At 37.9% G+C, this 57,671-nt stretch carries 58 protein-coding genes (2 of these 58 running past the window's edge); 41 read left to right on the top strand and 17 right to left on the bottom strand.

Annotation, left to right across the window (positions count from 1 at the left end):
* Positions 1-414: the beginning of a TonB-dependent siderophore receptor gene (locus SOI76_RS09575; RefSeq protein WP_104079583.1), read on the bottom strand. It extends 1,686 nt beyond the left edge of the window; 414 of the gene's 2,100 nt are visible here — the first part of the coding sequence; its start codon is at positions 412-414; the stop codon falls past the left edge of the window.
* A 220-nt stretch (positions 415-634) separates the two neighbouring features.
* Between SOI76_RS09575 and lpxB the strand changes: the two genes are divergently transcribed.
* On the top strand, positions 635-1,810 hold the full coding sequence (lpxB, locus tag SOI76_RS09570; RefSeq protein WP_104079584.1) for a lipid-A-disaccharide synthase: 1,176 nt from the start codon (positions 635-637) through the stop codon (positions 1,808-1,810).
* A gap of 31 nt (positions 1,811-1,841) precedes the next feature.
* On the opposite strand, the gene SOI76_RS09565 is transcribed toward lpxB, so the two are convergent.
* Positions 1,842-2,711: a DUF2797 domain-containing protein gene (locus SOI76_RS09565; RefSeq protein WP_004708933.1), complete on the bottom strand. Its 870-nt coding sequence runs from the start codon at positions 2,709-2,711 to the stop codon at positions 1,842-1,844.
* 39 nt (positions 2,712-2,750) lie between these two features.
* Between SOI76_RS09565 and SOI76_RS09560 the strand changes: the two genes are divergently transcribed.
* Together SOI76_RS09560 and SOI76_RS09555 are read left to right on the top strand one after the other, a co-directional pair.
* Positions 2,751-3,212 carry a DUF6231 family protein gene (locus SOI76_RS09560; protein WP_005069394.1) on the top strand — a complete coding sequence of 154 codons (462 nt, stop codon included), beginning with the start codon at positions 2,751-2,753 and terminating at the stop codon, positions 3,210-3,212.
* A 99-nt stretch (positions 3,213-3,311) separates the two neighbouring features.
* Positions 3,312-3,902, top strand: a complete 591-nt coding sequence (locus tag SOI76_RS09555; protein WP_104079585.1) for a YidB family protein — start codon at positions 3,312-3,314, stop codon at positions 3,900-3,902.
* 108 nt (positions 3,903-4,010) lie between these two features.
* Here SOI76_RS09555 and porB read toward each other — a convergent pair whose 3' ends face one another.
* From porB to SOI76_RS09535, 4 genes are all read right to left on the bottom strand, one after another.
* Complete coding sequence (gene porB / locus SOI76_RS09550; RefSeq protein ID WP_104079586.1) at positions 4,011-5,129, bottom strand: porin; 1,119 nt, start codon at positions 5,127-5,129, stop codon at positions 4,011-4,013.
* A gap of 255 nt (positions 5,130-5,384) precedes the next feature.
* Positions 5,385-5,798 (bottom strand): HIT family protein, encoded by a 414-nt coding sequence (locus SOI76_RS09545; protein ID WP_104079587.1) that lies wholly within the window; start codon positions 5,796-5,798, stop codon positions 5,385-5,387.
* A gap of 17 nt (positions 5,799-5,815) precedes the next feature.
* Positions 5,816-6,085, bottom strand: a complete 270-nt coding sequence (locus SOI76_RS09540) for a YARHG domain-containing protein (RefSeq protein WP_002122146.1) — start codon at positions 6,083-6,085, stop codon at positions 5,816-5,818.
* A 299-nt stretch (positions 6,086-6,384) separates the two neighbouring features.
* Complete coding sequence (locus SOI76_RS09535; RefSeq protein ID WP_104079588.1) at positions 6,385-7,470, bottom strand: alpha/beta fold hydrolase; 1,086 nt, start codon at positions 7,468-7,470, stop codon at positions 6,385-6,387.
* A 136-nt stretch (positions 7,471-7,606) separates the two neighbouring features.
* Between SOI76_RS09535 and metZ the strand changes: the two genes are divergently transcribed.
* The 5 genes from metZ (at position 7,607) to rnd (ending at position 11,870) form a co-directional block, all read left to right on the top strand.
* On the top strand, positions 7,607-8,794 hold the full coding sequence (metZ, locus tag SOI76_RS09530; protein WP_205668412.1) for an O-succinylhomoserine sulfhydrylase: 1,188 nt from the start codon (positions 7,607-7,609) through the stop codon (positions 8,792-8,794).
* Between the two features lie 188 nt (positions 8,795-8,982).
* Positions 8,983-9,219, top strand: coding sequence for a hypothetical protein (locus tag SOI76_RS09525; protein WP_057076188.1), 237 nt, complete (start codon positions 8,983-8,985; stop codon positions 9,217-9,219).
* Positions 9,220-9,478: 259 nt separating this feature from the next.
* Positions 9,479-9,808, top strand: coding sequence for a YbaB/EbfC family nucleoid-associated protein (locus tag SOI76_RS09520; protein ID WP_016141121.1), 330 nt, complete (start codon positions 9,479-9,481; stop codon positions 9,806-9,808).
* Positions 9,809-9,817: 9 nt separating this feature from the next.
* Complete coding sequence (recR, locus tag SOI76_RS09515) at positions 9,818-10,414, top strand: recombination mediator RecR (RefSeq protein ID WP_032054989.1); 597 nt, start codon at positions 9,818-9,820, stop codon at positions 10,412-10,414.
* A gap of 331 nt (positions 10,415-10,745) precedes the next feature.
* Positions 10,746-11,870: a ribonuclease D gene (gene rnd, locus SOI76_RS09510; protein WP_104079590.1), complete on the top strand. Its 1,125-nt coding sequence runs from the start codon at positions 10,746-10,748 to the stop codon at positions 11,868-11,870.
* A gap of 456 nt (positions 11,871-12,326) precedes the next feature.
* Here the strand turns inward: rnd and SOI76_RS09505 are convergent, their stop codons facing one another.
* Positions 12,327-12,998 (bottom strand): FMN-dependent NADH-azoreductase, encoded by a 672-nt coding sequence (locus SOI76_RS09505; RefSeq protein WP_104079591.1) that lies wholly within the window; start codon positions 12,996-12,998, stop codon positions 12,327-12,329.
* 122 nt (positions 12,999-13,120) lie between these two features.
* Between SOI76_RS09505 and SOI76_RS09500 the strand changes: the two genes are divergently transcribed.
* The 3 genes from SOI76_RS09500 to SOI76_RS09490 all read left to right on the top strand — a co-directional run bounded on the left by SOI76_RS09500 (position 13,121) and on the right by SOI76_RS09490 (position 14,850).
* Positions 13,121-13,972 carry a LysR family transcriptional regulator gene (locus SOI76_RS09500; protein ID WP_104079592.1) on the top strand — a complete coding sequence of 284 codons (852 nt, stop codon included), beginning with the start codon at positions 13,121-13,123 and terminating at the stop codon, positions 13,970-13,972.
* A 96-nt stretch (positions 13,973-14,068) separates the two neighbouring features.
* The gene (locus SOI76_RS09495) at positions 14,069-14,335 is read left to right on the top strand and encodes a hypothetical protein (RefSeq protein WP_016141117.1); all 267 of its coding nucleotides are present in this window, start codon (positions 14,069-14,071) and stop codon (positions 14,333-14,335) included.
* Positions 14,336-14,514: 179 nt separating this feature from the next.
* Positions 14,515-14,850, top strand: a complete 336-nt coding sequence (locus tag SOI76_RS09490; RefSeq protein ID WP_104079676.1) for a hypothetical protein — start codon at positions 14,515-14,517, stop codon at positions 14,848-14,850.
* 70 nt (positions 14,851-14,920) lie between these two features.
* Here the strand turns inward: SOI76_RS09490 and SOI76_RS09485 are convergent, their stop codons facing one another.
* Positions 14,921-15,085, bottom strand: a complete 165-nt coding sequence (locus SOI76_RS09485; protein WP_016141115.1) for a hypothetical protein — start codon at positions 15,083-15,085, stop codon at positions 14,921-14,923.
* 509 nt (positions 15,086-15,594) lie between these two features.
* Between SOI76_RS09485 and SOI76_RS09480 the strand changes: the two genes are divergently transcribed.
* The 8 genes from SOI76_RS09480 to SOI76_RS09445 all read left to right on the top strand — a co-directional run bounded on the left by SOI76_RS09480 (position 15,595) and on the right by SOI76_RS09445 (position 22,959).
* Positions 15,595-15,855 (top strand): YcgL domain-containing protein, encoded by a 261-nt coding sequence (locus SOI76_RS09480; protein WP_236698568.1) that lies wholly within the window; start codon positions 15,595-15,597, stop codon positions 15,853-15,855.
* Complete coding sequence (locus SOI76_RS09475) at positions 15,848-16,234, top strand: hypothetical protein (RefSeq protein WP_104079593.1); 387 nt, start codon at positions 15,848-15,850, stop codon at positions 16,232-16,234. Before SOI76_RS09480 ends, SOI76_RS09475 begins: the two co-directional genes overlap by 8 nt.
* 29 nt (positions 16,235-16,263) lie before the next feature.
* On the top strand, positions 16,264-17,115 hold the full coding sequence (locus SOI76_RS09470) for an AAA family ATPase (RefSeq protein WP_005069362.1): 852 nt from the start codon (positions 16,264-16,266) through the stop codon (positions 17,113-17,115).
* A 15-nt stretch (positions 17,116-17,130) separates the two neighbouring features.
* Positions 17,131-18,318, top strand: a complete 1,188-nt coding sequence (locus SOI76_RS09465; protein ID WP_002113937.1) for a vWA domain-containing protein — start codon at positions 17,131-17,133, stop codon at positions 18,316-18,318.
* A 36-nt stretch (positions 18,319-18,354) separates the two neighbouring features.
* A complete protein-coding gene (gene trpB / locus SOI76_RS09460) occupies positions 18,355-19,560 on the top strand; it encodes a tryptophan synthase subunit beta (RefSeq protein ID WP_104079594.1) in 1,206 nt (401 codons plus the stop codon).
* A gap of 237 nt (positions 19,561-19,797) precedes the next feature.
* Positions 19,798-20,805, top strand: a complete 1,008-nt coding sequence (gene prmB, locus SOI76_RS09455; RefSeq protein ID WP_104079595.1) for a 50S ribosomal protein L3 N(5)-glutamine methyltransferase — start codon at positions 19,798-19,800, stop codon at positions 20,803-20,805.
* Between the two features lie 12 nt (positions 20,806-20,817).
* Positions 20,818-21,909 carry a chorismate synthase gene (aroC, locus tag SOI76_RS09450; protein ID WP_104079596.1) on the top strand — a complete coding sequence of 364 codons (1,092 nt, stop codon included), beginning with the start codon at positions 20,818-20,820 and terminating at the stop codon, positions 21,907-21,909.
* 330 nt (positions 21,910-22,239) lie between these two features.
* The gene (locus SOI76_RS09445) at positions 22,240-22,959 is read left to right on the top strand and encodes a hypothetical protein (protein ID WP_104079597.1); all 720 of its coding nucleotides are present in this window, start codon (positions 22,240-22,242) and stop codon (positions 22,957-22,959) included.
* 239 nt (positions 22,960-23,198) lie between these two features.
* Here the strand turns inward: SOI76_RS09445 and SOI76_RS09440 are convergent, their stop codons facing one another.
* On the bottom strand, positions 23,199-24,428 hold the full coding sequence (locus SOI76_RS09440; protein WP_104079598.1) for a GGDEF domain-containing protein: 1,230 nt from the start codon (positions 24,426-24,428) through the stop codon (positions 23,199-23,201).
* A 320-nt stretch (positions 24,429-24,748) separates the two neighbouring features.
* Here SOI76_RS09440 and SOI76_RS09435 point away from each other — a divergent pair, with 320 nt between their 5' ends.
* The gene (locus SOI76_RS09435; RefSeq protein ID WP_032054982.1) at positions 24,749-25,501 is read left to right on the top strand and encodes a TenA family transcriptional regulator; all 753 of its coding nucleotides are present in this window, start codon (positions 24,749-24,751) and stop codon (positions 25,499-25,501) included.
* Between the two features lie 46 nt (positions 25,502-25,547).
* Here the strand turns inward: SOI76_RS09435 and SOI76_RS09430 are convergent, their stop codons facing one another.
* The gene (locus SOI76_RS09430) at positions 25,548-26,687 is read right to left on the bottom strand and encodes a transcriptional regulator (RefSeq protein ID WP_104079599.1); all 1,140 of its coding nucleotides are present in this window, start codon (positions 26,685-26,687) and stop codon (positions 25,548-25,550) included.
* A gap of 156 nt (positions 26,688-26,843) precedes the next feature.
* Positions 26,844-27,830: a lipoyl synthase gene (lipA, locus tag SOI76_RS09425; protein ID WP_104079600.1), complete on the bottom strand. Its 987-nt coding sequence runs from the start codon at positions 27,828-27,830 to the stop codon at positions 26,844-26,846.
* Positions 27,831-28,192: 362 nt separating this feature from the next.
* Between lipA and acoA the strand changes: the two genes are divergently transcribed.
* From acoA to SOI76_RS09395, 6 genes are read left to right on the top strand one after another with little or no spacing between them, the layout of a single operon-like run.
* Positions 28,193-29,155 carry a thiamine pyrophosphate-dependent dehydrogenase E1 component subunit alpha gene (gene acoA, locus SOI76_RS09420; protein ID WP_001177517.1) on the top strand — a complete coding sequence of 321 codons (963 nt, stop codon included), beginning with the start codon at positions 28,193-28,195 and terminating at the stop codon, positions 29,153-29,155.
* Between the two features lie 13 nt (positions 29,156-29,168).
* On the top strand, positions 29,169-30,188 hold the full coding sequence (gene acoB, locus SOI76_RS09415; RefSeq protein ID WP_001133051.1) for an alpha-ketoacid dehydrogenase subunit beta: 1,020 nt from the start codon (positions 29,169-29,171) through the stop codon (positions 30,186-30,188).
* A gap of 1 nt (position 30,189) precedes the next feature.
* Positions 30,190-31,716, top strand: coding sequence for a 2-oxo acid dehydrogenase subunit E2 (gene acoC / locus SOI76_RS09410; RefSeq protein ID WP_001289738.1), 1,527 nt, complete (start codon positions 30,190-30,192; stop codon positions 31,714-31,716).
* A gap of 10 nt (positions 31,717-31,726) precedes the next feature.
* The gene (lpdA, locus tag SOI76_RS09405) at positions 31,727-33,130 is read left to right on the top strand and encodes a dihydrolipoyl dehydrogenase (protein ID WP_104079601.1); all 1,404 of its coding nucleotides are present in this window, start codon (positions 31,727-31,729) and stop codon (positions 33,128-33,130) included.
* Positions 33,131-33,156: 26 nt separating this feature from the next.
* A complete protein-coding gene (gene budC / locus SOI76_RS09400; RefSeq protein WP_104079602.1) occupies positions 33,157-33,942 on the top strand; it encodes an acetoin reductase in 786 nt (261 codons plus the stop codon).
* Between the two features lie 29 nt (positions 33,943-33,971).
* Positions 33,972-35,030, top strand: a complete 1,059-nt coding sequence (locus SOI76_RS09395; RefSeq protein WP_104079603.1) for a 2,3-butanediol dehydrogenase — start codon at positions 33,972-33,974, stop codon at positions 35,028-35,030.
* A gap of 47 nt (positions 35,031-35,077) precedes the next feature.
* Here SOI76_RS09395 and SOI76_RS09390 read toward each other — a convergent pair whose 3' ends face one another.
* Together SOI76_RS09390 and ntrC are read right to left on the bottom strand one after the other, a co-directional pair.
* Complete coding sequence (locus SOI76_RS09390; RefSeq protein ID WP_104079604.1) at positions 35,078-35,989, bottom strand: bestrophin family protein; 912 nt, start codon at positions 35,987-35,989, stop codon at positions 35,078-35,080.
* A 69-nt stretch (positions 35,990-36,058) separates the two neighbouring features.
* Positions 36,059-37,330 carry a sigma-54 interaction domain-containing protein gene (gene ntrC, locus SOI76_RS09385; protein WP_104079605.1) on the bottom strand — a complete coding sequence of 424 codons (1,272 nt, stop codon included), beginning with the start codon at positions 37,328-37,330 and terminating at the stop codon, positions 36,059-36,061.
* Between the two features lie 191 nt (positions 37,331-37,521).
* Here ntrC and SOI76_RS09380 point away from each other — a divergent pair, with 191 nt between their 5' ends.
* From SOI76_RS09380 to SOI76_RS09360, 4 genes are all read left to right on the top strand, one after another.
* Entirely contained in the window at positions 37,522-38,217 is a 696-nt protein-coding gene (locus SOI76_RS09380; protein WP_104079606.1) for an MBL fold metallo-hydrolase, read from the top strand.
* Between the two features lie 9 nt (positions 38,218-38,226).
* Complete coding sequence (locus SOI76_RS09370; protein ID WP_104079607.1) at positions 38,227-39,882, top strand: bifunctional protein tyrosine phosphatase family protein/NAD(P)/FAD-dependent oxidoreductase; 1,656 nt, start codon at positions 38,227-38,229, stop codon at positions 39,880-39,882.
* Between the two features lie 251 nt (positions 39,883-40,133).
* Positions 40,134-40,925 carry a sulfite exporter TauE/SafE family protein gene (locus tag SOI76_RS09365; protein ID WP_104079608.1) on the top strand — a complete coding sequence of 264 codons (792 nt, stop codon included), beginning with the start codon at positions 40,134-40,136 and terminating at the stop codon, positions 40,923-40,925.
* 109 nt (positions 40,926-41,034) lie between these two features.
* Complete coding sequence (locus SOI76_RS09360) at positions 41,035-42,039, top strand: homoserine dehydrogenase (RefSeq protein WP_104079609.1); 1,005 nt, start codon at positions 41,035-41,037, stop codon at positions 42,037-42,039.
* Positions 42,040-42,070: 31 nt separating this feature from the next.
* Here SOI76_RS09360 and SOI76_RS09355 read toward each other — a convergent pair whose 3' ends face one another.
* On the bottom strand, positions 42,071-42,988 hold the full coding sequence (locus tag SOI76_RS09355; protein ID WP_104079610.1) for a DMT family transporter: 918 nt from the start codon (positions 42,986-42,988) through the stop codon (positions 42,071-42,073).
* 166 nt (positions 42,989-43,154) lie between these two features.
* Here SOI76_RS09355 and lumQ point away from each other — a divergent pair, with 166 nt between their 5' ends.
* On the top strand, positions 43,155-44,009 hold the full coding sequence (lumQ, locus tag SOI76_RS09350) for a helix-turn-helix domain-containing protein (RefSeq protein WP_104079611.1): 855 nt from the start codon (positions 43,155-43,157) through the stop codon (positions 44,007-44,009).
* Here the strand turns inward: lumQ and SOI76_RS09345 are convergent.
* Positions 44,006-44,401, bottom strand: a complete 396-nt coding sequence (locus SOI76_RS09345) for a winged helix-turn-helix transcriptional regulator (RefSeq protein ID WP_104079612.1) — start codon at positions 44,399-44,401, stop codon at positions 44,006-44,008. The genes lumQ and SOI76_RS09345 overlap by 4 nt on opposite strands.
* Before the next feature lie 95 nt (positions 44,402-44,496).
* On the opposite strand from SOI76_RS09345, the gene acpD reads away from it, so the two are divergent.
* On the top strand, positions 44,497-45,105 hold the full coding sequence (gene acpD, locus SOI76_RS09340) for an FMN-dependent NADH-azoreductase (RefSeq protein ID WP_104079613.1): 609 nt from the start codon (positions 44,497-44,499) through the stop codon (positions 45,103-45,105).
* Positions 45,106-45,182: 77 nt separating this feature from the next.
* Here the strand turns inward: acpD and chrA are convergent, their stop codons facing one another.
* Positions 45,183-46,532: a chromate efflux transporter gene (chrA, locus tag SOI76_RS09335; RefSeq protein WP_104079614.1), complete on the bottom strand. Its 1,350-nt coding sequence runs from the start codon at positions 46,530-46,532 to the stop codon at positions 45,183-45,185.
* Between the two features lie 241 nt (positions 46,533-46,773).
* Here chrA and SOI76_RS09330 point away from each other — a divergent pair, with 241 nt between their 5' ends.
* The 8 genes from SOI76_RS09330 to SOI76_RS09295 are packed head-to-tail and all read left to right on the top strand — an operon-like array spanning position 46,774 to position 53,985.
* Positions 46,774-47,517, top strand: a complete 744-nt coding sequence (locus SOI76_RS09330) for a GntR family transcriptional regulator (RefSeq protein WP_000080816.1) — start codon at positions 46,774-46,776, stop codon at positions 47,515-47,517.
* A 28-nt stretch (positions 47,518-47,545) separates the two neighbouring features.
* The gene (locus SOI76_RS09325; RefSeq protein WP_104079615.1) at positions 47,546-49,279 is read left to right on the top strand and encodes a fumarate reductase/succinate dehydrogenase flavoprotein subunit; all 1,734 of its coding nucleotides are present in this window, start codon (positions 47,546-47,548) and stop codon (positions 49,277-49,279) included.
* Between the two features lie 20 nt (positions 49,280-49,299).
* A complete protein-coding gene (locus tag SOI76_RS09320; protein WP_000864074.1) occupies positions 49,300-49,545 on the top strand; it encodes a ferredoxin family protein in 246 nt (81 codons plus the stop codon).
* Positions 49,546-49,564: 19 nt separating this feature from the next.
* Positions 49,565-50,995, top strand: coding sequence for an ABC transporter substrate-binding protein (locus SOI76_RS09315; RefSeq protein WP_104079616.1), 1,431 nt, complete (start codon positions 49,565-49,567; stop codon positions 50,993-50,995).
* A gap of 34 nt (positions 50,996-51,029) precedes the next feature.
* On the top strand, positions 51,030-51,884 hold the full coding sequence (nrtB, locus tag SOI76_RS09310) for an ABC transporter permease (protein WP_104079617.1): 855 nt from the start codon (positions 51,030-51,032) through the stop codon (positions 51,882-51,884).
* Position 51,885: 1 nt separating this feature from the next.
* A complete protein-coding gene (locus SOI76_RS09305) occupies positions 51,886-52,725 on the top strand; it encodes an ABC transporter ATP-binding protein (RefSeq protein ID WP_104079618.1) in 840 nt (279 codons plus the stop codon).
* Positions 52,722-53,720, top strand: a complete 999-nt coding sequence (locus SOI76_RS09300) for a HEAT repeat domain-containing protein (RefSeq protein ID WP_104079619.1) — start codon at positions 52,722-52,724, stop codon at positions 53,718-53,720. Before SOI76_RS09305 ends, SOI76_RS09300 begins: the two co-directional genes overlap by 4 nt.
* Positions 53,704-53,985, top strand: a complete 282-nt coding sequence (locus SOI76_RS09295; protein WP_001167101.1) for a gamma-butyrobetaine hydroxylase-like domain-containing protein — start codon at positions 53,704-53,706, stop codon at positions 53,983-53,985. Before SOI76_RS09300 ends, SOI76_RS09295 begins: the two co-directional genes overlap by 17 nt.
* A gap of 39 nt (positions 53,986-54,024) precedes the next feature.
* On the opposite strand, the gene pcaT is transcribed toward SOI76_RS09295, so the two are convergent.
* Complete coding sequence (gene pcaT, locus SOI76_RS09290; RefSeq protein ID WP_002113740.1) at positions 54,025-55,311, bottom strand: MFS transporter; 1,287 nt, start codon at positions 55,309-55,311, stop codon at positions 54,025-54,027.
* Between the two features lie 516 nt (positions 55,312-55,827).
* Here pcaT and fatA point away from each other — a divergent pair.
* Positions 55,828-57,671: the 5' portion of a TonB-dependent siderophore receptor gene (fatA, locus tag SOI76_RS09285; RefSeq protein WP_104079620.1), read on the top strand. The gene runs 361 nt beyond the window's last position; 1,844 of the gene's 2,205 nt are visible here — the first part of the coding sequence; it begins with the start codon at positions 55,828-55,830; its stop codon lies off the right edge, out of view.

Genomic DNA, 57,671 nt, shown 5'->3' with positions numbered 1-57,671 from the left:
ATAATTATAGCTGTCAACTTGAGGGATACCGATTCCATCAACCAAAATATTTGAAATATCAAAACCACGAGCCGTATAAGTTGTTCGGTTGGTTTCTAATCCGGTTACAGTTACACCTGGTGTATTACTTAAAATATCTCGGGTACTGGTAAGTCCAAAATCTTCAATTTGCTGACGAGTAACGACGTTAATGGTTTGAGGAGTTTCTTTAGCCTCAATATTAAGCTTGGTTGCGCTACTCGAGTTTTTAACATTATATGCTTTAGTTTGTTCAGAAGACTGCTCAGCATTTGATGCTTTAACTTGAATCGTCTGTAAAGCTTGTACCTCTGAGTCTTGAGCATAAGAGAGGTTCGCATAACAAATCGCGCAGGCGATTACGGTAAGCTTAAATGGTCGAGGTGGGATATTCATAAGATTAAAGATAATGTAAATAATTCTCATTTATTTTATTGTTTGTAAATGTAAGCTACAATTCAAATTGCATTGTTAATTTAGATTAAAAGATGGTGAATGAGTGTAATTTTAGATAGCTTGTGCTGTAGCTGCTCTTGGTAAGCACATATAGATCAAGTTCAAGATTAATAAACCTCTATGCTAGAATGCATTATTTCAAATTCTTGGGTAAATCACCTTGGCAAACCGAAAACTTAAAATAGGCATTGTAGTTGGGGAAGTTTCTGGAGATACGCTTGGTGTGAAACTTATGCGTAGTTTTCGAGAACAGGGGATCGATGCTGAATTTGAGGGAATCGGTGGTCCTCAAATGATTGCTGAAGGTTTTAACAGTTATTACCCGATGGAAACTCTATCTGTGATGGGGATTGTTGAGGTATTAAAAGATTTAAAAAAATTATTCGCCGTGCGGGATGGTCTAATTAACCAATGGACTCAAAATCCAGTTGATATTTTTATTGGTATTGATGCACCAGACTTTAACCTTAGACTTTCGAAAAGTATTAAAGAAAAGAGTCTTCCAATCAAAACTGTTCAATATGTGAGTCCTTCAGTTTGGGCGTGGCGCCAAGGGCGTGTTCATGGAATTAAGCAGAGCATAGATTTAGTACTTTGCTTATTTCCGTTTGAAAAAGTTTTTTATGAACGATATGAAGTTCCAGCAGCATTTGTAGGCCATCCATTAGCTAAACAATTGCCACTTGAGAACCCACTTCAAATTGCCAAACAACAATTAGGTCTTAATGAAAATCAGAAGTATATTGCTTTGTTGCCGGGTAGCCGCAAAGGTGAAGTAGAGCGACTCCTTCCTATGTTGTTGGGTGCTGCTAATATTTTGCATGACAAACATCCTGACATTCAATTTTTAATTCCAGCAATTAATGATGCTCGTAAACAACAGATTGAGCAGGGTGTTGAACAATTAGCGCCTAATTTGAAAACTGTAATTCATATTTTAGAAAATACTGATAGTGAATCTAAAGTTGGCCGTATGGTCATGAATGCGAGTGACATTATCGCTTTAGCATCTGGAACGGCGACATTAGAAGCAATGTTAATGCATCGACCAATGGTCACTTTCTATAAGTTGCATTGGTTAACTTACTTAATTGCTAAATTCTTGGTAAAAATTCCTTATTACTCTTTGCCTAATATTATTGCGGGTAAGAAAGTTATTGAGGAGCTGATTCAAGCTGATGCAACACCTGAAAATTTAGCAGCTGAAATAGAAAAATTGATGAATGTGGAAACTGCTCAAATTCAAGTAATGCAACATTTAACTATGCATAAACAGCTTATTTCTGGAAATACAGAAGATCCGGTTCAAGTCATCCTAAATGTGCTTGAAAAATAAAAAAAGGCATTCTTATGAATGCCTTTTCTATTTATGCACGTACGATGAGCTCGTAGCCCGTATATTTACGAATGTTGATGACACCAATATCAAAAATTAAATATTGGCCTTTAATACCTTGTAATACACCGCGAATTTTTGGTGTTTTATCCAAGTTTAGAGACTTAATTTTTTCAGGATATTGTTCAACTGGGTATACAAACTCACGTGGCAATTCATTTTCTAGTAGTTCAACCGTTTCGTTAAATTCAAGGTTTTGACTGAACTCCTCACGAATAGTTTGAATTTTAGGGGCGAACTCCTCGATTAATTGATCACGTTGTTCAACCATATTTAAAGGTTCAGCTTCACCCTTGAGGAGTTTGCGCCAATCTGTTTTATCAGCAATTAAAGAACCAAACATGGTTTCAAGCTGACCAGATAAACGGCGTGATCCAACTTTTAAAATAGGTAAGGCTTGAGTTGCACCTTGGTCTAACCAACGACCCGGCATATGACTAACACGAGTAATACCCACTTTTAAAGCACTTGAATTTGCCAAATATACAATATGTGGTTGGAAACAAACACTATGGGCAAAGTCATCTTCACGACATGTACCTAAATGATAGTGACATGTTTCAGGCTTCATAATACACAAGTCACATTCCGCTTTAGTTTTAAAACATTTAAAGCAGTGACCTTGAGAATAAGATTTCGGTGTTTTAGTGCCACATGAAGTGCAATAAATATTACCTGTCCATTCGATTTCTAGTTCTTGTCCTAAATTAAAAGGAAGATCAATTTCTGAACGGTCTAATACAAATTTGTATTCAACATTTGCCTTGGTTGTCTGTTGATCAGTTACACTAGCATCTTTTAGGCCTGCATGCATTTTATGGCAAATGCCTTGTAGTTCCATAAAGTTTAAACTCACATCTTTCAATTAAGGGTTGCAGTTATGGCTGAACAAAATGTCATCACTTCTATGCTAGACGATTTATCAAACGAACAGCCCATTCATACTGCACTTTGTATTGGCCAGAAAATTGACCAGAATAACGCAATTCAATGGCACTATTTTACCGTAACTGAGCTTTTAAGTCTGCCTTTTACTCAGCGTTATGATTTGGGTTTTGTATTGTTCGATACTGATGAAATGCAGAACATCAGCGATGTGCAAAAATCACAATTATTAGTAAAGCTAAGAGATTTATTAGCGAAACGAATTGTAGTGGTAAGTAAACGCAGTGATGAGCAGTTATTACGTTCTTTAGGTTTTACTCAACTTATTGATAAAACTTCACATGATAGTGATTTTGCTTTATGGCAATTTAATATTTTGACCTATAAGCATGTACCAGACTGGTTTAATTCAAAATTTTGGGCAAATCCGGAAAACTGGAATAAATTCCGTTGGTAAAAGACCTTTCAATCTCTTTCAAAATTTAACAATTTGATTTTTGCTGTCTTAACAAAAAAACGCGTATGCTCATATATAAACCATACATAAGAGTTACTCATGACAAATTTAAGCAATATTGTAGAAGTTTTGGCTAAGCAAGCTTTAGGTGGGAATCAACAAGCGTCAGGTCAAGGTGGTTTAGGTGGAATTTTAGGTTCAGTACTCGGACAAATGGGTGGTAATACTTCATCTGGTACCCAAGGTGGTCTTGGGGGCGTACTAGGTTCTGTATTAGGGCAAGTGACTGGCAATAACAACACACCTCAAGCAGGTGGCGGTGTACAAAGTTTATTAATTGCAGTTGTGCCTTTAATCTTAGGTTGGGTGCAGCAACAAGGTGGTTTACAGGCTGCATTAGAAAAGTTGAAAGGTGCGGGTTTAGGAAGCCAGGTTCAAAGCTGGGTTGATCCAAATCAAAGTAATAGCGAAGTTCCGACTCAGCAATTACAGAGTTTATTTAATCCAGCCGACATTGAACAAGTTGCTGAGCAAGCCCAAGCGCCAAAAGAGCAAGTTTACGGTGCAATTGCTTCAGTCTTACCTCAGGTCATTGATTCATTAATACCTCAAGGTGACAGTACTGATCATCAAGAAGCAAACCAAGATATTCAAAACGTTATGAATCTTGTAAGTGGTTTCTTAAAATAAGATATAAATTCTTTAAAAGCCGATATTTTTATATCGGCTATTTTATTGTGCCAACAAAATAAAAGGGCATAAGCCCTTTTATTTTAGATCTGGAGCAAACATAACTAATTAGAAGTTATATTCGATACCCGTACCTACAACAGTTTGTTTGTCGTCGTCGTTCAACCAGTCACGTTTTTGTTGAGCAACGATACCGTAGAAGCGAGCTTGTTTATTGATTTGGTAATCAAGACCTAAACCGTATAAGTCAATTTTACGATCTTGTTTACCGCTTACTTGTGTTTCAGCAGAAGCGTATTCTGCTTTCACTTTAAGTTTAGTGTTTGGAATTTTATAAGCAGCTGTTACTGCATATGCTTCTTCTTCTAAACCTTTGTAGTTTGTATAGGTATCTGTAGTTTTATCAACACCATCTACACGCGTAGTTTTTGACGTTTTATAAGCAGTCAAGTCATCAGTAGGTTCAGCATGTTGCCATAAAGCGCCAATTACAAAACCAGATTTAGCAATGTCATAAGAACCAGTTACACGGTAAGCATCTGTATAGACATCTTTTAGACCGTAAGCTGCATATTTACCTTTAATACCAAAGTCACCAGCAGCAGCAATTGCTAAACCGATATCTTTGTTTTCGTAACCAAGCGAAGTTGATACAGAGTCGAAGCTATCATTTTTGCTGTCTTTACCAGTTTCACCTTGTTTGCTATCAGAGGTGCTTTCACCAGTTTGAGCCATGATATTGAATGTTAAACCAGCTAATAATTTAGGGTCTAATTCAAAACCAATCACGTTGTCTAAACGGTTTTCACCGTACATGATATTAGTAATATCTAAACGTGTATCGTCATTAAAGATGTCTTGGTTACCACCAGCAGCAGTTTTGAAGTAAGAATCATACTTACCGACTTTTAAAGTACCAACACCTTCAGTTTTTAATCCAATAAAACGGTTACGCGCGCTAAGGTCAGTATCAGAACCCGAACCATCAGTAGAAATTGCCCACTCAGCTAAATAAACAGCAGATAATTTGTCAGTTAATTTCTCTTCGCCTTTGACCCCAATACGAGAAGAGTTTGAGTTAATTTCGGTAACGTCACTTTTTCCATCGAAATTTTTATTATCAACTTGGTTAACAGAAACATTTAGTTTGCCATACAAAGTTGGCGCTGCTTGCACCGCGTTTATGCTCAAAGTTGCAACTGCGGCAGCGAGTAGCAATTTCTTCATTGAGATTTCTCCAAAAGGTATTTAAAAAGGGCGTATGCCTAGCTAACTATTTATTTTGTAGTTGACTTATGTACAAAAAGTTACAAAAGCTCACCAACTTGCTAAGCAGTATCGGTAAATTTTGTGACAGAGAAGTGAAGAATAAATGACAGTTTTATGACGCTTAAAATTTAGAAATAAATTAGTTTTTTAATTTTTTATATTTCTTAAAACGAAAAAAAGCGGAGTCTAAACTCCGCTTTAATAATTGAAAAATCAAAGAGCTGCTTTAATTTTTTCCGCTAATTCTTTAATTTTTTCTTGATCACCTAACTCTACAGCATGGCGTCCAAGTTGATGCACATTTGTTGGAATAAGGTGAAAATGAACATGTGGAACAGTTTGCCCCGCCGCTGCTCCAGAAAGTTGCATTAAGACAATACCTTCTAAATTGAGCGCCTTTTCCATTGCCTTGGCAATTTTTTGGACAATTTGTATAGTATATGCCGCTGCTTCAGGAGGTAAATCTAAGAGTGTTACAGCTGGTGTTTTTGGAATAACTAATGTATGACCATCGGTTTGAGGCATAATATCCATAAAAGCTAGAACTTGATCATCTTCATAGACTTTTATCGCAGGAAGTTCTCCACGTAAAATTTTTGCGAAGATATTTTGATCATCATATGCCATGTATTATTCCTTTAAAATTATTTACATTTCAATTCTTTCTGACGTTCTTTAATAGCGTCAAGACGTTGTTGCTCTTTGTCAGAAAACTTAGGTTTTGTCGTATGACAGTTTTCATTACCATATTTCTCTTTTGCATCAGGATCTTTAAAACAAAAGCCTTTTGATGCATAAATCAAATTGTAATCGTCTTGCAATTTTTGACATTCTTGCTCAGGTGTTGCAGCTTGTACGCCTAAACTAGCAATGCTCACCATGCCCGTAAAGACTGCAACCATAAATTTATTCATGAGCTTTTCCTCAGTTAAAGGTATGAACCTGTACTCAATATAAGGTTTATTGCCAAGATTTCAATGACTATTAATTACTCAAGTGTCATTTTGGTTTATAATTTGTTCAAAGAATAAATAAAATTATTAGATATCAATAACTTAAAAATATTAAATAAAAACATAAACTTAACTAAAAAATTATATGTTTTTCCAGAATCTAATGGTTGTTGAACGTCTTATAATCGCAAGTGATGAGCAAAAAGAATAATTAAATAGATCTTCTAACAAATCCCATAGATTGAATCCTGATCTTATCCTTAAATTTTTGTTGAGCGTTCGGTCAGCCATTTCGCTAGTTGGGGCCAGAACTCCAGCGCACTTGCCTGACTCGACATGAGACCCAAATGTCCGCCAGGTATAAGCGTAAATGTAACATCTTGGCTACTTGTCAACTCACTTAATGGAGAAGCAGCGTCAGCAGTTACCAACTGATCATTACGGCCAGCACCAACCAAGAGAGAGCAATCTATATTTTTTAATTCAATTTTCTGATCTTTTAGCTGAATAAAGCCATGTTTTAACGGGTTCTGTAGCCACACATTGAACAACATGTCCTGATTAATTCCACCAGGGTAATCAATCATATTATTTAAAAAGTTACTGAGGGTGGCATGCTCTTGTACAAATTGCAGGTCGTCAAGATTTTTTAGTAGTTGAACATGGCCATCAAACCAACCTTTAGGATCAAGAATTTTGAAACCTAGTGAATTTAAAATTCCCGGAGTATGAATCAAACGTTTTGGTAATCCACCATAAATACGGTTCTGAATTTTTTTATTGCGACCAATAACATGATTCATGGTTCGATAGAGCTTGCCAATATAGCCAGAGGTATAACTGTCTATTGGGCTACCAAGTACGATAAGATTTTTAACATGATTAGGTTGATTGAGAGCGGTATATAAAGTAACGAATATACCAGCCATGCTCCATCCATGTAGCGAGATTTGTTCACTTCCTGAATGTACTCGAACAAGTTCTATTGCTTTAGGAATAAAATCTTTAATAAATGATAAGAAGTTAAGATGTCTATCTTTAAACTTTAAACGGCCCCAATCTACCAAATAGACATCGAAACCAGCATTTTGGAAGTATTTGATAAGAGAACGATAAGGGTATAAATCATAGATCGCCATATTAATAGCTAAAGGAGCCACAAATACTAAAGGTTCTTTAAATTGTTTTTGAGTAGCTGCGTAGTAACGAATACGGGTTTGATTGAACTCACCAATCATTTCAAATGGGGTGCTTTGTGACAATACTAATGTTTGAGGGTGAAATAGTCGGGTAGAGAGGTGCTTGATTTTACTTTGTTCAGAGACAAGGGACTTTAAGCGTTTCATCTTGCTTTTACCAACTATTTACTAAAGTTGAATAAAGTCTAAGCGATAATTTTAAGGTTTACCTTGACCTTAAATACCCTAGACACTCAAAATGATGATAGTTTTTTAGTACATGACCAGTAAAGGCGAACATTTAATGAACCAGTCTGATGATTTAGAATACCAACTTGATACTTTAGCCATTCGTACCGGACATACTCGTAGTTTTGAAGGTGAACATGGCGAACCGATTTTTTTGACTTCATCATTTGTATATGAAAATGCAGCTGAAGCTGCAGCAAAATTTTCTGGTCAGGTTCAAGGAAATATCTATTCTCGTTTTACTAATCCGACTGTATCGATGTTCGAAAAACGCTTAGCAGCTTTAGACGGCGCAGAGCGAGCTGTTGCAACAAGCTCGGGAATGGGCGCGATTTTGTCTGTTGCTATGGCATATTTAAAAGCTGGTGATCATGTTATTTGCTCAAGAGCAGTTTTTGGTTCAGTTGTTGCCTTATTTGAAAAATATATTTCCAAGTTTGGTGTAGATATTACATTTGTTGATTTATGTGATTTGGACGCATGGAAAAACGCTGTACGTCCCGAAACTAAACTTTTTTTTGTTGAGTCGCCGTCTAACCCTCTAGCGGAGATCGCAGATATTCAGGCGCTTGCAGATATTGCCCATGCAAATGGCGCATTACTTGCAGTTGATAACAGTTTCTGTACACCTGTTTTGCAGCAACCACTCAAGTTTGGTGCAGATCTTGTGATTTACTCTGCGACTAAATACTTAGATGGCCAAGGCCGTGCATTAGGCGGTGCTGTTGTTGGCAATCATCAGTTGTTAGAAGAAGTTTTTGGTGTGGTTCGTACGCTTGGACCATCAATGAGTCCGTTTAATGCATGGGTTTTTCTAAAAGGCTTAGAAACTTTACGCTTACGTATGAAAGCACACTGTGAGAGTGCTCAAATTCTTGCAGAATGGTTATCTACTCATGAAAAGGTAGAGAAAGTTTACTACGCTGGTTTACCTGCTCATGAAGGTCATGAACTTGCGGCTCAACAGCAAAATGGCTTTGGGGGTATTGTATCCTTCGTTGTTAAAGGTGAGCGTGAAGGTGCTTGGAAAGTTATTGATAATACTAAGTTTATTTCGATTACCGGTAACTTAGGTGATGTGAAGTCAACAATTACACATCCGGCAACTACAACACATGGTAAACTTTCTGTTGAAGCAAAAGAAGCCGTAGGTATTCAAGAAGGCTTAATTCGCGTATCTGTAGGTCTAGAAGATATTAATGACATCATTGGTGATATTTCACGTGGGTTAGATCTTATCTGATTATTTTAAAATTTTTGTCGAAACTATTTTAGTTGCTTAAAAGCCATCTCATGAGTTGAGGTGGTTTTTTATCTAAAGTTACTTAATTTTTACAATTGCAATAAAAAAACTACATTTTATTTAAATCGTAATGCCGAGCAAAGGTTATAAAGACTTTAAATCAAATTAAAATAAATGTGAGTTTTAAAATGCTTAAGCCTATTGCTATTGTTGTTGTGGTGGGGGTAGTTGGTGTCATTGGATACAAATTATTAACTAAACCTACTCTAAGCCCCGCATCAAATGAAACAACATTGTTAATCAGTAATGCGGAGAAATCAGTACAAGAAGCAGACGAGTCTATTGAAAAAGCGAATAACTCTTTCAAAAAAGTTCCTTTAAGCGAATATAAAACAATCAAAGAAGGTTTACAGGCTTCTCAATAATTCTCTAAAGCACTTAAATCCTAAAGAAATGGCAGTTAATTTTACTTTTGTCATGTATATGGCTGCGTCAAAATAGAGCTAGAGATACTGATAGAAAACATTACTTTATTGTGTCAGAATTACGGATTAATTTGAGTTCAATGTACTAGCCTACATAGATTTTGATCAATAAGGCTAGCTCAACGAGATTAAGTTTTTATAAAGTATTGGCAGAAATGAATAATACTTTAAAGATTTGATAGAGATACGGAGTAAGATTATGAATATCAATATGCTCATGCAGCAAGCGCAGCGCATGCAAAAAGATATGGAAACAAATATAAAAAAGGCTAAAGAAGAGCTTGCTCAAACTGAAGTTCAAGCAGAAGCTGGCGGTGGTTTGGTTAAAGTAACAATGACGGGCCGTTATATCGTAAAACGTATCGAAATTAATCCAGAATTACTTCAAGATGAACCAGACATGATTGAAGACTTAATTGCTGCTGCAGTAAATGACGCTGTGCGTCAAGCAGAGGTGATTTCTGAAGAAAAAATGCAAAAAGCAAATTCTGGTATGGGCTTGCCACCTGGCTTAGCGGGCATGTTCTAAGGAAATTCAGTGTTTAGTGATAGATTTGAACAACTCGTTCAAGCTTTACGTATATTGCCTAGCGTTGGTCCGAAATCGGCTCAACGTATGGCTTTACATCTTTTGATGAAAAATCGAGAAGGTGCATTTGCATTAGCTCATGCTCTACATGAAGCTTCAAGTTATATACATGAATGTAGTGTTTGTCATTCTCTGACTGAACATGAAATTTGTGATATTTGTGCCTCAACAGACAGAGATGATCAATTATTGTGTGTGGTTGAATCACCAGCAGATGTGATGGCGATTGAACAAAGCGGTAGCTTTCGTGGCAAATACCATGTTTTAGGTGGTCATCTTTCTCCATTAGATGGTATTGGACCTGAAGAAATTGGTATTCCTTATCTCATTCAGCGTTTAAGCCAAGGTAAGATTGAAGAAGTGATTTTGGCAACGAATGCAACTGTAGAAGGACAGGCAACGGCTCATTATTTGGTAGAGGCGACTAAGCACTTACCAATACAAATGACACGTATTGCTCAGGGCGTACCTCAGGGTGGTGAACTCGAGTATGTCGATAGCCATACCTTAAGTCAGGCAGTGCATAACCGTATGAGAATGAAATAAGCATTGCGATGCTTATTTCATTAATACAATATCAATTTAATTGAAAAACTTCTAAATTGAATTCAACTATTAAACATAAATATTATTTTGGTTTTATAATAGTAGAAAGTTTAAATAAAATATGAATATAAGCATGAAAAAGGTCTTATAAATTTTAAATAAAGAATATTTGGAGATAAATTTAAAAAGTACAATTAAAAGATCAAAAAATTATCTATTTTCGAAAAATTGTTCAAAAATAGAGTATTCATAAAGGTTTAAGTAGCATTTTTCTGCTTCTATGTTATATATACCAGAGTTTAAAGCACTCTTTGCATTTACTTGAGAAAGCATGTTTCAGTTTATCCAACAGCAAACCGAATTGGTTGATGTTCTTCAAAAAATGGATCAATGTTCAATATATGGACTTGATACAGAATTTATTAAGGTTGACACACTCTGGCCTAAACTTGGAGTATGCCAAGTCAATGTAAATGGCAATGTCTATCTGTTGGATGGTGTTTCATTAGATCTAAGTCAGTTTTGGAAAAAGATCTTTCTCGCACAGCAAAATATTTTTCATGCATGTGGAGAGGACATCGATTTAATCTACCATTATGCCGATCAAGAAGATTTGCTTAAGGTATTTGACACTCAGGTGGGGCTTTCTTTCTTAGGCCATGGCCTGCAAGTGAGTTACCAAGGTGCTTTAAAACTTTGCCTTGATATTGACATTGAAAAAGATCAAACAAGATCTGATTGGTTAGCTAGACCTTTATCGCCTCAGCAACTTTGTTATGCAGCTAATGATGTTTTATATCTAATGAAGTTAGCTAGTCATATTCAAGAACAGCTTAAGCAAAAAGGACTGTATGACTACGTTCTTGAGGATTGTAGTAGCTTAACTAAAGAAATTATTAGTGAAACCCCGACAGAATTACTCTATACCGATGTGGGAAATTATCGTCACTCACGTCGTCAGCTAATGCAGCTACAAAATTTAAGCGAATGGCGCGAATACATTGTAAAAGCAACAAACCAGCCACGTAGTTTTATTCTTAGGAACTCAACCATGATTGATATGGTTGAAAAGAATCCACGTAATAGTTTTCAACTTTCGCAAGTGAAGGATATTCGTCCAAATGTGGTTCGTGAATATGGCAAAACTATTTTAGAATTACTTAAAGATCTACCTATCGAAAGTCAGTGGCCATCGAAAATTGCAAAACCTTTTAAAGTAACGTCTAAAGAAACTTTACATAAAATGGATATGGTTCTTGCTCATGCAATAAATGAAACTTCTATTCCTAAAGAAGTATTGTTGAGAAAGAAATGGTTAAATGCTATTCATCAACATGTTCTTTCGCAAGGTGATGAACAAGATCTACCTGATTATCTTTTGGGTTGGCGTTATGAGTTATTAACCCAACCGTTAATTCAGTTATTTCAAGAAGAAAAACAAAGTTTATCGATTTAATAACTCATCCTATTTAAATTTAAAAGGCTCATCATGTGATGGGCCTTTTTAATCAATAAATAGCCAATACATTAAAATTTTAATTAATAAGATATTATTTAAAAATAACTTAATTAAATATTAAAATTATAAAAACGAGTTTTTCTGTAGTTTATCTAAATAATTATATTGCCTTATAATATTCATAAAAAGATATAATAAAGGGAAAACAATTTAAAATTCCAATAATGAATTAAATTAACTTATACAGTGAGAAAAATTCAATTGCTTAAACATACAGGTCTGTATATTCTTGGTTTTAAGAAAAACAATTTCAACATATATAATATATAACTATAAGTTTGTTTCGGTGCAGAAATGAAAAGCCTACCCAATAGGGTAGGCTTATTTATTTTTATTGGTCTAATATTAATCTAACTTAATTTTAAAATTTTAAGTATTAATATCCTCTAAATTCTACATAAATGAATAAGCAATTTCGGACACAACTTTTTCAGCTTTATGATAAGCATTTTCTAATGACGATATATGCCGGTGATCTCCAAACTCCTGATATTCAGAAGTAATTTCATAAATTTTCTCTACACCTAAATATTTACTGAGTGTACGAATGTGAGGTAAAAGATGATTCATGTTGTGTCGAATCCCATCCTCCTCAAAACCAAACTCTCCGCTCGAAGTGATAATAATTAATAATTTACCAGACAAAAGAGGTTGTAAAGGAAAGTCTCCTCGAGCAAGGTCAAAATCAAAAGTTTTATTAATCCGAATAATTTGATCAAACCATGCTTTAAGCTGAGCAGGCATACCGTAATTGTACATAGGTGAAGAAATTACAAGGATATCTGAATTTGAAACTTCTGCTATTAATTGATCTGATATAGATAAAACATCGTGTTGAGCTTGTGTTCTTTTAGTTTCAGGGGTGAATACAGCAGCGATCCATTCTTGGGTAATAAAGGGTGGAGGATTCATTCCCACATCACGATAAATATACTCATCTATAGGTAGGTGTTTTCTCCATAAATTAATCAATCGAGTAGCAATATTTTTAGAAATCGAATTATGATGTGGATCAGGGTTAATCGCAGCTCTTACACTAGCATCTATATGTAATATTTTACTCATCGTTAGTTCCATAAAAGATTAAGATTTAATTTATTTTGAGTTTTAAAAGATAAGTAGACAAACGAGAAAATTACATTTATAGATGATTTTAGTTCATCTATAATTGTAAATGGGGAGGAGACATGCAAGTTTCTTTGCAAGCACTTAAAGCATTTGAATCAGCCGCTCGATTGGGTAGTTTTAAGTTGGCTGCTGAAGAACTCTCGCTTACACCGACTGCAATTTCGCATCATGTTACGAATCTAGAAAGCAGATTAAATGTTGACTTATTTCACCGACAAGTAAGAAAAATAACCCTTACAACGACAGGGCAAAGACTTGCTGGAGCAATTTCTGAAGGATTCCGTAAAATTGAAGATGCCTTAGATGAAATAACGGTAAATGGAAACGTAGTGAGAGTGGCAAGTACCTCTTCACTAGCTGCAATGGTATTAATTCCTTCAATAAATGAATTTTATCAATTGCATCCCGATATCTCAGTTGAATTTTCTACAGGTGAAGCTTTAGACAATCATTTATATACCTTACCTATCCGATATGGCGAAGTATCTTTAGTCAAGTCTCAAGATATTGTTAAATATGATTCTTTTAATGTATTCGGTTCATCCAAATTTGATTCACTTAAATGCCCTAGTGAGCCAATAACTTTATTTACGACAGAATGGAAAAATAAGGCGTTACCAAGCCCACCACTAGAGGCATGGCTTGAGGAAAATGAATGGAGCCAAAATAGGGTTATAATTAAGAAATTTGATCAGGAAATTTTTGGAATACACGAGGCTTTATCTGCCAATGGATTAGTATTTTGCTCTGCCACACTGGCCCATAGGTTTGTTAAAGCGGATCTTTTACAAGAGTTTGAAACTAAACCAATTCAATCAAAGCTATGTTACTACATACCAAATAAGGAAGATTTTAAAAATAGAAATGCGAGAAAATTTATTGAGTGGGTAGAAAATTTATTCAATCAATAAAGTTTATCTTTAAATGAGTTTAACTACATAACACTAAAACTTATATCGCTTTTTTATGTTATAAAATTAGATAAATTAATAATTAGAGAAATAAATATGCTTAATAACTTTAATGCTGAACAAGCTCGACAAAATGCTAAAAATTTTAAAATAAATCAAGATGTCATATTGGAAAAAATTTTAACAGGTACTGAGTCAGAATCTAAGGAGGGGAAGCGAAAAGCAAATTTTTGGTTTCCTGTTGATGCCATAAGTCCTGATCATCTTACATTGGTTGAAGAGGAGCTTAAAAGTAGAGGTTTTAATGTCTCAACTGATATTGAACATTCAGGTACCACAATCACAATTGAAATAAGCTTTTAAACATTGATAGGTTTGAACTAAACCATTCTTAAAGCAAGAGTGGTTTTTTATTGCCTGATTTCTCGTGATCTAAAAGAAGTATATATAAAATTATTTACAATTAAACTTATATTAATCAGATTTTTATTTGACAGATTCCATCTTCTTCTGTAGCTTTACTTTTTGAGTGGAATATGGATATGAACTTCCAAACAATACTTTTCTCTTTCAAAAATCAATCTACTGGTACAGATGCATTTAAAGACTTAAAAAATGCATGTGAGCAGTCTCTTAAAGAATCTCAAGATACAAAAGAAAAAGCAGCAGTTTACCTAATCTACGGTTTCGCACGTAGTTATGTAATCTTATATGAAGATGAAGCTGTAACGACTGAATTTGCCCATACCTCTAAAACTAAGCTTATTGCCTATATGGAAAGTCTTAATGAGGCTTTATTAAGTCAAGATGATAGCGCTATTTTGAATGCTTTAAATCAAGTAAGCGATGACTATATAAAAAGCACTCGTGTCTTCTAGAAAAAATTAACAGGTCTTTAAATAAAAATACTTCTTTAGTTTGGGCTAAAGAAGTATTTATTTTTATATATTAATGGGACTTTTTCTTACCACCACCATCTTGTTTATTGACGGTAGACCATGCAATTCGTTCGGCTTCTTCTTCAGAATGACCTCTATCTACTTCACTCTCAACAATATGTTTGGCCTGACGTTTTTGCTTGGCTGTATAAGCAGTTTTATCACCACGAGGCATAATTTTGTCCTCCATATCTATGAACAAGATACTTATTATTGAAACATATCTCGCTATTAAACGAGTTAAATAATGTCTAGTGATGTGTAGTGAAGTAGTTAAAAGTTTTACTCAAGTGTATATTATTAAATAAGTGAAAAAGAAATTTATTATTTTCAATAGTTTAAGTATAAATATTATAAGAATGCTATCAACAATTATTCGATAATGAATACTTTTTTGTCGGTCCTAAACCTGATTTTATTTTAGTAAAATAGATTTTTAATTTATTTTATAAAATCAATTATTTAGATAAATTTAGTAAAAAACCATTCTTGTTTACAACAAAGTTATTATCGACCTTAATCAATGTTGTAGGTTAATATTTCTCAAGAATTAAAAAAACGACTGATGCGTAAACAAACCTGCGTGTGTGTGTCGTTTTTTTTCATGTATGCTGTCCTTAGTTCAAGAGTTGATTTGAAATGCACTGTGATATTTATAGATCGAGCAAAAAAGATGAAATGTACATGTATATTGCTCGTCCAAACTATCCTGACGATGCGGAGCAAGCTGATCCGTTTGAAAATGTTCCTGAAGCGGTTTTACAAGCGTTTGGTCGTGCAACGTTTGTCATGCATTTAGAGTTGGCTCCAACACGTAAATTGGCGCGTGTTAATGTTTTACATGTTTTAGACTCATTACAAACAAAAGGTTTCTTTATTCAGATGCCGCCAGAAGGGTTAATTAACCCAAATGCAGTTGAACCAGAGGGCTTACGTGGTGCGTGAAGATCAAACTGGAATAATGAATCAATTATTTTCTTTTTTGGATGTTGTTCCTGACGGTGTTATTGCTTTAACAGCTTATGGAATAGGCGCTATTATTGCTTTGTGGTGTTGGTGGCGATTAATGCGCCGACTTCCTACAACTCTTGGTGCAATGAGCTGGCTTGTCGTATTTGCTATTTTAGTCACACCAACAGTGTCTGAAGGGCCGAATGCATCTGTGGCACCTGCTATTTTTGGACTCCTTTTTGGTGTTTTAACTAAAGATAGTCCGTTAATTTGGTCAAATTTATCTTTAATTCTGTTTGTAGTTGGTCTAGGTTTGGTGATTGGATATTGTTGGTCAAAATATTCAACAAACAATAACATGCGTTCCATCTAACCATTGAAATAGAAAAATAAGGTCTTTACATGTCTGCTGATACCCAACATTTTACCGGTACAGATCAATATATCGCGACTGATAGTCTTAAGCTTGCTGTAAAAGCAGCTCGTGCTTTGCAAAAGCCTTTACTGATTAAGGGTGAACCGGGCACGGGTAAAACTTTACTGGCTGAACAAGTAGCAGAAAGCTTAGGTTTAAAACTGATTACTTGGCATATCAAATCTACAACTAAAGCGCAGCAAGGGTTGTATGAATATGATGCAGTTTCTCGTTTAAGAGACAGCCAGTTAGGTGATGACCGAGTTTACGATATTAAGAACTACATTAAACCCGGTAAATTGTGGGAAGCTTTCACCAGTGAAGAGCGCTGCGTATTATTAATTGATGAAATTGATAAAGCCGATATCGAGTTTCCAAATGACTTGTTGCATGAACTCGATAAAATGTCTTTTTATGTTTATGAAACGAATGAAACAATTACGGCAACACAACGCCCAATTGTAATTATTACTTCAAATAATGAAAAAGAATTGCCAGATGCTTTCTTGCGTCGTTGCTTCTTCCACTATATTGAGTTTCCAGATGAAGCCACAATGCGAGAAATCATTGCGGTTCATTTCCCAAATATCTCTGCAACATTGGTGAACGAAGCTTTACAGGTTTTCTTTAAACTACGTGAAATTCCTAATTTGAAGAAACCACCATCAACCTCTGAGTTAATTGATTGGTTAAGTTTACTCATGGCAGATGATATGCCAGAAGATGTATTACGTAATCGAGATACATCTAAAGCTATTCCACCTTTATATGGTGCTCTCATCAAAAATGAGCAAGATGTACAACTTCTCGAACGCTTGGCTTTCATGTCTCGACGTTAAGGGAGGGAGTAACCCATGTTTGTGCGGTTATTTTACACCTTACGTAAATATGGTGTTCCAGTTACCACTCGTGAACTCATTGATCTAAACCGTGCGGTGAGTGAAGGTTTGGTTTTTGCCGATCAAGAAGAGTTCTATCAGCTTGCTAAAACTATTTTAGTTAAAGATGAACGCTTTTTTGATAAGTTTGACCGTGCCATGAAAGATTACTTTGATGGCATTGAAACTTTTGATATCGATGAGTTGCTTAAGCAAGTTCATAAATTACCAAAAGACTGGTTCGACTTAGAGCTTCTCGAAAAGCATTTAACACCAGAGCAAAGAGCTGAACTTCAAAAAGCGGGTTCTTTAGAAGAACTGATGAAAATGCTGGAAGAGCGATTACGCGAACAGCATAAGAAACACCAAGGTGGTAACCGTATGGTTGGCACAGGTGGAACTTCACCTTTTGGAGCTTTTGGTGACCATCCAGAAGGCGTCAGAATTGGTGGGCCAGGGCGTAAACGTTCGGCGGTCAAAGTTTGGGAACAGCGGAAATACCAAAATCTAGATGACGACCAAGTTCTTGGAACTCGCCAAATGCAAATTGCTTTACGACGCTTACGCAAATTTGCTCGCCAAGGTGCAGCTGAAGAGTTAGACGTTGATGGAACTATTCGAGAAACAGCCAAACAAGGTATTCTTGATGTTCAAATGGTGCCAGAGCGCCGTAATCGAATCAAAGTACTCATGTTGTTTGATGTGGGTGGTTCGATGGATGCGCACATTGCCCAATGCGAAAAACTCTTTAGTGCTGCTAAAAGTGAGTTCAAGACACTCGAATACTTTTATTTCCATAATTGTCTTTATGACTATGTCTGGAAAGATAACTACAGAAGAACAGCAACCCGCATGAATACGTGGGATTTGTTTCATACCTACGGACGTGACTATCGTGTAATTGTGGTGGGTGATGCCAGTATGGCACCGTATGAGCTGAAATCGGTAGGTGGCTCGGTTGAATATATGAATGATGAAACAGGTGAGGTCTGGTTGCGTCGCCTACGTCAACATTTTGATAAAACAGCATGGTTAAACCCTGAAACTGAAGGGTATTGGCATTACACTCAAACTATTGGTTGGATTAAAGAGATTTTTGAAAACCACATGTATCCAATGACTCTAAAAGGCATTGAGGACTTAACGCGTTACCTTTCTCGATAAACTTGATAACTTTAATAATTTAAAAAGAGGGATGATATGCAACATCAAATTAATGGTATTGCTTTACCAAATGAACAAGGATTTTTTGGTGAGTATGGAGGTCAATTTATTCCTCCACATTTAAAAGAAGCAATGGATGAAATTAATGTTGCTTATGAAGAAATTCGACATACGCCAGAATTTCAAAATGAATTATCGGACCTCTTTTCAAATTATGTAGGTCGTCCAAGTCCTTTATTTCACGCAAAACGTCTTTCTGAGCAGTTAGGCGGTGCACAAATTTATTTAAAACGTGAAGACTTAAATCATACGGGTGCCCATAAAATTAATCATTGTTTAGCTGAGGCTCTACTTGCCAAATATATGGGCAAAAAGAAAGTTATTGCCGAGACTGGTGCTGGACAGCATGGCGTTGCTTTAGCCACGGCTTGTGCTTTAGTTGGTATTCCATGTGAAATTCATATAGGACAAGTCGATATTGAAAAAGAACACCCTAATGTGGTCAAAATGAAAATTTTGGGTGCTCATTTAGTTTCAGTAACACGTGGTACAGCAACCTTAAAAGATGCTGTAGATAGCGCGTTTGAAGAATATTTAAAAGACCCTAAAAACTTTATTTATGCAATTGGTTCTGTGGTTGGACCACATCCATTTCCAAAAATGGTTCGAGATTTTCAATCGATTATTGGTAATGAAATTAAAGAGCAGACGCATCATCGTTTTGGTAAAAACCCAGATTATGTTGTCGCATGTGTTGGTGGCGGTTCAAATGCAATCGGTGCCTTTACAGCATTTCTAAATGATTCGGATGTAAAATTGGTTGGGGTTGAACCAGCAGGACATGGTTTAGAAACTCACATGCATTCGGCAACGCTAACTTTAGGTAAGCCAAGTCAAATTCATGGTATGGCGTGTTACGTGCTTGAAAATGAAGCTGGTGAACCTTTACCTGTGCATTCTATTGCTTCAGGATTGGACTATCCTGGTGTTGGGCCACAGCATAGTTTTTTAAAGGATTTAGGCCGTGTGGAATATAGCACTGCAACTGACCAAGAATGTTTAGATGCTTTTATGACACTTTCTCGTGTTGAAGGCATTGTTCCTGCGCTTGAAAGCTCACATGCTGTCGCATGGGCAATACGTGAAGCTCCAAAGCTGTCGAAAGAAACCATGATTGTGGTGAATTTATCGGGCCGTGGAGATAAAGACTCTGATTATGTTGCCGAAAAGCTTAAGCTTTAAGCCGACTAATCTCCAAAAGCGGTCAGTATTTAAGGGCCGCTTTTTTGTTTCAAAGACTACATCTAAAGCTACTTATAAAGTTCATTATTTCTTAATTAAAACAAAGTATTCTAATTTTAAGCTGTGATTGTTAGAGATGGGTGTGTAAAACACTGGTTCACAAGGCAAAGCGTTGCGTTGCTTTGTCTCACTCAGTAGAATAGTCACTTTGCAAAATTTGCCTTTGGAGACGCCTAAGTGGAGCGACCGACGATTAGCCCTGAACATTTACAGGAAGCGGCTGAAAATTTATCAACAATTCGAGATTTCATTCGTTTTGGGGTATCAGCATTACGTCAACATGATGCACATTTAGGACAAGGTACTGAAGATTATTTTGCAGAAAGTTCTGCATTAGTTTTACAAACCTTATCTCTTGAATGGTCAGCAGATGCAGAGATTTTAGATGCCAAGTTATTACCAAGTGAAAAAGCAGAATTCTTAAGTTTGTTAGAGCGTCGTATTAATGACCGTATTCCGACTTCCTATTTATTAAATTTAGCTTACTTCTTTAATAAGCCATTTTATGTGGATGAGCGTGTACTTATTCCACGTTCACCAATTGCAGAGTTAATTGAGCAACGTTTTGCACCATATTGCTTAGATGAAAATGGTCAAATGCGTGAAGCACTTAACAACCTGCCAGAAAATGCTAAACCTAAAACTCCACAGCGTATTTTAGATATGTGTACAGGTTCTGGTTGTATTGCTGTAGCTTTGGCTTATGCTTATCCAGATGCTGAAGTGGATGCAACAGACATTTCTAAAGAAGCCTTAGAAGTAGCTTCGATTAATGTTGAACATCACAATAAGCAATATCAAGTTGCATTACTTGAATCTGATTTATTTGCCAAAATTCCAGCTGAAAACCAGTACGATTTAATTGTAAGTAATCCTCCGTACGTTGATGCCGAAGATATGGCTGACTTACCGGAAGAGTTTTTACACGAACCTGAGCTTGCATTGGCAGCAGGTCAAGATGGTTTAAACCTCGTGCGTAAAATGCTTGCTCAAGCGGCAGATTATTTAACTGAAGATGGTTTAATTGTCATTGAAGTGGGTAACTCTGAATGGGCTATGCGCCAAAACTTTAATACGATTGATTTCAACTGGCTTACTTTCCAAAAAGGTGGTTCTGGCATTTTTGCTTTAACTGCAGAACAATGTCGTCGTTATAGAAAACTATTTGAACAGCAACAAGCATAAGGAGTTGTACATATGGCAGGGAACAGTATTGGACAACTCTTTCGTGTAACGACATGTGGCGAGTCTCATGGCGTTGGCTTAATGGCAATTGTTGATGGTGTGCCACCTGGTCTTGAGTTAACCGAAGACGATCTACAAAAAGATCTGGACCGCCGTAAGCCGGGTACATCAAAATTTGCGACTCAGCGTAAAGAACCTGATCAGGTTGAAATTATTTCTGGTGTGTTTGAGGGCAAAACTACTGGTACGCCAATTGGTTTACTCATTCGTAATACTGACCAAAAATCGAAAGATTATGGAAATATTGCGCAAACCTTTAGACCCGGTCATGCGGACTACACCTATACACAAAAGTATGGTTTCCGTGATTACCGCGGTGGTGGACGATCTAGTGCTCGTGAAACTGCTATGCGTGTTGCAGCGGGTGCTATTGCTAAAAAATATTTAGCAGAAAAGCTCGGTGTTTTGATTCGTGGCCATGTCACACAAATTGGTAATGAAGTTGCTGAAAAACTGGATTGGAATGAAGTTCCAAATAACCCATTTTTCTGTGGCGATGTAGATGCTGTTCCTCGTTTTGAAGCATTGGTTACATCTTTACGTGAACAAGGTACAAGCTGCGGGGCTAAGCTAGAAATTTTAGCTGAAAAAGTTCCTGTAGGCTGGGGTGAACCTGTTTTTGACCGTCTAGATGCTGACATTGCTCATGCCATGATGAGCATTAATGCGGTTAAAGGTGTTGAAATCGGGGATGGTTTCGCAGTTGCTGGGCAGTTTGGTCATGAAACACGTGATGAGTTGACGAGTAATGGCTTCTTAGCGAACCATGCAGGTGGTATTTTAGGTGGTATTTCGAGTGGTCAGACGATTCGAGTTGCCATTGCATTAAAACCTACTGCAAGTATTACAACACCAGGTAAAACGATTAATTTAAGCCGTGAAGATACTGATGTTTTAACTAAAGGTCGTCATGACCCATGTGTAGGTGTACGAGCAACTCCAATTGCAGAAGCAATGTTGGCTATTGTCCTAATGGATCACTTCCTACGCCATCGTGCACAAAATGCAGATGTTGTTCCACCGTTTGCACCAATTGAACCATAGTCATAATTTTGACTGTAGTAAATTAAGCCCCCATATTTAACTTAAACTTGGGGGCTTTAATTTTTTATCACATTCGGCTCTATTAAATTTTAAATTATTTCCTTGTCTTATAATCTCTATATAAATATAATACCCGCGATTTATTTCTGAATATATTTATCTGCTTAAGTAAAAAATTAAAATCTTATTAATTTTTATACTTGCACAAGATATTTATATCTTAAAACTAATTTTATTAAAATTAGTTTTATATAAGTTTATTACATATTTAAATTTTATTACTTTAAACAAATAATTTTCAAAGTCATCATTGAAATTGGGGAAATATCAATGAATCAATGCACATATAGAATTGGCTGTATGTCAAAGGATAAACTATTGCCTAAAAACTTACAGGCAATGATAAAAGTTATTCATGACTTATCTTTATCCTCTCAGCTATCTGAAAATTGGATATATAGTGATGATAATCCAGATATATATATTATTGATTTAGACAGTGGCTATACCAATATTCTTATTCCTAAAAAAATTAAAATTGTATTAAGTAATAATCCTGAGCTTTTAAAAGGTTATCAATATGGTCTAAAGAGACCCTTAAGGTATCAAGAACTATTAAAAATTTTATTAGAAATTGAAAATAATGAATATTTTAAAAAATCTTATCAAGAACGAATAGAAAATATAACCGCTACAGATCCGTTTGAGACAAAAATTCTATATAAACTTGTTTGTTATCCAAACTTTAAAAATATTCATGCAGAGCAGATTGTTAATGTAACTAGAGTTTGTGCTTTATTATCTATTGAATCAAAGACAGTCCAAGAAATTAAAAAATTCTTGAACTTATCTGTAGATGAAATACAAAAAATTATAGAGATTATTAAAAAAGAAGCTTATCCGAACTATGAAACAATACATGAGAATATTGTCTCGATATTGCCCTTTTCAAATGAAGTTGTTCAGGCAACACCTCCAAGGATTGAGCAAAACTTATTGCTCTATTTTATAAATAAAATTTGGAAGAAGTTAAAAGGAGAATTCTGTTGAACTGGAATTTTTAGGTTAGAGTAGGTAGGTATTAATCTTAACTGAACGATTTTTTAATTTAATATTAAGAACTAAAGAAAAATATTTAGTATATATTAAATCTATATTATATTTTAGCTTTACCACGGATGGAAAAGCTAAATGGAGGAATCTTTTATTATTTTAATTCAAAAGAGTAGTATCAAAAACAAATAATATAATCACTAGCTAAAAGTTATCCTCAATAGTTATTTGCCTTTTTAAGTTAAATCTACAATTTGTTCTTCGTTTACAGCAATCTTATATTGATTACGTCCATTAGTTTTTGCTTTATATAATGCATGATCAGCTCGTGCCACAAAAGCAGAAATAGAATCGTTTAGACGTGGAATTGTGGTTGCGACTCCTACGCTAATCGTGACATAGGGTGAAACATCACTACATGGATGCTTAATCGCAATCTTGCTAATTGCATTCATCAAACGCTCGACCTGTATTAAAGCTTGCTGAGAGTTTGTCATTGGGAATAATAGTAAGAACTCTTCGCCACCATAACGAGCAACTAAGTCACCACTACGGGCTGCAATAGAAGAAATAGCAACTGCGATTTCTTTTAAACATTCATCACCTTTTATATGTCCTAGTGTGTCATTGTAAGCTTTAAAATAGTCGATATCGACCATCATAATGGTGAGTGGTGTTTCATGTCGTAATGCACGTCGCCATTCATTATCAAGAGTTTCGTCCAGATAACGTCGATTGGCTAAACCTGTAAGTGCATCTTGCTGCGAAAGTAAAGAGAGTTGTTGTGCTTGTTGCATAAGCTCAATACGGTTCAGCTCGATCATACAGTTTTGTAAATAGTTTTCACGGTGCTGACGGTCAGTTGCATAGGCGAGAGTCATTCCTAAAAAACTACTGAAGGTGTAAGTACGGTTCAGAAAAGTCCAGTCGATTACTCCATTTAAGTAGTTACTTACTAAAATTCCAGCTAGCCCTCCTATCCATCCAGCAAATATGGCGGTATAGAAGCGCATACCAACAGCACCATAAATAATGACGATTGCATACATCATTGCTGCATGAAAAAGAACATTTTCTTGTCCATTTTCAATAACGTTAATTAAAATAAAAGTAATTGCTACCGCTAAAGCTGAGCCAATTCCTACATAATAATCAAAATACTGATTTAATTTTTTAATAAACGATAAAATCCAAGCAATAAAAATAATTACACCGACCCAAGAATAATAACTAAACCAGGGTAAAACTTGTTCAGTTGGTAAAACTTGATATATACCAAAGCTTAAAAATATATATAATATTAAAATAATAGGCGCTCTATAGCGGAACTCATAGGCAGCACCGTTTTGGTATTGAAAACGATAAATCGTTTCAAGCTGCTTTGGAAACCATACGAAATTTAAACCTCGCGTGGTTAATAAATCTATTTGTTCCTGTCCCAATATATTGGAACCCTGCAACTTCATAATTAATGCTCTCTATATTGGAAGTTGTCATAAAATGAGACTTATTTTAAGTAAAGTTCCATCTAAAAATATTGATTATATAATGTGTGGTTTATTCAAAATAATAATACAGATTTTTTAAAAAAGTAATGATTTTTATCTATGTTAAATGTGATAAAAATCACGACATTTCAATGATTAGCCTAATAATTATCTAAAGTTCTCCAATCCATCGAAAAAAGTTACAAATAGTCGATTAACGATTGTATCTTTATCATTTTCGGATAGACTTATAGCGTGAAATACAGATGATTGCTGTCATATAAATAGGAAAATTAGCAATGACTGCTCTAAATCAATATGGAATGAATTTAGAAATTACACCGCATAATGAATGGTCACAACGGTTCTGGGACGACCTGTTACCAGCCAAAGAACGGGTGAGTAAACATCCGTTCTTTACGGAAATGGCCAATGGGGGATTGAGCCTAGATAGTTTCCGTTATGCTCTACTTAATTTTTATCCATTAGTCGCCCATTTCCCGTCATATATGGCTGGAGCATTGGGGAAAGCGACTGGATTTTCTGAACCGGGAGTTACTGAAGCGCGAGATTGGTTAATTCAAAATATTAAGGTAGAAGAGCGACACTTAAAATGGTATCGCGATTGGGCTGGAGGTTTTGGCTTAACAGTTGAAGAACTTGATCATGTACGACCACCAGCTGCTATGAATGCTGTAAACCATTTTCTATGGAATATGAGTCATCGAGGCAATTTAGCAGAATGTCTGGCGGCAACAAATTTGGCGATTGAATGGGCAACCGGAGATTGGTCAATTCAGGTGTATAAAGGGATTCATACTTATACAGATCATCCTGAAGTTACGATTGATAAACGTTCTTTAGCTTGGTTACGCGCGCATGCACATTACGATGATCTTCATCCATATGAAGCTATGGAGTTGATTAAGCGCTTATGTAATGAGCGTCCTGACTGGCAGCAAAAAGCATTTCATGCTGCGGAAGAAGGGCTGCGGTATTATGAATTAGCTTTGGACGACTGCTATAGGGTACAGCTTCAAGCCTCTGCTTGATCTAGCCTTAAAAAGGGAGAATATCATGGATATTCTCCCTTTTATTTTATTCGAGCAACTTTAAGAGTTTTGTTCGATAAGGTGTTTCTTCGGGTAATAATTCTAGTAGACGCTCCACAGCATCTACACGGTCTGGTACACGACTGACTACTCGCAATAATTGATCAATATCTTCAATTTGATAAATCACATGACTCAAGCGGGCATCAAAGCAATCTCTCCAAGCACACAAAAATGGACTTTCTGACTTAGCTAAAAAACTACCTCTATACAGTGTTAAAGTGGTTGCAGTAAAACCTAAGTTTAATGCTTGCTCAGCCATGAGAAAGTCACATTGAATTTCACAGTTAAGTCTATATGGTCTTGACTCGATAACATCGGGAATCAGGTTTCGAAGCTGTGAAAGCTCGGCTTTTAGTGTAGTGGTACTTACTGGCCGGTCGCCATATAAGGCATAGTGAAGCTCTTCTAGGTTTATGCCTTCCGGGCATAAAGAAAGAATACATAAAATTTCGATTTGGCGTTGCGTGAGTGTTAAACCATGTTGGTTATATTGAACTTTAGGTGTGCCTAGCGCCTTAATATATAAAATGTTTTTTTGATGAAGTTGAATGGCTTGTTTTACAATATCGGCACAGCGTTCAACAGCTAAAATTCCAAGTGAGTTATGCTTTTGATATTTAGTTGATAAGTTCATAATGCCATAAAACTGGCCTGTATTTGCATCGGTGATCGGGGCTGCATAACATACCCAGTCTCTAACACTATTCATCTGGTTTTCATGTGAATAAACACAGCTTGCAGAATGTGTATTTAGGGCAAGACCAATTGCATTTTGACCAACCGCTTGGGTTGACCATTGTCCACCTTCAACAAAATGGACTTGTTCGGCAGATGAACGCATAGGTGTACTACTCCATGTCCACAGTAGTGTGCCATGAGGGTCAGTCACCCCAATGGCCATATCTGCATCTTCAGCAATGTGCATCAAATTTCTATGACACTCTTGGATTGAACGACCAAATAATGAATGTTCCCATTCCTCACCCAGATCAAATAAAGGCGCTGCTTCAAGGTCAAGTGATGGTTTTTTTCCTAATTGTTTAGAATGAGATGAGGTTTCCGGCCGAAATAAGGACGGAGTAGTGTCTATCAAAGGCGATGATAATTGTTCTGACATATCCATATCGAAATTCCTTTATCATTGAAATGGCGTATCCGTAGCCGCTCAACTGTTATAACTTTCTTATTGTGACTATTTCCTAATTATCTCCTTACCTTAAATAATTTTATAAGTCTTGACCATTATCCTATTGGATAAGTTTTGTTAATTGCTTAACCATTAAGATAAGACATCTTGTCGGCTGAAAGGCTTTGGCACTTCTTCTCCGAAATATTGTCGATCAGCAAAATAGCTAGAACGAACCATAGGTGCACTCCAGATATTTTTAAAACCTAATCGCTTACCGTGTCGGGTATATCGTTCAAATTCTTGTAAATTTACAAACCGATGAATAGGTGCATGTGATTTTGAAGGCTGAAGATATTGACCAATCGTGATAAGATCGACTTGATAGTCTTTTAAATCGTTGAGTAGGGCAAGCACTTCAGCCTCTATTTCTCCTAATCCAACCATCAGGCCAGACTTGGTTTTGATATCGGGACAATATGCTTTAAAGCGTTTAAGTAACTCAAGCGAATGTTGATAATCTGAACCGGGGCGCATCGCTTTATATAAACGAGGAACCGTCTCAATATTATGGTTAAACACATCTGGAGGAGATAAGCTTAGAGTTGAAAGCGCTGTCTCTAAACGACCGCGAAAATCTGGTACTAAAATCTCAATCAATGTTTCTGGACAATGTTTTCTAATTTCTTCAATACACTTTACAAAATGTGCAGCACCGCCATCATGTAGATCGTCGCGGTCTACAGAGGTAATCACGACATACTTTAAGTTTAGATTTGCGACTGTTTCTGCCAAATGCTTAGGTTCATCTTCATCTAGCGGTTTTGGGCGACCATGAGCGACATCACAAAATGGGCAGCGACGAGTACAAATATCGCCCATAATCATAAATGTTGCCGTACCTCCACCAAAACATTCCGGTAAATTTGGACACGCCGCTTCTTCGCAAACACTGTGTAACTTCTGTTGGCGTAGCAAATTTTTGATACGTTGAATTTCTTCGAAATCATTTATTTTTGCTCGAATCCAGTCAGGTTTAGTCGGTAACTCTTCTGTAGGTAAAATTTTAATCGGAATGCGAGCAACTTTATCCGCTCCTCTTAATTTAATACCAGTTTCTATTTGCCTTTTTAAGTCCATATATAAAATTCCATTTTATATTAAATAATATTTAACTAGACTCTATATAATAAAAATCCTTATAATTTAAATAAAGGACATAGAGTTTATTAATGAGCGTAGTACACAGCTAATATTATAAATTAATAAAGGTTGGTTAAAGGTTTGTTTCACAAGCCAATGAAATGTATTAAAATTTTTTAATTTTATTTTTGCTATACAAGTTTTTGAAAAATAAAAAATAATATCCATAAAAACCATTTAAAACTTTTTAGTCTAATAGCATATTAAATTAAATTGAGCTTTATTATTTATAGCGAAATATATAACTCTCGCTGAAACTTGGTTGATTTTTAATAATCAAGATAATAAAGGAAAAGGATATGCAATTAACGGAAGAGCAATTACTCGCAGCATATAAACGCATGCGCGATATTCGTGAATTTGAGGATCGACTTCACGAAGAAAATACCAATGGTGATATTCCTGGCTTTATTCACTTATACAGTGGTGAAGAAGCTGTAGCAGTCGGGATTTGCGAAAATTTAACCGACAAAGACTATATCACTTCAACACACCGTGGACATGGACACTGTATTGCAAAAGGTTGTGACATTCACGCCATGATGCTGGAAATTTTCGGTAAAGATGACGGGCTATGCCGTGGAAAAGGCGGTTCTATGCATATTGCCGATTTAGATAAAGGTATGCTCGGTGCCAACGGGATTGTGGGTGGTGGACCTCCTTTAGCAATTGGTGCGGCGTTGACAGCGAAAACCTTAAAGACTGGTGGGGTCGGACTGTCTTTTACAGGTGACGGTGGCTCAAACCAAGGCCTTACTTTTGAAGCGATGAATATGGCTGTTGTACTTAAACTTCCAGTAATTTTCGTTTTCGAAAATAACGGCTTTGGTGAAGGAACAGGGCATGATTACGCAGTAGGAAGCAAAGACATTGCTGGTCGTGCCGCAGGTTTTGGTTTACCTGCAGTTAAAGTTGATGGTACCGATTTCTTTGCCGTCTATGAAGCCGCTCAAACTGCCATTGAACGTGCACGTCGTGGTGAAGGTCCGAGTGTTATTGAAACCATTACAAACCGTTTTTATGGCCACTTCGAAGGTGACCCTGGCTTGATTCGTTCTAAAGAAGAAGTCGAGTTCATCAAAGAAAATAAAGATCCTTTGAAAATTTTCCGCGAAAAAGTCAAAGGCAAAATTGATGAAGCCAAACTAGACGAGATTGATGCAGCTTCTAAGGCAAATGTTGATGATGCCGTTGCTAAAGCTCGTGCTGCGGCTTATCCAAAACCAGAACAACTCCTTACTGACGTCTATGTCTCTTACTAAAGGAATAGTAAAGATGCCAAATAAAAGTTTTCGTAATGCAATTAAAGAAGCCATTGAATCAGAAATGCGTCGTGATCCAACCGTATTTGTTGTTGGTGAAGATGTTCGTGGTGGGCACGGCGGTAAAAATACCGAAGAGAACGAGCTTGAAGGCTTCGGTGGGGTACTTGGTGTAACCAAAGGTTTATGGACGGAGTTTGGTTCAGAACGTGTGATTGATACACCAATTACCGAGTCTGCAATTATCGGTATGGCCGCCGGTGCGGCTGCAACAGGTTTACGTCCTGTTGCTGATTTAATGTTTATGGATTTCTATGGCGTGTGTCATGACATGCTTTATAACCAAGCCGCTAAATTCCGTTATATGTTTGGCGGAAAAGCAAAAGCGCCAATGGTTGTACGTGGCATGATTGGCGCAGGTTTTTCTGCGGCAGCTCAGCATTCTCAGTCACCATATAACGTATTTGCCGCGGTTCCGGGCTTAAAAGTTGTGGTTCCATCTAGCCCATATGATGTGAAAGGGCTATTAATTCAGGCCATTCGTGATGACGACCCTGTGGTGTTCTGTGAGCATAAAATGCTCTATGACATTAAAGGCGAAGTTCCAGATGATGCCTATACCATTCCTTTTGGTGTAGCAAATTACACCCGTGAAGGGACAGACGTGACCATTATTGCTTTAGGCTTGATGGTACATCGTGCTAATGAAGTGGCAGACAAATTGGCAAAAGATGGTATTTCGGTTGAAGTGGTCGACCCTCGCACAATTTCACCTCTGGATGAGGAAGGAATTTTAGAGTCTGTTGCATCGACTGGGCGTGTAGTTATTGTGGATGAATCAGCGGCACGCTGTGGCTTTGGTCATGATGTTGCTGCACTGATCGCCCAAAAAGGTTTCCACTATTTGAAAGCACCTGTTGAACTCGTAACGCCACCACATACGCCTGTTCCATTCTCTCCAGTTTTAGAAAAAGAATGGATTCCAAGTGTAGAGCGTATTGAGCAAGCTGTGCGAAAAACATTGGAGGCTTAGGATGAGCGAAATTAAAACGCTGGAGATCCCGAAATGGGGATTATCCATGGAAGAAGGCACGATCGCCCAATGGTTGATTAAAGAGGGTGATAGCTTTAATAAGGGCGATGAAATTTGTGAAATTGAAACCACAAAAATCGTCAATGTGTTAGAAGCGCCTTTTGCTGGAACGCTCCGTAAAATTTTAGCGAAAGATGGTGATACTTTACCTGTTGGTGGTCTTATTGCCGTATGTGCTGATAGTGAAGTTTCTGATGCAGAAATTGAAAAGTTTATCGCATCATTAGGTGGTTCAGCAGCTCAAGCACCTTCGGAACAAAGTAAAGCGGAAACATCTGCACCTATTGCTGAGAAAGCAGAACAGCCACAGACTGTAGCAGCTAGTGCTTCAGCTCCTGCAAAGGTCGCTAAAGGTGACTATGCTGTACCCGAGTCATTACAAGGTTATCAAACATCTGATGATTTGTTTGCAACACCGCATGCCTTGAAGCTTGCAGAAAAGCACAATGTAAACTTGGCAAAAGTCACAGGTTCTGGTCGTGAAGGACGTATTAGTGTTCAAGACATCCAGAAGACTGTACAGGCTGCTGGTGGTCAGTGGCCTGATGTTAAGCAGCAAACTCAAACTAAAGTGGTTAAATCTACAGCTGATGATAGCCAAATTTTAGCGACGCCTGTAGCACGCCGTTTAGCAAAACAATGGGGCATTAACCTAAATGACTGCCGTGTTTCAGGTACTCGTGGCCGTGTCTGTAAAGAAGATGTTGAGGCAGTTTACTATCGTAATAACCCAACGCCATTAAATGAACAACCTGTGCAATGTGCAGCTCAACCACAATCAACCGTTACGACGGTGGCGATGAATGGGATGCGTAAAGCGATTGCTTCACGGTTACAGGCTGCAAAACGTAACGCACCGCATTTCCGCTTAGTGGTCGATCTCAACGTAGAAGCTTTGCAAAAACTACGTAAGCAGATTAATGAGACTGTTCCACAAGTGAAACTTTCTATTAATGACATGCTAATTAAGGCAGCGGCGGCGGCACTGATTAAAGTACCTGAAGTGAATGTTCAATTTGATGAGGCGACTCAATCAATTTTACAGTTCTCTCAAGCGGATATTTCGGTGGCCGTAGCGATTCCAAACGGTTTAATTACACCCATTGTAAAAGCAGCAAATCAGAAGTCTTTAGCACAAATTTCCGATGACATGCGTGATTTGGCAACGCGTGCTAAGACTGGCAAGTTACAACCTGATGAGTTTCAGGGGGGCAGCTTTAGCATTTCAAATTTAGGAATGTTAGGCATTAAACAGTTCGATGCCATTATCAACCCACCGCAAGGTGCAATTATGGCATTAGGTGCTTCTGAATCACGTGCTGTTGTTGAAAATGGCAATGTAGTGGTTCGTGAGATTGTCACAGCGACGTTGTCATGCGATCACCGAGTCATTGATGGCGCAGTTGGGGCGAAATTCTTGGCCAGCTTTAAGCAGTTTGTTGAAAACCCTGCTTTAATTTTGGTGTAGGAGAACCCGCATGTCAGAAGCTCAATTTGATTTAATTGTGATTGGCGCGGGACCGGGTGGGTATGTGGCTGCAATTCGTGCAGCCCAGCTCGGGTTAAAAGCCGCAATTGTAGAAGAGCAACATTTAGGCGGAATTTGTCTAAATTGGGGCTGTATTCCAACTAAAGCTTTGCTTGCAGGCGCAGAGCTTGCAACTCAGTTTAAACATGCTGGACAGTTTGGTTTTCAAGTATCTCAACTCGATTTTGATATTCAAAAGCTTGTGCAGCATAGCCGACAAGTTTCAGCACAGCTGGTACAAGGCATCGATTACTTACTTAAAAAGAATCAAGTAACAGTGTTTAATGGCCGTGCTCAACTTACGGCTAAAGAAAAACTTGAAGTGACCGATGCTCAAGGTAACAGTCAGGCTTTGAGTGCGCCACACATCATTTTGGCAACTGGAGCTAAAGCTCGACATGTTCCTCAACTTCCTGTCGATGGAACATATGTCTGGAGCTATAAAGAAGCACTTGTTCCAGAGCAGTTACCAAAAAGCTTACTGGTTGTGGGCTCAGGTGCAATTGGTAGTGAGTTTGCTAGTCTTTATCAAGACTTGGGGTGTCAGGTCACGCTTATTGATTTAGCCAAGCAGATTTTACCTACTGAAGATGCAGAGGTTGCCCAATTTGTCAGAAAACAATTTGAACAAAAAGGTATGAAAGTCTTAACCGATGCTGTCGTTCAAAGTATTCAGATTGAAAATGAGCAAGTCCACTGTGTGGTTGAAACGGCAAATGATGTTCAAACGCTTGTTTTTGACCGTGTACTTTCGGCAATTGGTGTACAGCCGAATACCACGGGACTAGGAGTAGAACGTTTAGGTGTAGAACTCAACCCACAAGGTTTTGTGGCAATTGATGACTATTGTAAAACCAACGTAGCAGGGCTTTATGCAATTGGTGATGTTGCTGGAGTGCCTTGTCTCGCTCATAAAGCAAGCCATGAAGCCATGATATGTGTCGAGAAGATCGCTGGTGTGGCAAACGTCCATTCACTCGACCGTAGCCAGATACCGGGTTGTATTTTTACACATCCACAAGTGGCGAGTATTGGTTTAACGGAAAATGCAGCAAAAGCTAAAAATCTACCTATACGTATTGGTAAGTTTTCTTTAACTGCAAATGGTAAAGCTTTGGCAATTGGAGATGCGTCAGGTTTCGTTAAAACGGTGATACATGCAGAAACGGGTGAATTACTTGGTGCACATATGGTGGGTCATGAAGTGACTGAACATATCCAAGGCTTTGCGATTGCCAAATATCTAGAAGCAACTGATGAAAGTTTAGCTCAAGCGATTTTCCCACATCCAACATTATCAGAAGCCATGCATGAATCCATTTTGGCTTCAATGCAACGAGCGATTCATATGTAGAAATTCTACATTTACAGGAGTTGAACATGGTTAAGGGATTAAAAAATAAAGTCGTTTTAGTGACTGGGGCAGCTCAAGGTATTGGCCGTGGGATTGCCCTGCGCTTGGCGCAAGAAGGAGCACATATTGCATTAGTTGATATGAAACAAGATCGACTGAACGATGTGCAGCAGGAAATTCAGGCTTTAGGTGTAAATGCTAGCACATTTATTGCTGATGTAAGTGACCGCGAGCAAGTGTATGCTGCTATAAATCATGCAGAAGAGACTCTTGGTGGGTTTGATGTCATGATTAATAATGCTGGAATTGCACAAGTTCAAGCGATTGCTGATATCACACCTGATGAATTCCAAAAAATTGTTGATATTAATATTGGTGGAGTACTGTGGGGAATACAGGCTGCTGCTGCAAAATTTAAACAACACGAACATAAAGGTAAAATCATTAATGCTTGCTCAATTGCAGGCCACGATGGGTTTGCTTTACTCGGTATTTACTCGGCAACCAAATTTGCGGTACGAGCACTTACCCAAGCTGCGGCAAAAGAATATGCCAGTCACGGTATTACGGTAAATGGATATTGCCCCGGAATTGTCGGAACGGATATGTGGGTTGAAATCGATAAACGTTTTGCTGAAATTACCGGTGCTGCAATTGGTGAAACTTATAAAAAATATGTGGAAGGCATTGCTTTAGGTAGAGCCCAAACACCAGACGATGTAGCCGCATTAGTTGCTTTTCTGGCAAGTGAAGATTCAGACTATATTACGGGTCAATCCATTTTAACGGACGGCGGAATTGTCTATCGCTAAAACAACATCCTGATTTGAGGGAGATAATAATGAAAGCAGCGCGTTTTTATGACAGAGGTGATATTCGTATTGAAGATATCCCTGAACCAGAAGTCACTCCCGGCACTGTAGGCATTAAGGTAGCTTGGTGTGGAATCTGTGGTACAGATTTGCACGAATTTATGGAAGGGCCAATTTTTATTCCACCGTGTGGACATCCGCATCCTATTTCAGGTGAATCTGCACCGATTACCATGGGACATGAATTTTCAGGTGTGGTTTATGCCGTAGGTGAAGGTGTTGATGATATTGAAATTGGTCAGCATGTCGTCGTAGAGCCTTATATTGTGGCCGATGATGTGCCGACTGGACCGGGTGATAATTACCATCTTTCTAAAAATATGAACTTCATTGGTTTAGGCGGTCGTGGTGGTGGTTTATCGGAAAAAATTGCAGTTAAACGCCGTTGGGTGCATCCAATTTCCAATAAAATTCCGCTAGATCAGGCAGCCTTAATTGAACCGTTATCGGTGGGTCATCATGCTTTCGTACGTAGTGGTGCAAAGGCTGGTGATATTGCACTGGTTGGCGGTGCGGGGCCAATTGGTTTATTGCTTTCGGCAATTTTAAAAGCGAAAGGTCTTAAGGTCATCATTACCGAACTAAGTGCCAAACGTAAAGAAAAAGCCAAAGAGTCGGGAGTTGCAGATTATATTTTAGACCCGTCAGAAGTTGATGTTGTTTCTGAGGTCATGAAAGTTACTAATGGAGAGGGTGTCGATGTCGCGTTTGAATGTAGTAGCGTTAACAAGGTATTAGATACTTTGGTTGCGGCAGTGAAACCAACAGGCGTCATAGTTATTGTTTCGATTTGGAGCCATCCAGCATCAATTAATGTGCATAGTGTGGTAATGAAAGAGCTTGATGTACGCGGTACAATTGCCTATGTAAATGACCATCAGGAGACTATTAAACTGGTCGAAGAAGGTAAAATAAATCTGGAACCTTTTATTACGCAGCGCATTCAACTTGATGATTTGATTTCACAAGGTTTTGAAACCTTAATTCATAACAATGAGTCAGCCGTTAAGATTATTGTACATCCATAAATAGACACTTAAGCCTATAAAAAAGAGCGATGGTTCGCTCTTTTTTATTAAAGTAAATTGTTGTCTTGGGCTTCAATAATGGGTGGTAATGGCTGCCCTAAAGAGCTTAGAGACTCCCGTTCAATTAAACGTACAATAGAATCGAGCGGTAAATCATTTTCTTGCAAACCAAAAGGTTCTTCAATTTGAGCACTTAACGCATCTAAACCTAAAAACATATAAGCGATTAAGCCGACAATAAGCGGTGTCCAAATACCTAAAGCTGCTTCAAGGCTAAAAGGTAATATGAAACAAAAACAGTAAACAGCACGATGTAAAAGCACTGAATATGAGTAGGGTAAAGGCGTACCGGCAATTCGGTCACAACCCGCTTGAATATTGCCTAGCTCAACAATATGTCGATTTAGCGTGCTATAGATAATGTCACTAATTTCACCATCTTTTAGTACTTTAACTAAATCTTTTTGAATATTTTCGAGTACAAACTGCGGTGCATTAATATGCTCATTTAAATAATTAAGTGAAGAGTTATTTAAATAAGCATGCTCAAGAAATTTGGTGGGTTCGACTGTTTGTTGACGCAGTCGATCACGCAACAAGTTACTAAAAATTAAGACCTGATGAATTAAATGTTCACGTTGTTCATTAGATAAAACATGGCTATCTCTAACAATATGTCTGGCATTGGCAATTAAAGCCCCCCAAAGTTTCCGGCCTTCCCACCAACGGTCATAACACGCGTTATTTCTAAAACCAGTACAAATCGAAAGAATCACACCAAATATTGTAAATCCAATCGCGGGTACGGTAGGAATTTGAATCCAATGATAATAAGAGAGCCAGACCACACATGCTGAAATAAAGACAACAAAACTCAGTGCTGGCAAGACCTTAGGTAAAATTGTTCCTTTCCAAGCAAATAATAATTTAAATACATTGCTTTTATCACGGACAATCATATAAAGCCTTTGAACTAACGAACCTAACCAAGTGCAATATGATACGCCTTAGATGAGCTAAATACCTAGCTAAAGCTTATGCTTTTGTCTGTATCTCCAAAGAGTAGTGCGGCTAATTCCAAAAATATTCGCGACCATATTCAAGTTATGGTTATATTTTTCTAAAGCGGCTTGCACATTTTCTGGACTAAGCTCTGTATTTGTCTCGGGTAATTTAACGTAATCCTCTGCATTTAATAGTTCATTTGGTAAGTCTTCGACTTCAATTTCATCTTTACCATTTGCCATGGTTAAAGCATAAAGCAGGGTGTTTTTTAACTCACGAACATTTCCTGGCCAATCATAGTTCAATAAAACTTGCATGGCTTTTTGATTAACATGGCGAGGCATTGTGTCGAGTTGGGTGGAACTCTCTTTTAAAATCTGGTCGACAATCAGTGGAATATCGACTTTTCGCTCTCTGAGTGGCGGTATAAAAATCGGAATGACACGCAAACGGTAGAGTAGATCATGACGGAAACGCCCAGCCTTAGCCTCTTCGCGTAAAGCTTTATGTGTTGCTGTAATAATTCGGACATTGGCCTGAATTGGTTTTTCACCACCTACAGGAGTAAATTCACCTGTTTCTAACACCCGTAATAATTTAGCTTGAAGCTCTAAAGGAATCTCGGCAATTTCATCCAGAAACAGCGTTCCACCAGCGGCACGTTCAAACACGCCTTTATGGTCACGAATTGCTCCCGTAAAAGCACCTTTCACATGCCCAAAGAGTTCACTTTCTAAAATATTAGAATTTAAAGCTGCACAGTTAATCGCTACAAAAATCTTATTTTTACGTTGGCTATAATCATGAATTGCTTGTGCCACAAGTTCTTTACCGCTACCAGATTCACCGCGAACAAGCACTGGAAACTCAGTAATTGCCACCCTTTGAATGATTGAAAACATACGGGACATTTCTGGTGAACAACTATTAAAAACCTTAGCCAAGTCTTGCAATTGTTCTGTGAGTTCTACTTGATCACCAATATCATTCTCTATGCTAACGGGCTGTAGAATATACAATTTCCCGATAACACGATGCTCTGCGATGTAAATATCATTTTCCTGATAGATAAATCGCTTTCTCATTTTAGGAGTATTGATTTCGAGATATTGATTGTGATGGTCTTGAGTAAGCGCTGCCATGTTCTCTACAGAAATATCGTCTGTATTAAATTTATAGTGAATTGTTTGAGTAGATGTGTCCGCTAAAAACAGAATCGCATTTGGGAATAGAGCTTTAAGCTGCTCAAATAAAATATAAAAATCCTGTTCTAACTCAAAATTTAACTTTGCCATTATCTATGTTTCACAATCGTTTCATTGAAACATACTTGAGTTTCATAGGAACATCAAGCTGAGTTCATTTTCTAAGTTTAGGTTTACTTATTGTTTTAAATTTTTGATTTTTATATTTATTATTTAATTTTAAATAATTGGCATCTTATTTGCAAAATATAGGAAAGAAATAAATTATTAGGGTATAAATCATGTTCTTTAAGCAGTTTTTTGAAAAAGAAAGTTCGACTTATACATATATGCTTGGATGTGAAGAAACACGAGAGGCTATTTTAATTGATCCAGTCGCATCAGATATAGAGATTTATGCAAAAGAATTAGAGCAGCATCAATTTACACTCATCTATACCTTAGATACTCATGTTCATGCAGACCATATTACCGCTGCAAATTTACTTCGTGAACGTTTTCATTGCAAATCGGTTTTACACCGAAACTCAGAAGTAAGTTGCGGAGATATTTTAATTACTGATGGTTGCATGCTTAAAGTTGGCAACCTCAGTATTGAAGCGCGTTACACACCAGGTCATACCAATGCTTGTACGAGTTATTTGGTAGGAAATATGGTTTTCACTGGTGATGCATTATTAATTGACGGCTGCGGTCGAACTGACTTCCAGCAAGGTAATGCAGGTACACTTTATGACAGTATTCATAAACAACTTTTTAGCCTGCCTGACGAGACTATTGTGTATCCGGGACACGATTATAAAGGTCGTCTGTCTTCAACAATTGGTTATGAACGCTTAAATAATTCACGTCTAGGTCAGAATCGCTCGCGTGAAGATTTTATTGAATTAATGAATAACTTAAATCTGCCATATCCAAAACAAATCGATAAAGCACTTCCTGCTAATCAGGCTTGCGGCTCAATTTCACAATTATAAGGTGGCAATATGGAACTTAAACGAGTTAATCAAGATTTTTATGTTGCTGGCCAGATTACTGCCGACGATATCGCGAAAATTGCAGACCAAGGAATAAAAACTCTGATATGTAACCGTCCAGATGGAGAAGGTGCAGATCAACCCAATGTGATTGAAATTGAAGAAGCAGCTCAGCGACATGGCCTAAACGTAATCTACCAGCCCGTTATCAGTGGCAAAATTACCGATCAACAAGTTACCGACTTTAAGCAGCTTTATCAGAATGCTCAGAAGCCCGTTTTAGCATATTGTCGCTCTGGTATGCGTGCAATCAGTTTGTGGGCTTTGGCTGAAGTTGCTCCAAAAGATGCAGCGCTGTTAGTAGAAGCGGGTAATAAGCTTGGGTTTAATTTGAAAGGTTTGGTGTCTCGTATTTTAAAACGTGATCATGAACCAGCGACAATTCCTTGTTATAGCGTTGTGATTGTGGGCGCTGGAGCAGCAGGAATTTCTGTAGCGTCTAGTCTTTTATGTCGTGAACCTCATTTAGATATTGTCATTATTGATCCGGCAGACACCCATTATTATCAACCGGGCTGGACTATGGTCGGTGGTGGTATCTTTAAACCCCAAGTAACCGCACGCTCAATGGCAAGTGTGATTCCTTCAAAAGTGAAATGGATGAAAGTTGCTGTTGCTGGATTCGACCCTCAGCATAATCAGATTATTTTGGAAGGATGCCAACCGATTCAATATAAAGCCTTAGTCGTCTGTCCTGGTTTAAAACTAAATTGGCATGGCATTGAAGGTTTAGTCGAAACCTTAGGGAAAAATGGGGTGACGTCTAACTATCGTTATGACTTGGCGCCGTATACATGGGAACTGGTGCAACAGCTAAACGGTGGAAAAGCAATCTTTACCCAGCCGCCTATGCCGATTAAATGTGCGGGTGCTCCTCAAAAAGCGATGTACCTTTCAGCCGACTACTGGTTAAAGCAAGGCAAACTTAAAGATATCTCTATCCATTTTTATAACACTGGTGCTGTTTTATTTGGTGTGAAGGAATATGTACCTGCACTAATGCAATACGTTGAAAAATATGGCACTGAACTTCATTTTAACCATCAACTTGTCAAAGTAGACGGGCCTGCAAAGAAAGCATGGTTCAAAGTAGTGAATGATGAAAATGCAGCAATGGTCGAAACAGATTTCGATATGTTGCATGTTGTTCCACCGCAACAAGCACCTGATTTTATTCGTGCAAGTACTCTTACTGATGAAGCAGGCTGGGTGAGTGTTAATCCACAAACCCTACAACACATACAACATGCCAATATTTTTGCTTTAGGCGATGTGATGAATGCACCTAATGCCAAAACTGCTGCTGCGGCACGGGCACAAGCTCCGATCGTTGCGGTTAATGTTATAGCCCAGCTCAAAGGTGAGCAAAACTTCTGTGAATACAACGGCTATGGCTCATGTCCACTCACAGTAGAGCGTGGAAAAATCGTTCTGGCTGAGTTTGGCTACGGCGGCAAATTACTTCCAAGTTTTCCAAAATGGGTGATTGATGGACAAAAACCATCTCGTTTGGCATGGCTACTTAAAGAGCAAATTTTACCGCCGATTTACTGGCAAGGCATGCTCAAGGGCCGCGAGTGGATGGTCAAACCTGAGCGAGGTTAAGCAAAGCAACGCTTTGTACGAGCGCAAGGCGAGAGCTATGCTCGAGTGGAAGAGGATAAGTAAAGCAACGCTTTATCCTGAGAAGCGACTAAAGCTTCGCAAGAAGACGAGAACTATGTTCGAGTTAAGAGGATAAATAAAGCAACCTTTGTCCTGAGAGGCGACTAAAGCTTCGCAAGAAGATGAGATCTACTCACTCATTAACCAGCAGTCTACTGCAAACGATTTATATGCAATTTTAGGCTTTTAATATGTTATTACTTGTCGTTGAAGGCATTGTGATTGGCTTTTTACTTGGTCTTACTGGTGCGGGTGGTGGCATTCTTGCTGTACCCGCGCTTATGACTAGTCAAGGCTGGAGCGTGGCGCAAGCTGCGCCAATTGGGTTATTGGCAGTTGCGCTATCTACTCTCATAGGAACCATTGAAGGCTTATTTAAAAAGATTGTTCGTTATCGTGCTGCAATCTGGATTGCCTTAATTGGTGCTCCTATGGCACATATCGGCATTTTAATAGCTAACACGATTTCACCTATTTGGCTCATGTTAATGTTTAGCTTGGTCATGTTTACTGTAGGCTATCGACTTATCAGTAACCGTGTTTCGGATTTTCATAACCCGCCGTGTCAGGTCAACCCAAGTACGGGACGCTTTATCTGGAATTTTAAAACTGGTGGTGTACTTGCGGGCATTGGAATTATTGCGGGGCTTTTAACTGGGATGCTTGGTGTGGGTGGCGGCTTTGTAATTGTCCCAGCGCTTAGAAAAGTCACAAATTTGGATATGCATAGCATTGTTGCAACTTCACTTATGATTATTTTCCTGATTAGTGGCATGAGTATTGTGATGCATATTGCAGAGGGCTTTCACTATCCAGTCGCCATTACTAGTGCGTTCGCGCTCGCATGTGCATTCGGTATGTTATTAGGGCGCCGAGCTATTCGGTTTATTCCGTCTGTAATTGTACAAAAGGTCTTTGCTTTAATGGTTTTTGCTGTCGCAATTTATATGGTTATTAAGATTGTTAATCTAACAAATATATGAGCGATATAGTATTTTAACCTTCTCTATAAATAGCAATTTTTCCAAGATGAGATATTAAAATTATCTTTGGAAAATTGATTTAAACCATTTAAATTTTTGAGAAAGTGAAATGAAGCGAATTAATGTAGCAATTTGTGGTTTTGGACGGATTGGGCAACAAATTGCAGAGCTTCTTTTAAATCGATCGACCTACTATAAACAAAAATATCAAATTGATACCCGTTTAGTGGGTGTCTGTAACTCATCATCAGGCTTAATTGATCAAGAAGGTTTACAAGCTTCAAAGTGGCTAGATAAAACACAATATCAAGCAGGCCTAACAGAGCAAAAGTTTTTAGAACAGGTTCAAGCAGATGTCATTATTGAAACTGGACCAAGTGATTATGTGACAGGTGGAAAAGGCCTATTTTATTTAAATTATGCTTTAACACATAGCATGAATGCGATTGCGGTATCTAAAGGTGCTTTAGTCGTAGAAGGTAAAAAACTAATTAACTTGGCACATCAGCACAATAAAAAACTATTTTTTAGCGGTGCCACTGCTGCAGCTTTACCGACGGTTGATTTGTTTGAATATAACTTAGCTGGCTGCCAAATTTTAGAAATAGAAGGTGTCTTTACCGGAACCACGAATTTTATTTTGAATGATATGTTGCAACACGAATGCGCATTTGCAGAATCTCTTGAAAAAGCTCAAACGAAAGGGATTGCAGAACCTGACAGCTCTTTTGATGTAGATGGATGGGATACTGCTGCCAAAATTACGATACTAGCCAATAATGTTTTGGGGGCTGATGTAAAAATTCAAGATATTCCAAGACAAGGAATTAGTCACGTTACGGCTGAACATATTCGTGGTTGGAAAAAAGAAAATGTAATTCCTCGTCTGGTTGGTTTTATTCATATTAAGAATCAGCAAATTCAAACAGGTGTTGAATTAAGATTAGTTCCAGCAAATCATGCGTTTGCTCATCTGCAAGGTTCCAATAAATGCATTCGGGTGTTAACGCAAGAAATGGGGGAATTTGTTGTCAGTGGAGGGGCATCTGCGCCATTAGCCACAGCAGCCGCGGCTTTAAAAGATTTTGAGTTGATGCTAAAAACGGGCTGCTAAAATTAATTATAATTTATAAAAAAGCAGGCTTTTATGCCTGCTTCTCACAATTTTTTTGACTGCTAAATAACTTCTTTCCAATTTCAAACTTACTAAACATTAAGTAGTTACCAAGTAAGATGAGTAAAATTCCAAATACAGCATTTAAAGTCCATACATATCCTTCAAAGAAAGTAGAAACTGTTAAAGCAACTAAAGGAAAGAGCAACGTGCTATAGGCTGCTTTAGCTGCGCCAATTCGTCCGACCAGAGAAAAGTAAGCTGAAAACCCAATAACCGTACCAAATACAGCCAAGTATAGTACCGAGCTTAAAAATGGGAAATTCATCGGCGGCATTAAATCTTGTCCTGTAAATAAAGCCAGAATTAAGATCACCAATGCGCCATACGTCATGGCATAACAGTTTGTTGAAAAGATATTTAGACCACGTTTTTGGTGTCTAACACTAATCATGTTCCCTAAAGAAAAACCGTAAGTTCCTATTGCACACAGACCAATACCCATTAATAACTGCGCATTAAACTGGCTATTAATCAGGTCATGCCAAAACAGTAAAACAATACCACTTAGGCCCAAAAGTGCAGCTGGTGCAAAGTTTGGGGAAGGTTTCTGCTTAAAAAAGATAAGCGCATTAATGGCATTAAAGAAAACCGCCATCGAAAAAATGACAGACTCTAAACCGCTATTTACATATTTAACAGCGGTATAAAAACAAATAAAGTTTAGACCAAATACGCAAAGGCCTTGCAGCATACAGAACAAATGATCTTTTAAAGCAATTCGCTGTAATTTTCCTGAAAATAGTAAAACAACCCAAAGTAATAAGGCTGAAATGGCAAAACGCCATAAAATCGCGACAACAGTTGTTGCATAATGGCTCTGAACGGCAATTCCAATCCATGTTGTTCCCCAAATCAACACCACCGCAACATAGAGTAAAATATTCATAACTTCATCCTCGATTACCAAGCTTAAGTATCTAGGAATGCTTCATTTTTCACGTATATATTCTTGTGTTATACATGCAAGATCTTGCGCTTTTTATAGATATAAACTAGCTGAATTTTGCTGAATATGGTTAACTTAAGCTCAATGATATTCGTTTTAATTTTGCATGGCCTATCAAACTTTAGAACAGCTACAGCAATCTAAAGCCAAGCTTCACAAAACTGTGGTGCTTGATGAGAATATGCAACTTGCATTTTGGTCTAATCAGCAAGATCGTGTAAGTGTCTGTAGCGATCACCACACTTTAAGTCTTTATATTCAAGATGGTTATGAAAGCTATCAAAAAACACCTGCGGGCTGGAAAAATGGCGGTGGGCCAGGTCGTTTTTGCTTATTGCCTGAACATCAGGAATCGACTTGGGACATACGTGGTGGGCTTAAATTTGTCCACTTGTATTACACCGATCAACATTTGCGTGATGTTGCTGAAAAAATATGGGACAAAGAGCCGAATCAAATTGAACTAAACGAAGTTGTCTTTAATGACGATGAACGGATTCGGGCGTTATATCAGTTCTTCTTGCTAGATTGTGATTGGAAAGATTCAGCAAACCATTTACAAATGAGTACCACTGCCAGTTTATTGCTGAACCATTTAATTCGAAGATATAGCAATGTTAAGTGGCAGCAACCTATCATTAAAGGTGGGCTCGCTCCTCATAAACTCAAATATATTCAGGACTGGATTGAAGATCATCTAGATCAGGCACTCACTTTGTCTGATTTGGCGAATGTTGTGAATTTAAGCGAATACCATTTTGCTCATATGTTTAAACAGTCCATGAATATGGCGCCTCACCAATATGTCATGCAAAGACGCTTAACTAAGGCCAAAGGACTAATTCAGTCATCTCAGCTTTCTTTGCAAGATATTGCCCTAGTATGTGGGTTTAGTTCAGCAAGCCATTTAAGTCATCGCTTTAAACAATTTTATGGCATGAGTCCTTCGCAGTTACGTTAAGTATCTAATGTAATTGGTTTCTCCTGAGCTGCGTCAAATGCAGCTCTTGCCGCATCAATATCTGCAATATGCTGCTGAGCCCATTGGCCTAAAGCAATTACAGGTTCTGTAAGTGAATGGCCCAGCGGAGTTAGTTCATATTCAACATGCGGTGGCACTACAGGATAGACCGTACGTTTAACCAATCCATCTCGTTCTAAACCGCGTAAACATAAGGTGAGCATACGCTGTGATATTCCATTGATATTTCTCTTTATTTCAGAAAATCGATGAGGATGTGATGCAAGTGTCATTACAATAAGAATGCTCCATTTTTCACCAACTCTAGCTAACACTTGACTGACTCTTTGACAATCTGAGCTCTGGATATCATGAGGTATGGTTACAGCCATATTACTTGGTTCCCTAAATGTGCCTTCTTGTGCATAAGAATAATAGTAGTAACATAATTAGTTCAAGTAACAATTTTATACTGTAGGTATAAACGATGAAACTACTTCAAATTGACACAAGTATTTTAGGTGAACAGTCTGTTAGCCGCCAACTCACCTCATCTGTTATTCGTCAGCTCAACACAGCTTATCCAGATGCAGAAATTATTCACCACGATTTTGCTTTAGAACCAATTCCTCATTTGTCTGATGCTGAATTTTTGGCATGGCAAGGTGTTGAACCTAATAATGAAACAGCACAACAACGTGTTGCACGAAACACCCAATATTTGGATGAGTTCTTATCGTCAGATATCGTTGTAATAGGCGCACCAATGTACAACTTTAGCTTCCCATCACAGTTAAAAGCGTGGCTTGACCGACTCTCTGTTGCTGGAAAAACATTCCGTTATACGGAAAACGGTCCTCAAGGTTTAGTAGAGGGGAAACGTGTCATTATTGCTTCTTCGCGTGGTGGTGTGTATTCAGAAGGTTCACCAGCCGAAGCTTTAGACTATCAAGAAACTTATATCAAAGCGTTTTTCAATTTTATTGGGGTGACTGATATTACTTTTGTGCGCGCGGAAGGGATTGCTTACGGCCCAGAAGCACGTCAAGCAGCCTTAGATAATGCAGCAGCGCAAATTGCCCAGTTAGCGGGTTAAAAATATAAGCAGCCGAACAGTAAAGAAACTGTTCGGCTGTGTTTATGAGTAATTAAAAAAGTTAAATCAATAAATAACTAAAAGAAAGTGACAGCGAGTCCAACCAGCGCTGATGCAAAAATCACATATAGCACGTTCACGTTAAAGCGGAATAAAGCAATGAATGCAGCCACAGTAATGAGGGCTGCAACCATATCAAAATGCCCTGAAAAACCTTGTGGCCATAACACATGATAACTAAAAAATAGTGCGAGATTTAAAATTACACCGACCACAGCCGCGGTAATTGCAGTAAGTGGCGCAGTAAATTTAATTTCATTATGTGTAGATTCAATAATCGGTGCACCCGCAAAAATAAAGATAAATGAAAATAGAAAGGTAAACCAAGTCACAATGACTGCACCGAGTGCTCCAGCAAAAAATAAATGCTCAGAGCCAAGTAGTGAATGATTAACGCCTCCTAAAAAACCAACAAAGGCAACGACCATAATTAGTGGACCGGGTGTAGTTTCACCAAGTGCCAATCCATCAATCATTTGTGTAGGTGAAAGCCATCCAAAATGATTGACAGCCCCTTGATAGACATAAGGTAAAACCGCGTAAGCGCCCCCAAACGTAAGCAGCGCAGCTTTAGTAAAAAACCACGCCATTTGAGTATAAGAATGATGCCATCCAAAATATACGCCCAACGCTAAAATTGGCAATAACCATAACACGATTGCCACAAAAATAAGTTTAGCTAACCGCAACCAATGGAATTTAGCGTGCTCTGGTGTCGGAGTATCATCATCAATATATGCCGGACCATAATCTTTTTGACTAGCTTTATGCCCACCCGCGGAGGAAAATAGTTCTGGGTATTTTTTACTTGTTAAATAGCCTGCAATGCCCGCTGATAAAACGATAAGCGGGAAAGGAAGCTTTAAGACAAAAATGGCAAAAAACGCTGCAATCGCGACGACCCATAAAAACTTATTTTTAAGCGAACGACTACCTATACGGTAAGTTGCATGGAAAACAATTGCGGTAACGGCAGGCTTGATTCCGTAGAAAATACCCGCAATAACAGGAACATCTCCAAATTTTATATAAACCCAAGACAGTCCAATTAAAATAAATAATGAGGGCAATACAAATAGAATACCTGCAACCAATCCTCCAGCAGTTCTATGCATAAGCCACCCAATGTAGGTTGCTAACTGCTGCGCTTCAGGTCCGGGTAACAACATGCAGTAGTTCAGTGCATGTAAAAATCTTTTTTCTGATATCCAGCGCTTTTGTTCAACGAGTTCCTGATGCATCACAGCGATTTGTCCAGCTGGCCCCCCAAAGCTAATAAAACCAAGCTTGAGCCAAAATAAAAAGGCTTGCCAGAAGGTGACTTGTTCCACTGAGTCATCAGGGGTATTTAATTGTTTTTGTTGCATATTATCCCCTAAAAAATAATATTAATTTTTACGCTTATGTCATAACGGAGTATGTTTTATAGCATAACAAACACAAATGTATTTTTTATGATAATCATTTAACTTTTATAGATAACTATTTATTAGTTTATTGATATTCAATGAAATTATTTTTTTAACTAAAGTTATCGCTTTAAATTATTTCCAAAGCTGAAACATTTTAAACATTATTTGCTCAAGTTGTTATAACAGGTTGTGAGCCGTGAGCCAGCTACCCCAAGATCCAAAAAATCATAAGCCTCTTTACGATCAGTTAAGGGAACTCATCCTGAACAAAATTGTAAATGGTGAATATGCCGTACTGAGCCAAATTCCATCTGAAAATGAGTTTGCTGAACAGTTCGGTGTAAGCCGAATCACAGTTCGCCAAGCACTCAACCAATTACAGTTGGAAGGCTATATTTTTAAGGTGCCGGGTAAAGGGACCTTTGTAAGCAAGCCAAAAACGTTCCAGAACATCTCAAGTTTGCAAGGTTTTGCAGAAGCAATGTCATCTGCTGGTCACGAAATTTTAAACCGTGTCATCTCGGCCGAGCTTAAACAGATCCCGATGCACGTTGTGCCCAAATTAAAGTTACCCGTTAAAGCCAATGTGTATGAAATTCAACGTGTTCGTTTGCTCAACCGTCAGCCAGTGTCTTATGAGTTGACTTATTTGCCAGAACATATTGGTTTGAAACTTAAAGAAAAAGCGATTGATTTACGTACAACCGATATTTTCAAGGCATTAGAACAAGAGTGCGACATCCCTTTAGGACATGCGGATTTAAGTATTGATGCCACGGTGGCGGATGAAGAATTAGCGGCTTTGTTACAAGTCGAAATCGGAACTCCGGTATTACGGGTCGAACGTTTGACTCATGATGCAAATGGTCAACCGATTGACTATGAATATCTCTATTTCTCGGGCGATACCTTCCAGTACCGTTTACGTATTCATCGTTAATAACTCAAGTAAAAATAAGGAATATTCAATGGAAACTAAATATCTTGAGTTCGATATTGTGGTTATTGGTGGTGGAACTGCAGGGCCAATGGCTGCGATTAAAGCCAAGCAAGAAAACCCGAATTTAAAAGTCTTGCTCATTGAAAAAGCGAATGTAAAACGTAGTGGAGCGATTTCAATGGGAATGGATGGACTGAATAATGCTGTCATTCCGGGCTACGCAACACCTGAGCAGTACACCAAAGAAATTACCATAGCCAACGATGGGGTAGTTAACCAAACCACTGTATATGCATATGCGAAGCATAGTTTTACAACCATTCAACAGCTCGATCAATGGGGCATTAAGTTCGAAAAAGATGAGACAGGTGAATTTGCAGTAAAAAAAGTACATCACATGGGGGCATATGTTTTACCAATGCCCGAAGGTCATGACGTTAAAAAAGTTTTATATCGTCAGTTAAAGCGAGCTCAAGTCAAAATTAATAATCGGATTGTCACCACAAAGCTTTTAAAGAATGAGCAAGGTGCAATCAATGGTGTACTCGGTTTTGATTGTCGTAGTGGTGATTTCTATGTCATTAAAACGAAAGCAGCCATTTTATGTTGTGGCGCCGCAGGGCGTTTAGGTTTGCCAGCTTCTGGCTACTTAATGGGTACTTATGAAAACCCAACCAATGCAGGTGATGGCTATGCAATGGCATACCATGCAGGTGCTGAACTTGCCAACTTAGAATGCTTCCAGATTAATCCATTGATTAAAGACTATAACGGTCCGGCTTGTGCCTATGTGACCGGACCTTTAGGAGGTTATACAGCCAATAGTAAAGGTGAACGTTTCATTGAATGTGACTACTGGAGTGGTCAAATGATGTGGGAGTTTTACCAAGAACTGGAAAGTGGTAATGGTCCTGTTTATTTAAAAGTAGATCATTTGGCCGAAGAAACAATTCAAACTATCGAAGAGATTCTACATACCAATGAGCGCCCAAGCCGTGGTCGTTTCCATGAAGGCCGAGGAACCAATTACCGTCAAGATATGGTGGAAATGCATATTTCAGAAATTGGTTTCTGTAGCGGACATAGTGCTTCTGGTGTATGGGTCAATGAAAAAGCCGAGACTTCGGTTAAGGGATTATATAGCGCTGGCGATATGGCGGCTGTACCTCATAACTATATGCTTGGTGCATTTACCTACGGATGGTTTGCAGGTGTAAATGCCGCGCAATATGTGAATGCAATTGAAGATAGCGAATTAAACCAAAGCGAAATAGAAGCAGAAAAAGCTCGAATATTTGCGCCACTGGATTGTTCAGAAGGTTTACCTCCAGAACAAGTGGAATATAAGCTGCGCCGTTTTGTAAATGACTATTTGCAACCGCCTAAAACTCGCCAAAAAATGGAAATTGGGCTCAAACGTTTTGAAGAAATTAAACAGGATATTAAGCGAATCTCTGCAAGAAACCCGCATGAGCTGATGCGTGCCGCTGAAGTTTCTTTTATTCGAGACTGTGCGGAAATGGCAGCTAGAGCTTCACTGTTTAGAGAAGAAAGCCGCTGGGGACTGTACCACTATAGAGCAGATTTCCCTCAAAAAAATAATTCGGATTGGTTCTGTCACGCGCATTTGAAAAAAGATGAACACGGCAACATGGTCAGTTTCAAAAAGCCAATCGAGCCTTATGTGGTTCCGATTAATCAAGATGAAGCTGTGTCGTATGACCGTTTACGCATTCAAAAAGATGTTGCTCTAGCAGAGTAAATAAATCAGGAATTCAAATCATGGCTTTTATTTTTAAAGAAGTACAGCACCGTACTGTCGCCCCCGTCATTATCGATGAAGATAAATGTATTGCTGATAAAGGATGCACTGTCTGTGTAGATGTTTGTCCAATGGACTTATTAGCAATCGATCCAACAACCCAAAAAGCTTATATGCAATTTGATGAATGTTGGTATTGCATGCCTTGTGAAAAAGACTGCCCAACAGATGCAGTCAAAGTAAATATCCCATACCTACTCAAATAATTAATTTGGAATACGTAACATGAGACAAAATAAATTGATCAATAAAAAACTATTACTCAGTAGCTTAATTGGTGCCATGGTACTTGGCACTTTGGGGTGCGGCAGTAAAACAGAAACTGTGCGTGTAGCCATTGGTACACAAGACACGACTATTAACTGTGCAACAGGTGGGTTGCTCATTCGTGAATTGAATCTATTACCAAAATATTTACCTAAAGATGGTAAATACAAACATGTTAAATATGACATTCAATGGAAAAACTTTACCTCTGGTGCACCACTTACCAGTGAGATGGTGGCTGGGCGTCTAGATTTGGGAGCAATGGCTGACTTTCCTGCTGTTAATAATTTAGCGGCATTTAAAAAAGCTGGAAAAGAAAGCATATTTTTAGCGCCATTGTCAGGTAGTATTAATGGCAGCGGTAATGCGATTGTTGTTCCAATTGACTCAAAAGTAACTTCACTTAAAGAGCTAAAGGGGCAGACTATTTCCGTACCTTTTGCGTCAACTGCTCATGGACTTTTGCTACGAGCAATTCAAGCTGAAGGCTGGCAACTTGATAAAGATATTAAAGTGATTGCTCAGGCGCCAGAAGTGGCAGGGCCTGCGTTAAAAAGTCATAAGATTGCTGCACATGCTGACTTCGTACCATTCGGAGAGTTATTTGCTTACCAAGGTTTTGCTAAAAAAATCTATGATGGTTCTCAAGCAAAATCACCGACATTTCATGGTTCGCTTGCCAGCAAGGATTATGCACAGCAGCATCCCGAAGTCATAAAAGCTTATTTACAAGCAACTATTGAAGCGAATCGTCTGATTCGAGAACAACCAGAAAAATATAGTGAACTTATTGCCGAAAAAACAGGTATTCCTGCCGAAGTTGTTTATCTATTTCATGGCCCTTTAGGTCTGCAAACTCGTGACTTAACGTGGAAACCTGAATATCGAACAGCGACTCAAATTGCGATAGATACCTTAAAAGTTTTAGGCAAAAACGACGGTACGCTTGATGTAAATAAATTTATTGATGACCAATATATTAAGGATGCATTTCAGGCATCTGGACTTAATTACAGCCAGCAACTGGCCGACTATGCAAAATCACCTTTGGTTGCCAATGACGCATTAACAGGCCAACCCATCAAGACATTTGATCGGGTAACTCAAATTTGGGTAAAGGGTGAAGAAAAAGTGCGTAGCTATGAAACACCTGAGCATGCTTTTTCTGATTTAAAGAAAATTCAAGCCGCTGGAAAAACGGTGCGCGTAGTTTATAGCCAAGATCATCAGTCCGACATTAAGTTACTTGCCAATTTGGCATGGTATGCCACAGACAAAGCAGGACAAATTCAGGCTTTTTTATTAAAAGATGATGCTGAAAAATGGGCTAAACAACAGGGCGGAAAAGTATATGACTTTAAAGCTATTCAGCTTGTAACACAGAGCTGATGTGTTGTCTTACCTAATGAGCAGGAGGTGACGAATGAGTAGTTTAGTCCAAACAAAACCTAAAAACCAAAATACATTTTTGATTAAATTTTTCCAACAATTGAGGTTATATCTGGCGCATTTAAAAAACTATACGATTGCTTTTACATCTATAGCTTTTTGGATAGTCATTTGGCAAGGACTTGCTCAGTTTAAAATAAATTTAGGCATTGTGAACTTTAGCAATGTCCCGACACCTTTAGATGTCATTCATGCATTATGGACTTTTTTTCAACTTAGCACTGCTTTTGAACATGTTGAATCCAGTGTGTTTCGTGTAGTAATTGGTTTTATGCTTGCGGCTCTAATTGGTGTAGCGATTGGTTTGTTGGCAGGACGTTACCAAAAACTGGCTGCCTTTCTAATGCCACCATTAGAAGTATTACGTCCAATACCAGCAGTTGCATGGATTCCTTTAGCAATTCTGATTTTTCCATCCTCAGAAGCGTCTATGATTTTTATCACTTTTATCGGGGCTTTATTTCCAATTTTATTAAACACCGTACATGGTGTTGGTGCAGTTGACCCAAGGCTCGTCGCATCTGCAAAAAGTCTAGGTGCTTCTGATCTAGCTATCATTTATGAAGTCATTATTCCGGGAGCATTACCGAACATTATTACGGGTTTATCCATTGGAATGGGCACTTGTTGGTTCTGTTTAGTGACTGCGGAAATGATTTCGGGGCAACACGGAATTGGATACTTCACATGGGAATCTTTTACCTTGCAAAACTATAGCAATATCGTGGTTGGCATGGTGCTAATAGGAGCGTTAGGTATGTTTAGCAGTACATTGGTGCGTGTGATTGGAAACCGATTTACTCCATGGTATCAACTAAGGAAGTCTTAAAATGTCAATTACACAAGGCCATGTACGTATTCAAAATCTATCTCTACATTTAGGGCAAGCTAAAAATCGTTTTCAGGCATTAGATCGGGTTAATTTCGAAATACAACCGGGCGAGTTTATATGTCTACTTGGCCCATCTGGTTGTGGTAAATCAACATTATTAGGCGCTTTAGCAGGGCATTTACCAATTAGTTCTGGGTCTTTAACGGTCGATGATGAATCGATATTTGAACCGCATCCAGATAGAGGTTTGGTGTTTCAGCAACATACCTTATTTCCGTGGAAAAGCGTGCTCGAAAATATTGCCTTTGGTTTAAAAATGAAAGGCATCGCTAAACAAAAGCGTATTGAACAAGCTCAGAAAATGATTGATCTGGTCGGACTTAAAGGTTTTGAACATAAATTTCCAGCTGAACTTTCTGGTGGCATGCAGCAACGAGTTGAAATTGCGAGAGTATTGATTAATCAACCTCGCATTTTATTAATGGATGAGCCTTTTGGTGCGTTAGATGCTCAAACTCGTTTAAAAATGCAAATGCTATTACTCGAAATTTGGCAAGAAATTCAAACATCGGTTTTATTTATTACCCACGATATTGATGAGGCACTTTTTTTAGCCGATCGAGTGTTGATTATGAGCCATCGACCGGGGCGAATTATTGAAGAAATTCCGCTTAAGTTTGAACGCCCAAGAGATGTTGAGCTTGTAACAAGTAGTGAATTTACCTCCATCAAAAAACATTGCATCCAGACTTTAAAAGAAGCCACTCAACAAGAAGAGTTAAGCCGCTTAAATCCATTAGGGCTTGGAAAGAAATCACAAATTAAGGAATACGAATGAGTTTTTATTATCAAGCTTTAGATGATATCGATGAATATAATCAGGAATTTCTCGCGCAGCTCAATCATGCAGATGAAAAGATACGCTTTGTCGCTTTAATGAATATAGGTGATGAAGAAAATCCGGATTTACTTCCGTGGTTGCATGCAGCACTACAACACGACTCTTCAGCTTTAGTTCGTGAAGAAGCGGCAAAAAACTTAGAAAGCTGGGAAGACCCAACCAGTTTGCAAGTATTGGCGCAAGCCTTATTTGATGTTGATCTGAATGTGAGACAAGCTGCCAGCCAGAGTTTAAGTGAAGTCAAAAATGTGGCATCAGCCCAGATACTGGCACCGTATTTAAAGCATACGGATACTTTTGCTCTTGGTGCAATTCTGCGTGCTTTAAAACCTTTACGACCACAGCAATTATTTGAAGAGATATCCGCTTTAGTACACCATGAAGATGTACTTGTGCGCCGTGAGGCAGTCAGTGCATTAAGTTGGTTACAACAAGACCAAGCGATTATGATATTGGCAAAAATTGCCGAAACAGATATAGATGATGAGGTCCGCCGTATTGCAACAGGTGGTTTGGCTTATAGTCAGAGTATATCCGCAGGGGTTATTCAAGCACTTCAACATTCTTTAACTTCGGAAAGTTGGCAACTAAGAGTTGAAGCTGCACTTACTATTGGGAAATTACATATCGTTCAGCTCGAAACTCCCTTAATTCATGCTTTATCTGACTTATATTGGCAAGTACGTATTGCCGCAGTTCGAAGCTTAGGGTTACTCAAGTCGCGTCTGGCAGTAGCTCATTTGACTGATAACTTTAATCATGAAATTAGTAACTTACGTAAAGAAGTCGCTTTAGCACTCGGTGAAATTGGCACATCAGAAGCTCAAACGTTATTGGAACAACATCAAAATGATCCAGATCCTGAAGTACGAAAAGCGATTCGTATTGGATTAAATCAAATTGGTGAGGTGAAGTATGCAAATCAGACCTGATATCCGTGTCGACACTATAAATAAGCAGGTTCACTTTATATGGACCGATGGCTCAAGCGTATGTCTGAGTCATCAAAGTTTAAGGGAAATTTGCCCATGTGGCTTTTGCCGAGCGAAGCGGATTAAACAAATTAAAATAGAGCATCAAAACGTTGAAGTGACAGCTATGTTTGATCAAGGTTATGGTGCCCAAATTTGCTTTAGCGATGGGCATGATAAAGGGATTTTTCCGTGGGCTTTTTTAAAAGAATTTGCTAAGGGCTAAAAGATGCCTTCTGCTTGGGACAGAAGGCATCTTATTTAATTAATGATCATGTTCTAAATAATCTGGTTTTTTAGGAAGCGCAAGGCTACATAAGAAACAGATAATCAGCATGACAATCACATAAATAAAGAAGGTGTTTTCAATTCCAGCGGCTTTGAACTGCAAGGCAACCGAAGGCGCAGAACCACCAAACAGCGCATTACCTACTGCATACGAAAAACCTACGCCTAAAGCTCGTACATGAGGTGGGAACATTTCAGCTTTTACCAATCCACTAATAGAAGTATAGAAGCTGAGTAACATCATCATAAAAATAAGTAGCAAGGCAATAATGATCGGCGAATCAATATAGGCACGCATCCCGATCACCATGACTGGGTAGATAAAAATCGCAGACAATAAGCTAAAGGCCAGCATTGAAGAGCGTCGCCCAATACGGTCCGAAATTGCACCAAATACAGGTTGAGCACACATATAGACAAATAGGGCGAAGGTCATGATATAACCAACGGTTTTTCCATCCATCCCTAAGTTGGTTAAATAGGTTTTTGAATAAACAGTTTCTACATAAAACGTTAATGAACCAGCAGAAGTGTATCCAACCACCAATAAAAAGGTTTTCCAGTGCTTTTTAAAGAGCTCTCTTAAGCTACCAGACTCTTTTCGTTCACTATCTTGATGAGAAAGCGTTTCTTCTAAACGACTACGTGCAAGCAAAGATAAGATTGCTGCGATACCACCAATAACAAATGGAATACGCCAACCGCCATCATGTAATTGTTGTTCACTTAAGAACGTCAATAAAATAACGCCCAGTAAACTTGCAAGTAATTGACCACCAGAGAGAGTGACATATTGGAAAGATGAGTAAAAACCACGCTGACCTTTTAAGCCTAATTCACTCATATATGTTGCTACTGCACCATATTCACCACCAACCGATAAGCCTTGAAGTAAACGCACTACCAATAAAAGAAACGGGGCAAATAAGCCAACTTGGTCATAAGTGGGCAGGGCTGCAAATAAAAAAGAACTTAAAGCCATGAGACAAATTGAAATGACCATCGATTTTTTTCGACCATGCCGGTCTGCAATACGCCCAAATACCCAACTACCAATAGGACGCATAAAAAAGCTTGCAGCGAATACCCCCCACACATAGATAGATTTAGTCGTACTATCCATATCTGGTGCTGTTAGAGCTTGAGTAAAGTAGGCAGCAAATACTGCATAGATATAAAAGTCGAACCATTCAACTAAATTACCAGAGGCTGCGCCTACAATCCCACGTATTCTGCTACGTTTTTCTTCCTGAGTGTATGTCATATTTCTTCCATCATTTTGCAGACAAAAACGAGGAATTTTTTAGATATGCTGGATAGAAAATAGAATGAAACTTTAAATATCACTCAATCCTGAGCATGTCCTTAAATTCCTAACCATTCATTTTTTCTAATTTTAAAATTCGATTCTAGTGAGATTACGTCCTTTTGTTCGATTTAATGATATTTTTACCGATGATCGAACACTTCCTTTCATTTAACTTAATAATTAATTGTATTTAAAATCAGTAAGCTAATTTACAACGGTACTTTTCTATTTTATTTCTCCTTTTAAGTTCCATTTCGAGCTTAAGTTTATTTTGAATATTTGGTAATACTTAAAAAGTTATAGCGTCAATTCCTAATAAAATAAATGAAATTTATATAATGATAAGTTCATAAAAATTGAATCAAATACACTTAATCGAAAAAATACAGAATATGTTGTTTCTCAATATATGTAGCGGTATTCTTGCGTGGCTAAAAATAGGCTCGGTAGTTACTTCTAGCGCTTCAAATTATGCACGGTATGGCAGGTAGTTATTCAATGGAAAGACATTCGTTAAATCTTCACTTTATGACATGCTCTAAAACAGCATTGGCTTCATCTATTGCACTCATAACATCTGTTGTCTATGCAAATGAAGCAGAGGTTTCCCAACTCCCAACCATTACTGTGAATGCTATACAAAATAATGATGCACTATATACGTCTAAAAAAGTTAATTTATCTGGTTTTCAAACTAGTGATGTAAAGAAAGTTCCTGCATCTATTACAACCATTACCTCTGAGCGTATAGCAGACCAACACGCAAAAACTTTAACTGATGTTATTAAAAACGATTCTTCTTTAGGGGATGGCTATGCTGCAATTGGCTACTATCCAAATTTTGTAGCACGTGGTTTTGCGCTTGATTTAGGCTCAAGTTATCTTATTAATGGCCATACTATACGTGGCGAACAAAATGTGGCTTTAGAAAATAAAGAACAAGTTGAAATCTTAAAAGGCATTTCTGCAATTCAAAGTGGAATGTCGACACCAGGTGGTGTTGTTAACTATGTCACGAAAAGACCTGCCGATGTTAAAAACATTACTGTAGATGCAAATTCAGAAGGCGGCTATACACTGGCAACAGATGTCGGCGGCTTTGTTAATGATAGTTTTGGTTATCGAATCAATTTAGCACATGAAAGCATCCATCCAAATGTTGATCACGCAAATGGTAAGCGTGAGTTTGGTTCAGTAGCTTTAGACTGGAAAATTAATGAGCGTTCTAAATTATTGTTTGATATTGAAGCTCAGCATCAAAGTCAACGTTCAGTACCAGGTTATCAACTGCTTGATGGGCACGAAGTACCAACAAATGTAGATCAAGACCGTTTATTGGGTTACCAGTCTTGGAGTAAACCTGTTGTAAATAACAGTGTAAATGCAAGTTTGAAATATCAATATGCATTTAACGATCAATGGAATGCTAGCTTAAGCGCATCGCAAAGCCGTGTTGTGATTGATGATAATAGTGCTTTCCCATGGGGATGTTATAACGATAATTGTGAATATTCTGGTTTGGGCAATACTTTTGATAAACACGGTAATTATGATATTTACGATTTCCGTAGCCCAGATGACACGCGTATTACCAACCAGTTTGCCGCTGGGTTAAATGGACAATTCAACACTGGCAACATTCAGCATCAAATCGCTCTCGAATTACAACGTACTTATAAAACCTTAAAGCACCATACACCACTGAATGTAGCGGTAGGAACAGGCAATATCTATGAAGATACGATTGACTACAGTCGCTCATCAGAAAGTCCAGGTGATCGTTATAAAGCCTTAGAAAGTGATCAGACTGCATTTACTGTATCTGACCGAGTTCAATTTAACGATCAATGGTCAACTTTACTCGGTGGAAAACTTATTCATCTTGATGAGCAAGCTTATAATTCAGATGGGCAGCGAAGCCGTGATACCGATTTAAATAAGTTCTTGCCACAATTAGCGCTCATGTATAGTCCAACTTCCAAAACCAATCTTTATGCTTCATATGCCAAAGGTTTATCAGATGGTGGTGAAGCTCCGTGGTTCGCTAATAATGCTCTAGAAGTTCTATCTCCTAAAAACTCTGAACAATATGAAGTTGGTATTAAGCAACAAATTCGGAACTTCTTAGTAACAGCAGCTATTTTTGATTTAAAACAAGATAATCAATATAGCAAAGTGAATGCAGATGGAACTTTCGATTTTGTTTCACAAGGTGAACAACACAATCAAGGTATTGAATTAGGTTTAACAGGTGCTTTAACTGATAAACTAGATGTAAGTTCAGGTATTACCTATACCAAATCTCGTCTAGTTGA

Origin of the sequence: Acinetobacter pittii (genome assembly GCF_034064985.1) — a bacterium.
GTDB lineage: Bacteria > Pseudomonadota > Gammaproteobacteria > Pseudomonadales > Moraxellaceae > Acinetobacter > Acinetobacter pittii_H.
Note: the sequence above shows the minus strand (reverse complement) of the source record. Positions and strands in the feature narration are given on the sequence as shown.

Coding starts and splice junctions, on each gene's coding strand:
- SOI76_RS09555 (WP_104079585.1), top strand. CDS start 3,312: ATGACAAATTTAAGCAATATTGTAGAAGTTTTGGCTAAGCAAGCTTTA.
- SOI76_RS09560 (WP_005069394.1), top strand. CDS start 2,751: ATGGCTGAACAAAATGTCATCACTTCTATGCTAGACGATTTATCAAAC.
- SOI76_RS09295 (WP_001167101.1), top strand. CDS start 53,704: ATGCAAATCAGACCTGATATCCGTGTCGACACTATAAATAAGCAGGTT.
- SOI76_RS09435 (WP_032054982.1), top strand. CDS start 24,749: ATGACTGCTCTAAATCAATATGGAATGAATTTAGAAATTACACCGCAT.
- SOI76_RS09545 (WP_104079587.1), bottom strand. CDS start 5,798: ATGGCATATGATGATCAAAATATCTTCGCAAAAATTTTACGTGGAGAA.
- budC (WP_104079602.1), top strand. CDS start 33,157: ATGGTTAAGGGATTAAAAAATAAAGTCGTTTTAGTGACTGGGGCAGCT.
- acoB (WP_001133051.1), top strand. CDS start 29,169: ATGCCAAATAAAAGTTTTCGTAATGCAATTAAAGAAGCCATTGAATCA.
- rnd (WP_104079590.1), top strand. CDS start 10,746: ATGTTTCAGTTTATCCAACAGCAAACCGAATTGGTTGATGTTCTTCAA.
- SOI76_RS09480 (WP_236698568.1), top strand. CDS start 15,595: ATGTATATTGCTCGTCCAAACTATCCTGACGATGCGGAGCAAGCTGAT.
- SOI76_RS09470 (WP_005069362.1), top strand. CDS start 16,264: ATGTCTGCTGATACCCAACATTTTACCGGTACAGATCAATATATCGCG.
- aroC (WP_104079596.1), top strand. CDS start 20,818: ATGGCAGGGAACAGTATTGGACAACTCTTTCGTGTAACGACATGTGGC.
- porB (WP_104079586.1), bottom strand. CDS start 5,129: ATGAAGAAATTGCTACTCGCTGCCGCAGTTGCAACTTTGAGCATAAAC.
- SOI76_RS09500 (WP_104079592.1), top strand. CDS start 13,121: ATGCAAGTTTCTTTGCAAGCACTTAAAGCATTTGAATCAGCCGCTCGA.
- SOI76_RS09355 (WP_104079610.1), bottom strand. CDS start 42,988: ATGAATATTTTACTCTATGTTGCGGTGGTGTTGATTTGGGGAACAACA.
- SOI76_RS09395 (WP_104079603.1), top strand. CDS start 33,972: ATGAAAGCAGCGCGTTTTTATGACAGAGGTGATATTCGTATTGAAGAT.
- SOI76_RS09440 (WP_104079598.1), bottom strand. CDS start 24,428: ATGAAGTTGCAGGGTTCCAATATATTGGGACAGGAACAAATAGATTTA.
- pcaT (WP_002113740.1), bottom strand. CDS start 55,311: ATGACATACACTCAGGAAGAAAAACGTAGCAGAATACGTGGGATTGTA.
- nrtB (WP_104079617.1), top strand. CDS start 51,030: ATGAGTAGTTTAGTCCAAACAAAACCTAAAAACCAAAATACATTTTTG.
- ntrC (WP_104079605.1), bottom strand. CDS start 37,330: ATGGCAAAGTTAAATTTTGAGTTAGAACAGGATTTTTATATTTTATTT.
- SOI76_RS09430 (WP_104079599.1), bottom strand. CDS start 26,687: ATGGATATGTCAGAACAATTATCATCGCCTTTGATAGACACTACTCCG.
- lipA (WP_104079600.1), bottom strand. CDS start 27,830: ATGGACTTAAAAAGGCAAATAGAAACTGGTATTAAATTAAGAGGAGCG.
- SOI76_RS09325 (WP_104079615.1), top strand. CDS start 47,546: ATGGAAACTAAATATCTTGAGTTCGATATTGTGGTTATTGGTGGTGGA.
- SOI76_RS09320 (WP_000864074.1), top strand. CDS start 49,300: ATGGCTTTTATTTTTAAAGAAGTACAGCACCGTACTGTCGCCCCCGTC.
- lumQ (WP_104079611.1), top strand. CDS start 43,155: ATGGCCTATCAAACTTTAGAACAGCTACAGCAATCTAAAGCCAAGCTT.
- SOI76_RS09525 (WP_057076188.1), top strand. CDS start 8,983: ATGCTTAAGCCTATTGCTATTGTTGTTGTGGTGGGGGTAGTTGGTGTC.
- SOI76_RS09315 (WP_104079616.1), top strand. CDS start 49,565: ATGAGACAAAATAAATTGATCAATAAAAAACTATTACTCAGTAGCTTA.
- acoA (WP_001177517.1), top strand. CDS start 28,193: ATGCAATTAACGGAAGAGCAATTACTCGCAGCATATAAACGCATGCGC.
- SOI76_RS09520 (WP_016141121.1), top strand. CDS start 9,479: ATGAATATCAATATGCTCATGCAGCAAGCGCAGCGCATGCAAAAAGAT.
- acpD (WP_104079613.1), top strand. CDS start 44,497: ATGAAACTACTTCAAATTGACACAAGTATTTTAGGTGAACAGTCTGTT.
- SOI76_RS09565 (WP_004708933.1), bottom strand. CDS start 2,711: ATGGAACTACAAGGCATTTGCCATAAAATGCATGCAGGCCTAAAAGAT.
- SOI76_RS09485 (WP_016141115.1), bottom strand. CDS start 15,085: ATGCCTCGTGGTGATAAAACTGCTTATACAGCCAAGCAAAAACGTCAG.
- SOI76_RS09490 (WP_104079676.1), top strand. CDS start 14,515: ATGAACTTCCAAACAATACTTTTCTCTTTCAAAAATCAATCTACTGGT.
- SOI76_RS09535 (WP_104079588.1), bottom strand. CDS start 7,470: ATGAAACGCTTAAAGTCCCTTGTCTCTGAACAAAGTAAAATCAAGCAC.
- chrA (WP_104079614.1), bottom strand. CDS start 46,532: ATGCAACAAAAACAATTAAATACCCCTGATGACTCAGTGGAACAAGTC.
- SOI76_RS09505 (WP_104079591.1), bottom strand. CDS start 12,998: ATGAGTAAAATATTACATATAGATGCTAGTGTAAGAGCTGCGATTAAC.
- SOI76_RS09540 (WP_002122146.1), bottom strand. CDS start 6,085: ATGAATAAATTTATGGTTGCAGTCTTTACGGGCATGGTGAGCATTGCT.
- SOI76_RS09445 (WP_104079597.1), top strand. CDS start 22,240: ATGAATCAATGCACATATAGAATTGGCTGTATGTCAAAGGATAAACTA.
- SOI76_RS09365 (WP_104079608.1), top strand. CDS start 40,134: ATGTTATTACTTGTCGTTGAAGGCATTGTGATTGGCTTTTTACTTGGT.
- SOI76_RS09300 (WP_104079619.1), top strand. CDS start 52,722: ATGAGTTTTTATTATCAAGCTTTAGATGATATCGATGAATATAATCAG.
- metZ (WP_205668412.1), top strand. CDS start 7,607: ATGAACCAGTCTGATGATTTAGAATACCAACTTGATACTTTAGCCATT.
- lpdA (WP_104079601.1), top strand. CDS start 31,727: ATGTCAGAAGCTCAATTTGATTTAATTGTGATTGGCGCGGGACCGGGT.
- SOI76_RS09345 (WP_104079612.1), bottom strand. CDS start 44,401: ATGGCTGTAACCATACCTCATGATATCCAGAGCTCAGATTGTCAAAGA.
- trpB (WP_104079594.1), top strand. CDS start 18,355: ATGCAACATCAAATTAATGGTATTGCTTTACCAAATGAACAAGGATTT.
- SOI76_RS09370 (WP_104079607.1), top strand. CDS start 38,227: ATGGAACTTAAACGAGTTAATCAAGATTTTTATGTTGCTGGCCAGATT.
- SOI76_RS09360 (WP_104079609.1), top strand. CDS start 41,035: ATGAAGCGAATTAATGTAGCAATTTGTGGTTTTGGACGGATTGGGCAA.
- SOI76_RS09380 (WP_104079606.1), top strand. CDS start 37,522: ATGTTCTTTAAGCAGTTTTTTGAAAAAGAAAGTTCGACTTATACATAT.
- SOI76_RS09305 (WP_104079618.1), top strand. CDS start 51,886: ATGTCAATTACACAAGGCCATGTACGTATTCAAAATCTATCTCTACAT.
- SOI76_RS09495 (WP_016141117.1), top strand. CDS start 14,069: ATGCTTAATAACTTTAATGCTGAACAAGCTCGACAAAATGCTAAAAAT.
- SOI76_RS09465 (WP_002113937.1), top strand. CDS start 17,131: ATGTTTGTGCGGTTATTTTACACCTTACGTAAATATGGTGTTCCAGTT.
- SOI76_RS09390 (WP_104079604.1), bottom strand. CDS start 35,989: ATGATTGTCCGTGATAAAAGCAATGTATTTAAATTATTATTTGCTTGG.
- acoC (WP_001289738.1), top strand. CDS start 30,190: ATGAGCGAAATTAAAACGCTGGAGATCCCGAAATGGGGATTATCCATG.